Source organism: Flavobacterium jumunjinense, assembly GCF_021650975.2.
Classification (GTDB): domain Bacteria; phylum Bacteroidota; class Bacteroidia; order Flavobacteriales; family Flavobacteriaceae; genus Flavobacterium; species Flavobacterium jumunjinense.
On the sequence record NZ_CP091285.1, the window covers coordinates 3,342,933 to 3,400,603 of the forward strand.

The window sequence follows — 57,671 nt, forward strand, 5'->3', positions numbered from 1 at the left end:
ATGAGTGCTTATGGTGTTTATATTTTAATTAAATCGACTAAATTATCGTATTTAGCAGATGTTATTGGAGCCATTTCTTTGGAAGGTTTTGATGGAAGAATTGAACCTTTTACAGATTTAATTCATTTAATTAGACCACATAAAGGTCAAGTTGAAACAGCACAACGAATGTGCGATATTCTAGACGGAAGTGAGATTATCGAACAAGAGAAAAAGCATGTTCAGGATCCTTACTCTTTTAGATGTATTCCTCAGGTACATGGTGCAAGTAAAGACACGATTGGATATGTTAAGAAGGTTTTTAAAACCGAAATTAACTCGGTAACAGATAATCCAAATATTTTTGTTGGAGAAGATAAAATAATTTCTGGAGGTAATTTCCACGGACAGCCTTTGGCACTTGCGCTAGACTTTTTAGGGATAGCGCTTGCAGAATTAGGAAGTATTTCTGAAAGAAGAACCTATCAATTAATTTCAGGTTTGAGAGATTTACCTGCTTTCTTGGTTAGTGACCCCGGATTGAATTCAGGGTTTATGATTCCACAATATACTGCTGCAAGTATTGTTAGTCAAAACAAACAATTAGCGACTCCTTCTAGTATTGATAGTATTGTGTCAAGTAATGGTCAAGAAGATCATGTGAGTATGGGAGCAAATGGAGCAACAAAAACATTGAGAATTGTTGATAATTTGGAACGAATTTTAGCAATAGAATTGTTAAACGCTTCCCAAGCTTTAGAGTTTAGAAGACCTTTAAAATCAAGTGACTTTATAGAAATGTTTATAAAATCGTATCGCGATGAAGTATCATTTGTTAGTGAAGATAGAATTTTACACTATGATATCGAAAAATCTATTGATTTTCTGAGAAGTTTCCAGATTGATGAGGAAGTTTTTGGTTAATATTATATATAGATAATAAAAAAGACAAAAGCAGCTTTTTAGCAGCTTTTGTCTTTTTTGTTGTTGTAAGAAATTTACGAAATAAAAATAAGAATTATTTTGTAGAGCAATTTTTTAGAAGGAACTTAAAATTAATAATAACCCGATTAATGCAGGTAAACCTTGCACAAGAAATATTTTTTTAGAAGCAGTTAGTGCTCCATATAATCCAGCAATTAAAACACAACTTAGAAAGAAAATTGCAATTTTATGACTCCAAACGGGGTTTCTTATTGTTAAAGACCAGAGTAAACCAGCAGCTAAAAAGCCATTGTATAGACCTTGATTGGCAGCCAAAGTTTTAGTTTTAGGAAATAGCTCTTTTGGAAAGTTTTTAAAAACTTTAGGGGCTTTTGTGGTCCAAGCGAACATTTCTAACCAAAGAAAATAGAGATGTAATATTGCGACAAAGACAATGATAATTTGCGATAATATATTCAGAGTCATAACTTACTTTGTTTTAAAAATTATTAAAATAGTATTCAGTATATTTTTTTTTATTCTATTTATTTCCATTTGAAATTTTTCTCAATTGCTTTAATCATTTCTCCTGCAATATCTTTTTGCGTAGCTCCTTCAATGCCCTCAAGTCCTGGAGATGAGTTAACTTCTAACAATAATGGTCCTTTGCTAGAACGAATAATATCAACACCTGCAACTTTTAAGTCCATTGCTTTTGCGGCTCTAATTGCAATCTTTTTCTCTTCGGGTGTTACTTTTACAATAGAAGCAGTTCCTCCCATGTGAATATTAGCTCTAAATTCTCCTGGAGCTGCTTCTCTTTGCATTGAAGCGACTACTTTTCCGTCAACAACAAAAAGACGTAAATCTTTACCATTCGCTTCTTTGATGAATTCTTGAACTAAGATGTTAGCATTTAGACTTTTAAAAGCATTGATTACAGATTCTGCTGCTTTCTTAGTTTCTGCTAATACAACTCCTTTTCCTTGTGTACCTTCTAGTAATTTAACAATTAGCGGTGATCCACCAACCATTTTGATTAAATCATCTGTGTCTAATGGTGAATTTGCGAATCCAGTTGTTGGAATATCCACACCATTGTTTAAAAGTAACTGTAAAGAAAATAGTTTATCTCTAGATTGAGTAATTGCAGCTGCGTTATTCAATGCAAAAACTTTTAAAGCTTCAAATTGTCTTGTAAGAGCACAACCGTAATACGTCATACTAGGGCGAATTCTAGGAATTACTGCGTCAAAATCATTTAAAACTTTACCACCTCTGTAATGAATTTCAGGAGTGTTAGCATCTAACTTCATGTAGCAATACTTAAGATTTAGGAAATGCATTTCGTGTCCACGAAGTTCTCCTGCTTCAATTATTCTTTTGTTGCTATATAAATCTGGATTACTAGCAAGAAGTCCTATTCGTAATCCTTTCTTTATATTAGAATTATCATAATAAAACTCTTTAAGTTTTTCGTTGCTAGGTTGTCCAAGTACGTATTTTTTTTCAGGATCTACTAAAACCCTTCCAGACATAGCTTCTCTTCCTAGAAGCATCCTAAAGCCCATAGAATCTCTATTGGTCAAAGTAAGTTCTACTTCCCATTTTTTACCCCCCATTTCAACAGGAGTCTTAATAACGAATCTTTTTTCGCGAAAACCACTTGAGCTTTTAACAATTCTTTGATCAACTAATCTTGCTTCACAATGAATAACGGTTTTAGCATTATTCTGAATAGGGTTTATGTCAAATTTTACCCAATCTTCACTGTCTTTTTCAAAAGGTCTTATGCTTGTAGCATGTAGGGCTGATGTTTTTGCTCCTGAGTCAACACGTGCTTTGATTGTAGGAATCCCTAATGTAGGGAAAGAACACCATTCTTCACTACCAACTATTACTTTGTCTTGCATTTTATTTCGTAAAATTAAATCTAATGTAGTACTTTTTTTTGTTTATTTATTAAAGAAAAGAAAACCTACTAATTAGTAGGTTTTTCAGCTTTTTTTATTTCGATTATTAACTCGTTGGAGGTTTCGTCTAGATCCATAAAAATTTGATCTCCTTCTTGTATTTTTGAAGTTATTATTTCTTCAGCAAGAGCATCTTCTACATATTTTTGTATGGCTCTTTTTAGAGGTCTTGCTCCAAATTGTTTATCAAATCCTTTATCAGCAATATAATCTTTTGCTTTTTCAGAAAGTTTTAAGTTATATCCTAAATCTTTAACACGTAGGTATAATTTATCCATTTCTATATCAATAATTAGATTGATATCTTCTTTTTCTAATGTATTAAAGACTATTACATCATCAATTCTATTTAAAAATTCAGGAGCAAATGCTTTTTTTAATGCATTTTCAATAACACCTCTTGAATGTTCGTCTGCTTGATTTGTTCTAGCTGTTGTTCCAAAACCAACACCTTGTCCAAAATCTTTCAATTGTCTTGCACCAACATTAGAAGTCATAATAATGATAGTGTTTCTGAAATCTATTTTTCGTCCTAAACTATCTGTAAGATGACCGTCATCTAAAACCTGAAGCATCATATTAAATACATCTGGATGTGCTTTTTCAATTTCATCTAGTAAGACAACACAATATGGTTTTCTTCTCACTTTTTCGGTCAATTGTCCACCTTCTTCGTATCCTACGTAACCTGGAGGTGCTCCAACTAATCTAGATATTGCAAATTTCTCCATGTATTCACTCATGTCAACACGAACTAGTGCGTCTTCAGAATCGAAAAGTTCTTTAGCTAATACTTTAGCTAATTGTGTCTTTCCAACACCAGTTTGACCTAGGAATATGAATGAACCAATTGGCTTGTTTGGGTCTTTTAAACCTGCTCTATTTCTTTGAATTGCTTTTGCAATTTTTTCAACTGCAACGTTTTGTCCAATTACTTTACCTTTGATTAATTCAGGCAGTTTAGCTAATTTATTACTCTCAGTTTGTGCAATTCTATTCACAGGTATTCCTGTCATCATAGAAACAACATCGGCTACATTATCTTCAGTTACTGTAACACGATTGTTTTTTGCATCTTCTTCCCATTGTTCTTGAGCAATTGCTAAGTCTTTTTCAATGCGTTTTTCATCATCTCTTAATTTAGCAGCTTCTTCATACTTTTGTTTTTTAACAACAGTATTCTTTAATTCACGTACCTCTTCAAGTTGACGTTCTAATTCTAATATTTGCTTAGGAACATCAATATTTGTGATATGAACTCTAGATCCAGCTTCGTCTAAAGCATCAATAGCTTTGTCTGGAAGGAATCTTTCTGTCATATATCTGTTAGTAAGTTTAACGCATGCTTCAATAGCATCATCTGTATAGGTTACATTATGATGGTCTTCATACTTACCTTTGATGTTATTAAGAATGATGATTGTTTCATCTACAGAAGTAGGCTCGATAATTACCTTTTGAAAACGACGCTCTAGTGCACCATCTTTCTCTATGTATTGACGGTATTCATCTAAAGTTGTAGCTCCAACACATTGAATTTCTCCTCTTGCTAAAGCAGGTTTAAACATGTTAGATGCATCTAATGAACCTGTTGCTCCTCCAGCGCCAACTATAGTATGAATTTCATCTATGAAAAGAATAATATCCTCATTCTTTTCTAATTCATTCATAACTGCTTTCATTCTTTCTTCAAACTGTCCACGATATTTAGTTCCAGCTACTAAACTGGCTAAATCTAACGTTACTACACGTTTGTTAAAAAGAATTCTAGATACTTTTTTCTTAACAATTCTTAAAGCTAAACCTTCAGCTATTGCAGACTTTCCAACACCTGGTTCACCAATTAATAAAGGGTTGTTTTTCTTTCTTCTACTTAGAATTTGAGAAACTCGTTCAATTTCTTTTTCACGACCAACTACTGGGTCTAGTTTACCTTCTTCCGCCATTTCAGTCAAATCACGACCAAAATTATCTAAAACAGGAGTTTTTGATTTTTTATTCGCTTTGTTCCCAGCAGGTGGAGTATTAAAACCACTGTCTCTAGGGCTTTCTTCTTGACCAGCATCGTCGTTAAATTCAGCCTTTGGAAGATTTTCTATATAATCGTTTTCGTTTGTTATCATAGCTGTATATTGATCTTTTACAGATTCATAATCTATTTTTAATTTGTTTAACAATTTCGTAGTAGGATCATTCTCATTTCTTAATATACAAAGTAATAAATGAGCAGTACTAATAGAAGTGCTATTGTATAGTTTTGCTTCTAAAAAAGTTGTCTTTAAAGCCCTTTCTGCTTGTCGTGTTAAATGTAAATTCTTTTTATCATTGTTTTGTGTGCCTACTGGACTTGCAGGACTCAAAACCTCTACTTTTCTTCTTAAATGGTCGAAGTCAACAGTCAAATTGTTAAGTATAGCCATTGCTTTACCCTGACCTTCTCTAAGAAGGCCTAGCATTAAGTGTTCTGTGCCAATATAGTCATGTCCTAAACGTAAAGCTTCTTCTTTACTATAAGAAATAACGTCTTTTACTCTAGGTGAAAAATTATCGTCCATTTTATTCTAAGTTGTAGGTGTAAATATACTAAGATATGAGAGAATAAGCAAGAAATATGCCTATTTCAGATTCTATATGCTAATAGACAAAAAAAAAATGAAATAAAAAAATCTAAGAAGAAAGTTTTATAATGATTTTTTAATATTAAATTGTTAATAAATCTTTCAAATTTATCTATGAAATTTTAAAACAAAACTATAAAAAACCGTATCTTGGCACGTTTAATAAAAAGAATATAATTTTAATTTAAATACTTATGTCTGAAGGAGAAAAATTAATTCCTATTAACATTGAAGATGAAATGAAATCAGCCTACATTGATTATTCAATGTCGGTTATTGTATCAAGAGCGCTTCCAGATGTTAGAGACGGGTTAAAACCAGTACATCGAAGAGTATTATTTGGAATGCATGAGTTAGGGATTAGGTCTAACAGTGCTTATAAGAAATCAGCTAGAATTGTAGGAGAAGTTTTAGGTAAGTATCACCCACATGGAGATACATCTGTTTACGACGCAATGGTGCGTATGGCACAAGAATGGAGTTTACGTTATTTGCTGGTTGATGGACAGGGTAACTTTGGTTCAGTAGATGGAGATAGTCCAGCTGCAATGCGTTATACAGAAGCAAGAATGCGTAAGATATCGGAAGATATGTTAGCAGATATAGAAAAAGAAACAGTTGATTTTCAATTGAATTTTGATGACTCGTTAGAAGAACCTAAGGTGTTACCAACTAAAGTACCAACTTTATTAATTAATGGTGCTTCGGGTATTGCTGTAGGTATGGCAACAAATATGCCACCTCATAATATTTCTGAAGTAATTGATGGAACTTTAGCATATATTGATAACAATGATATTGAGATTGATGAGTTAATGCAACATATTAAAGCACCAGATTTTCCTACAGGAGGTATCATTTATGGATATGATGGTGTTAGAGAAGCTTTTAAAACAGGTAGAGGTCGCGTTGTGATGCGTGCAAAAGCAGGTTTTGAAGAGTCTAATGGTAGAGAGGCTATTATTGTTACAGAGATTCCTTACCAAGTGAATAAAGCCGATATGATTAAGAAAACGGCTGACTTGGTTAATGATAAGAGAATAGAGGGTATTGCTACAATTCGTGATGAATCGGATAGAAATGGTATGCGTATTGTTTACGAACTAAAGCGCGATGCTGTTCCTAATGTTGTTTTAAATACATTATATAAGTATACACAATTACAGTCTTCTTTTAGTGTGAATAATATTGCATTAGTAAAAGGAAGACCAGAAATGTTGAATCTAAAAGATTTAATTTTCCATTTCGTTGAACATCGTCATGAAGTAGTTATAAGAAGAGCTCAATATGAATTAAGAAAAGCAGAAGAAAGAGCACATATTTTAGAAGGATTAATTATAGCATCGGATAATATTGATGAAGTTATCGCGTTAATTAGATCATCTAAAGACGGTGAAGAAGCTAGAGGTAAGTTAATTGAAAGATTTAAGTTGTCAGAAATTCAAGCTAGAGCAATTGTCGAAATGCGTTTACGTCAGTTAACAGGTCTTGAGCAAGATAAGTTAAGAGCTGAATATGATGAAATAATGAAAGTTATTCAAGGTTTAAAAGAGTTATTAGCAAGTAAAGAATTGCGAATGGAACTTATTAAAACAGAATTAGCTGAAATTAAAGAAAAATACGGAGACGAAAGACGATCTAGAATTGAATATGCTGGTGGAGATGTAAGTATTGAAGATTTAATTGCTGATGAGCAAGTTGTAATTACAATTTCTCATGCTGGATATATTAAACGTACTTCTTTAACTGAGTATAAAACTCAAAATAGAGGAGGAGTAGGTCAGAAAAGTGCAGCGACAAGAGATCAAGATTTCTTAGAACATTTATTTGTGGCTACAAATCATCAATATTTGATGTATTTTACACAGAAAGGTAAGTGTTATTGGATGCGCGTTTTTGAAATCCCTGAAGGAACAAAAGCAAGTAAAGGTAGAGCTATTCAGAATTTGATTAATATTGAATCAGATGATAAGGTGAAAGCATTTATTTGTACACAAGACTTAAAAGATGAGGAATATATCAATAGTCATTATGTGATTATGGCTACTAAAAAAGGTCAAGTAAAGAAAACGCCTTTAGAGCAATATTCTCGTCCGCGTCAAAATGGAATTAATGCTATAACGATTAAAGATGGAGACGAATTATTAGAGGCTAAATTAACCAATGGTAATAGTCAAGTTTTAATTGCTGTTAAATCAGGTAAACTTGTCCGTTTTGAGGAAAGTAAGACAAGACCAATGGGAAGAACAGCTTCTGGTGTTCGTGGTATTACATTAGCAAATGAGAATGATGAAGTAATCGGAATGGTTTCAGTTGATGAAAATGCAGTTAACGAATCTCAAATTTTAGTTGTAACTGAAAATGGATATGGTAAGCGTACTAAGATTGAAGATGAAGGTGAGCCAGTTTATAGAATTACAAATAGAGGTGGAAAAGGAGTTAAAACATTAAATATTACAGAAAAAACAGGTGCTTTAGTTTCTATTAATTATGTTACAGATGCAGATGATCTTATGATTATTAATAAATCTGGATTAACTATTAGAATGGATGTTTCAGACTTGAGAGTAATGGGAAGAGCTACTCAAGGAGTTCGACTAATCAATATTAAAGGTAAAGATTCTATTGCTGCCGTAACAAAGGTGTTAAGAGAGGAAGAACCTGGTATTATTGATGAAGAAGGCGAAATCAATGGCACGGAATTTGATTCAACAGATACAGTTGAAAACAATGATTAATAAATTAAATATAGCCCAAAATTAGTTTTGGGCTTTATTTTGAAGCAACAAATAAAAATAATTTAACAAAATGAGATCAATTTTTTTAGGAGTAGCACTGCTATTAACTACAGCTACTTTTGCGCAGAAGGACGAATTAAAAACATTAAAGAAAATTTATTCTAAGGATAAAGTTTCTGAGAGAGATTTAGAAAAGTATAATGTTGCTATGATATCTTTGGAATATCTAGCAAAAGAAAAAACAGATAAAGCTTATTCTGTTTTTTATAAAACTGCTTATCCAATTGTAGAATTTACTTCAAAAGGAGAGAGTGCTACAATGGATGATAAAATGCGATTGTTAACTCAGGATTATATTCAAAAATATGGGAATGCTTTGAATGGAGTTATTGCAATTGAACAAAAAGAGCAAGATAAAGACTACTATGAATTATTATTAATTCAAAAAAGAATTGCTGCTAATTTGATTACTGATTTGGCATATAAGTTTAATGAGCAAAAAAAGTTCAAAGAAGCTAGTGAAATGTTTTATAATTTATATCTTTTTGACAAAGAGACTAAAGGTAGATCTTTAGAGAATGCAGCAATTACATCTTTTCAGTCGGAAGATTATAAATTAGCAGAAAAAAGATATAAAGAGTTATTAAATAGTGATTATTTGAATAATGGTGTAGAATATTATGCTAAAAGTATAGCTAATGATAGTGATGCTTATTTTGAAACTAAGGAGGAGAGATTGAAATCAATTGGTACTGGTTTGTATGCTAATCCAAGAGATGTCAAAATGATTACTAAAAAACCAGGTTTCTATAGAACTTACGCTGCTTTAGTTTTGGAAAATGGAGATGCTGAAAAAGCTAAAAAAGTATTTGCTGAAGCAAGAAATATGTTTCCTGATGATGCTGACTTGAAAGCAGATGAAGCAAAATTTTATTATAATTTAGGTTTTAATGAGTTAAAAGAAGATAAAGTAATAGTTGATGAGATTAACGCAAATCTTGATAATAGGGATACGTATGATAAGCTTATGATTAGGAGGAGAGCTATATTTAAAAAAGCATTACCTTTCTTTGAAAAAGCTTATGAAATTATGCCATCAGATGGAGATTCTAAGAAATTAATGAATATGTGTTATGATGTTTTAGATATGAAAGACAAAATAATCAAATAGATATAAAAAAGCTCCGAAAAATTTCGGAGCTTTTTTATTTAAATAATTTTTTTAATTACTCTTAATTTATGAGTGTGTCGATTGGTTTCTGCATTATAAATTCCTAAATGATCTAATCTATCGATTCTTACTTTTCCTGATGCATGGATAATATAATTGTTTTCCATCATAATTCCAACATGAGTAATGTTGCCTTCTTCATTGTCAAAAAAAGCTAAATCTCCAGGTTCACTTTCTTCAATGAAACTTAAGGCTTCGCCTTGGGTACATTGTTGAGAAGCGTCTCTAAGAATTTTATATCCATTCAACTTGTAAACCATTTGAGTGAAACCAGAACAGTCAATTCCAAATGGTGTTTTTCCGCCCCATAAATAAGGAGTGTTTAAATACATTAACGCAGTTGTAATGATATTTGATTTGTTTTTTATACCAGATACCTTTAAACCGTCAAATATACCGAATTCTTTTATTGTTTTGTTTTCAATAAAAGAAATGCAACTACCTAGCGGTATAGGTATTAATTGATTGTTAGCTGTACTTATGTATTCAATTAAATCTCCATTAAGTATAATTTCGTTATCTTCAATAGAGTTGTATTGCTCTTCATTAATGTAAATGAATTGTTTATTATCAATCCAACCTTCGTAATTGTCGAATGCTGTAGTAATTTTGGTCCATTTGTTATCCATTTGTTCCAAAATTTTGAAATGATCACCAAATAGTAACTGCGAAACCTGTTCGCTTCTATCTGAAGGCTCAAGTCGAATCGGTACAATTGCTAAGTTAGAAATTCCAAACATTTAATGAAAGTGTGTGTTAATATTATGTTTTATGCTTTTTCAATTACAATAGCAGAAGCACCACCTCCACCATTACAAATTGCAGCAGCACCTAATTTCGCATTATTTTGGTTAAGTACATTTAATAAAGTTACAATAATTCTTGCACCAGAACACCCTAGTGGATGACCTAATGAAACAGCACCACCGTTAACATTTATTTTGTTGTTGTCTAAGCCTAGTATTTTAGCATTAGCTAAACTAACAACAGAAAAAGCTTCATTAAATTCAAAAAATTCGATATCTGAAAGTGAAAGATTTGCTTTTTCTAAAGCTTTAGGAAGTGCTTTAGATGGAGCGGTAGTGAACCACTTTGGTTCATGTGCAGCATCTGCATATGATTTTATGTATGCTAATGGTTTTAATCCTAAAGCATTTGCTTTTTCTTCACTCATTAGGACTAATGCCGCCGCCCCATCATTAATTGTTGAAGCATTTGCTGCTGTTACTGTTCCTTCTTTTGTGAATACCGCAGATAAAGCTGGAATTTTCTCTAACTTGACATTAGTGTGCTCTTCATCTTTTGAAATAATAATTGCATCACCACGTCTTTGTGGAACTTCTACAGGAACAATTTCAGAATCATATTTTCCAGCATCCCAAGCTGCAGCAGATCTTTTGTATGATTGAATAGCGAAATTATCTTGATCTTCTCTAGTGATTTTGTGTTCTGTAGCACATAAATCAGCAGCAACACCCATAGCATTGTTGTCATATGCATCAATTAAACCGTCTTTTTGCATTCCGTCTACAAGAGAGGTTGGTCCGAATTTTACTCCATTTCTCATGTGAACATAGTGAGGTATTAAGCTCATGTTTTCCATTCCTCCAGCAACTACTACATCAGCATCACCACACATGATTGCTTGTGCTCCTTGCATAACAGCTTTCATACCGCTTGCGCAAACTTTATTAATTGTTGTACATGGTACAGTATCTGGTATACCTGCATAAATAGCTGCTTGTCTAGCCGGAGCTTGCCCATTTCCTGCTTGAACAACATTTCCCATTAAAACTTCATCTACCTCTTTTGGATCAAGGTTAATTTTGTCTAATGCACCTTTTATAGCAGTTGCACCTAATTTAGTTGCTGGTACACTTGATAATGCTCCCATGAAACTTCCAATAGGCGTTCTTACAGCAGAAACTATTACAACTTTTTTATTCATGATATATTTTTTTAAGATTGAATTGCGAATTTACTATTTTTATTGGTAATTATGAACGATTTTTCATTTTTGAATTAAAAAACTAGTTTATTAATAAGGATTTTACTTTGCTAAAAGAAAAAAGTTTTTTTGTATATAATTGATTAATAGATTTGTAAAAAAAAGATAACAGATTTATTGGGAAAATGTTGTGAAAAGTAATTTTATATCCTACATTTGCAATCGCAAAAAAGGATAAGTTCTTTGCTGATTAATTTGGAGAGGTGCCGGAGTGGTAACGGAGCAGATTGCTAATCTGTCGACGGGCAACCGTCGCCAGGGTTCGAGTCCCTGTCTCTCCGCTTAATTTTCGGGGTGTAGCGTAGCCCGGTCATCGCGCCTGCTTTGGGAGCAGGAGGTCGCAGGTTCGAATCCTGCCACCCCGACGGAAATTAATAATGGTTGCGTAGCTCAGCTGGATAGAGCAACTCACTTCTAATGAGTAGGTCCCAGGTTCGAATCCTGGCGCGATCACTAAAGCCTTGAATTCAAGGCTTTTTTTAAATTCTTTTTTGGTTTTATATTGATAAGATATAGTTGTAAAAAGAAATTAAATGTTGTACGTTTGCAAACGCAAAAGAAGACAAGTTTTTTATTGATTAATTTGGAGAGGTGCCGGAGTGGTAACGGAGCAGATTGCTAATCTGTCGACGGGCAACCGTCGCCAGGGTTCGAGTCCCTGTCTCTCCGCTTAATTTTCGGGGTGTAGCGTAGCCCGGTCATCGCGCCTGCTTTGGGAGCAGGAGGTCGCAGGTTCGAATCCTGCCACCCCGACGGAAATTAATAATGGTTGCGTAGCTCAGCTGGATAGAGCAACTCACTTCTAATGAGTAGGTCCCAGGTTCGAATCCTGGCGCGATCACAAAAAAAAAAACCTTGCAAACGCAAGGCTTTTTTTTGTATATTAAGTGTTTTTTATAAAAATTTTGATTTCAATTCAGGTGTTGGTATCATGCAGGAATCTTTCTTTCCATACCATTTATACCTATTTTTCGCAATATAATCGTAAACCATATTTTTTAATCCTTTAGGTAGGAAATTAAAGTAGCTAATTAATTTATAAACTCCTTTTAGATTTCTTGCAATTAATAGTGCTGCTTCAGCTTTATGGTAATAAGCAACTCCTGGTTCATATAATATAATTGAGTCTATTAATTTAGTGTCAATATTAATGTGATGAATTATCTCTTGACCTAATTCAGATTGTATTGCTGTGAATCGAAAAACATCTTTTGAATCGTTTTTTATAATAAATTGTACAGAAGAATCACAAAGATTACAAACACCATCAAATAGTATTATTTTTTTATTTTTTGGTAAATTATCTAAACTCATAATCTTTTTTGTTTTATAAAGGTTGTATGTATTCTAACTGATCTAGGCTAACTTTAGAAGTAAAGATACCGTAATTTACAAAAGCTTTGTTTTTTTCAATCTTTTCAATTGTTCCTATTGCTTTCCCATCATTCATCCTAACTCTGTCTCCAGTTTTCAAGTCTACTTTTGGTTTATTTTCTTCAGTTTTTAAAGCTTTTATTTTCTTTTCTTTTTTCTCAACTCTAATCTCTTCTACTTTTTCTTCAACTTCTGCTATAATTTTCTTTTCAATCTTTTCTTTTTCTTTTTTCTCTTTTACTGTGACTTTTTTTCTCTTTGAATTTTCAATCTCTACTATTTTTAAGAATTCGCCAATTAAAAGTTTTTTGTCTTTATTGTTGAAATACTTTTCCGAAATATCGTCTAAACGTTGGCCTAAGTGAATTAGACGTTGATTACTATCATATAGTTCTTGATAACGCTCTAATTTGTCTTGAATTTTAGCGTTGATACTGCCCATTTTTTTGCTTTCTTCCCGTGCTCTAGATTCTTCTTCTTTTAGATTTTGAGATGTTTTTTCGAGTTTAGAACGTTCTTTTTGAAGTGTAGCTATGGTTTTGTCAAAACGAACTTTACTTCGCTCAATTTTCTTTTTTGCGCGATTAATTAAACCAAACGGAATTCCATTTTTTTGAGCGACTTCAAATGTAAATGAGCTACCAGCCTGACCTAAATGTAACTTATACATTGGTTCAAGTGTTTTTTCATCGAAAAGCATGTTTGCATTGATTGCATATGGCAATTCGTTGGCTAATATTTTTAAGTTCGTATAATGTGTTGTGATGATTCCAAATGCTTCACGTTCATAGAATTCTTCAAGAAATATTTCTGCTAAGGCTCCACCGAGTTCCGGATCAGAACCTGTACCAAATTCATCAATTAAAAATAATGTTTTTGCATTGCACTTTTTTAAGAAATAGTTCATGTTTTTTAAACGATAACTATAGGTACTAAGTTGATTTTCAATTGATTGATTGTCTCCAATATCTGTTAGTATTCTGTCAAATAAAAAGGTCTCACTTCTTTCATGTACTGGAATTAGTATTCCAGATTGAAGCATTAATTGAAGTAATCCAATTGTTTTTAAAGAGATAGTTTTTCCTCCTGCATTTGGTCCAGATATAACAATTATTCTACTTTCATTATCTAATTCAATTGTTTGAGGATGAACAATTTCATTTTTTGCTTTATTGTTTAGATATAGAATAGGATGGTAAGCTTCTCTAAAATAAAGATGTTTTTCATTAGTAATTTTGGGTAAAATCCCATTTATAGCATTGGCATATTTTGCTTTTGCAGCAATAACATCAATGTCACTCAAAAACTCTTGATATTCTCCTAGAAGCGACTTGAAAGGTCTTATTGAGTTAGATAGTTGTTTTAAAATGCGAATAATTTCTTCTCTTTCATCTTGTTCTAGTTCACCTAATTCTCTAGAATAGCGAAGTGTTGCCTCAGGTTCGATGTAAACGATACTACCTGTTTTGGAGCTACCTAGAACAGAGCCTTTTACTTTTTTACGATTCATTGCTAAAACCGCAAGAACTCTTCTGTTTTCTACAACAGTTTCCTTTATATCGTCTAAGTAACCAGATGAATTATATTGTGAAAGCGCAAATCCAAAACTTTGGTTTATTTTTCCACGTACTAATTGCATACTACGTCTTATATTTACTAAATCGGGTGATGCGCTATCTTTAATTTCACCATATTTATCAAAAACGAAATCAATCGCTTTATTAATTTCTTTTGTGCATTCAATTTCTAATCCTTTTCTATTTAAATGAGGATAATAATCGTTGAATTTTCTTAAAAATTGTAATAATGTGTTTGCCGTTTCTGCAACATGTGCAATTTTTTTAAAACCGTTCACATCTAAAAAACTATCCTCAATACCTAAAAATTTAATTTCTTTAGTTATAGGTTCGAAACCATGATTTGGGACTGCATTATTATTTGAAAAAGAGGAAACATATTCGGAAGTCTGACTTAATGCTTCTTTGAGTGTTATTTCATCTTTAAACGGTTCAATTTTATTGGCTTTTTCTTGACCTATTTCGGTATTACATTTACTAGAAATAGTTTCTAAAACTGTATGAAATTCTAAATCTTGTAATGTCTTGTTAGTAACTGAAATCATTCTTTTATTATCGATTTTACATGCAAATTTACGTTGTATTGCGCTATAAATTTATAATTTTGGTAAAATTTTATATTATGTTGATGAAATTGGAAAAATCTTGGAAGAAAATTTTAAAAAAAGAAATTGAGGATGACTATTTTAAAGCTTTATTGGATACACTTGAAGAAGAGTATTTGAATCAAATTTGTTTTCCACCAAAAGATTTGATTTTTAATGCTTTTAATCAATGCTCCTTTGAAAAAACTAAGGTTGTTGTTTTAGGACAAGATCCATATCATGGAGAAGGAGAAGCAAATGGTTTGGCTTTTTCGGTTAATGATGGTATTAAAATTCCTCCTTCATTAAGAAATATTTATAGAGAAATTAATGCAGATTTTGATACGATTTTTGAACCTAATTCAGGTAATTTAGAGCGTTGGTCAAAGCAAGGAGTTTTGCTTTTGAATGCAACTTTGTCCGTAAGAAAAGATTCACCTAATAGTCATAAACATTTAAAATGGCAACAATTTACGGATGCTGTAATTCAATTGTTGTCCAATGAAAAAGAACATTTAGTTTTTCTGCTTTGGGGTGCTTTTGCTCAAAAGAAAGGTAAGTTTATTGATGAAAATAAACATTTAATTTTAACGTCAGGACATCCTTCTCCAATGAGTGCAAATCAAGGAAAATGGTTTGGAAATAAACACTTTAGTCAAGTGAATACTTATTTAGAACAAATTGGAAAAGAACAAATTGAATGGTAGAAAAATTTATAGCTGTGTCCTAATTGTTCTTGTAAATTTCTCTTTTTCTCTAATTGTTTTATTTTCATAACTTTTTTTAAGTTCTTTAAGTTTGTGGAAAAAAAACATTTTTTTTATTAGGTATTCAACATTAAAAAGACTGTTTTTTGTAACTAGTAATATATTGTTGAACTAATTACTCATTAAGACTTAGTTAAAAGTAAGTTCTCCTAATATTTCATCCTTCATAAATGGTCCACCTGGGTATTTGGCAGTATAATCTAAATTCATCCAAATTTGACCTCTCTCATCAATATGATAATGAATTTGTTGGTTTTTACTTTCGTCTTTAAATAAGACTTCTTTAATTAGATAAATAGCAGATTCTAAATCATTTTTGTTACCTATTAACATTTCAGGATATAAATGACCACCAGTATGAATGATTCGTGGAGTTCCACCAATTGCTTTTATACATGCAGACATTAGTATGGCATGATCATCACAATCTCCAGAAAAATGCTGAAGACTTTCCGATGCATAAGCAATATATTCTCTCCCTTTAGGATCGCTAACATAGTTCCAGTTGTTTTTTATCTCTTTAAAAACAGCAAAACATTGAATTAGTGTTCTGTTCTTGTTGTTTTTTTTAATGTCTTTAAAATGCTTTGTTGTTGCGTATAGTGCAAAATTTCTAACTTTAGGGTTTGTGAAATTTACAGCATCTATAGTTTTGGATTTATTTGGGAATGGTAATAATTTTGAAATTATTAAATCTTGAGGTTTTGGATTATCACTCATTGCATAAATCATATAGCGATAATCTTCATATACTCTTTGAAAACCATAACTTCCAAAGAGGGTACCATATATTAAAGAGATTAAATATATGAAAATACAGAGTATAATTATTGTTTTTAATAATTGAAGAATGATTTGTATTATAGTAACTATTATTAGAAACAATAAAATTCTGTCTAAATTATAGACCCAATTTAATTCTATAAAATTTTGATGACCTATTAAAAATACAGGAATTGCAATTAGAATATTCAATAAAAAAATGATAATAATGTCCCATGGCTTTGGTAGAGAAAGCTTTTCTTTTAGATTTGAAAAAGTTAGGAAATTTTTAGCTATCATTTATTCTTTTAAAACGATAAAATTAAGTATTTATTTAACGATCATTTCAAAAGGGACGATTTTTTCAATAATTTTTAACGTATGCAATTGGTTTTGTACTTTTTCTAGCGTTTTTTTGTCAATTTGTTTTTGCGACCAGTTGGTCATTGAAAGCCATTCTTGAATATCTTCTAATTTTTGGTTGTATTTTGATGCAAGTGTTCTGTCAATACTAGGAATTTGTTTGAACTCTTCAGTAGTAGCATTAATAATTTCTAAAATTTGCTCAATAATGTATGGGTCATTATCTAAGACTTCATCTCTAACTGCAATAACAAAACAAGGCCATGGAGTAGGGCATTCTTCTATTTTTCTAAAAATACCCTTGTCTACTAAGGGTTTTGTCATGAAACGTTCCCACATGAAATAATCGGCTTTTTCATTAGATAAAGCATCAACCGCACCATCTATAGTATTTACAATTTCAAATTCTAATTTGGTTGTGTCCCAATTATTATTTTGTGCATTCACATAGCTCATTAAATGTGAACCAGAACCATAACGTGAAATTGCTGCTTTTTTATCTTTTAAATCTGATATCGATTTATAACTTGAATTTGCAGCAACATGTACTCCCCAAATTAATGGAGTTTTAACATATACTTGTACTATTTTACATGAATTACCAGCAGTGATATCTTTAACAATTCCTTCTGTAAGAATAACAGCAATATCAGTTTCTCCATCTCTAAGCATTTGACACATTTTTCCTGTTCCTTCTGGTACATCTGTCCATTGTAAATCAATACCAGCTTCTTCAAATTCTCCATCATCAATGCAAAAATGCCATGGTAGATTAAAGTGTTCTGGTACTCCTGCTATTTTAATTGTTTTCATAATGAATAGTTTTGACTTTATAACTGTATGATATTACTTTTATTGTTTGTAATTCTTATAATCTGAGGAATAAAAAATAGTATGAGATAAAGTTTAATCTTTATCTTCTAATTTTTCCCAAAAATAAAACTTATTTAAGTTATAAAGGCTTTATTTCAGTATAATTTTTTTAGAACAAATGAGTAAAAAGTCATTCGTTTATTAATAGGAAAAGTTCACTTGTCGATATATATAGGTTTTTAACGATTTTATGTTAAAAAAAGCAATTAAAATGATTCGTTAGTCGTGAATCTTCTTATTTTTGGCTTTTTGAAATAAAAATGCTACGATTTTTAGCAATAATTTCGAGATTATACTGTTTAGCCATGATAAGAAAAAAAAATAAAACTGCTCCTTGGGCGTTAGCATTATCCCTTGTTACTTTTTTAACATTAGTATCTTTTTTATTATTAAGTTATACTAATGTAGGAAGTTATTTTAGTTTTTTAAACATGAGAACTGATTTAGAGAAATCCTATGAAAAAATAGATAAATTGATTGTTGAAAAAGATTTTTTAATGAAGCAGTTAAAAGTTGAATTAGAAGAATCTAAAGAATTAAAATATGAGAATAATCTATTATTGATTGAATTAGAGTTCAAAAATAAGAAGATTGATTCGTTAGAGAAAAATGTTCGCAATCTTGAATATTTAAGAGCACAACTTTCATTGGCTATACAAAAACAAAAAGGAATTATTAAATCGAAAGGTTCTTCTCCAGTAATTGAAAAAGAGGTTAAAGAAACAACTAAAAATAATGATATAATTGCTGATAAGTCTAGAAAAAAAGATTCTTTAAATGAAAGAAAGGGAACAAAGAAAATACCATTAGAGGAAAGTTCTCCAATTCAAGATATTGTTAAAGATGAATATGATGAGATTAGATTATTGAATTTAGATATAAAAACAACTTATTCTAAAGGTGCTGACTTTGTAAAAGAAACTACTAATGCAGACAAAGTAAATACTATTGAAATTGAATATACGTTATATAAAGATAGAGATAGTAATAAGTCTACAAATCAATTTTTTATTCAAATATTTGACACCAATAATCAAAGTTTAGCAAACACCTATACTACTATGCTTAATGGTAAAGAGTTGATTTATAGTTTTGTATCTGATGTTGCTTGTGAAAAACTAGTTAATAAAGTTAAAGGTAAATATTCTGTAGGTGGGTTAAATCTACACGAAGGTATTTATTTCTTTAATATTTTTAGCAAAGATGGAAGGCTGCTTTCTTCTAGAAGTTTCAAATTAAATTAAGAAATCAAACTATAAAATGTCAATTATTTTATAGTTTGATTTCGTTCGTCGATATATTACTGTGTTTTAACGATATATATAGATTTTCTATCGAATTTATCTTTTACCTTAAATAATACATGCTACTTTTACAGTGTTGATTTGAAGTTCTATTGCTTTCTAGTTTGTAACTTTACATTTTTAAAATTTGTAAAATATGAAAGATTTAGGAAGTTATAGAAAATCATATGAAAAGAGTGAGCTTTTAGAAACGAATATACCAGAAGATCCTATAAACCTTTTTAATAGATGGTTTCATGAAGTAGAAGATTTTGGTGGAGTTGATGAAGTAAACGCAATGACAGTGTCGACTATTGGTTTGGATGGTTTTCCAAAAAGTAGAGTAGTATTACTTAAGAAGTTTAATGAAGAAGGATTTATATTCTACACTAATTATAATTCTGAAAAAGGTAAAGCCATTTTAAATAACCCTAATATTTGCCTTTCTTTCTTTTGGCATTCCATGGAAAGACAGATAATTATTAAAGGAATAGCAGAAAAAACACCAGAAAACATTTCAGATAACTATTTTGCATCAAGACCAGTTGGAAGTCAATTGGGAGCAATAGTTTCAAATCAGAGTGAAGTTATTCCAGATAGACGTTATTTGGAAGATAAATTGAAAAAACTGGAAAATGATTTTGAAGGGGAAAATGAAATTCCGAGACCTAATTTTTGGGGCGGATTTTTGATAAAACCAATTGAAGTTGAATTTTGGCAAGGTCGTCCAAATCGATTGCATGATCGAATAAGATACAAATTGTCAGAAAATACTTGTTGGAATGTCGATAGATTATCCCCGTAAAGTCTTAAAACGCTAAAATATGTTAAAGTTTTATGTATTTTGTCGATTTTCCTTGCTAGTAAACGATTTTTGTGTACATTTGTAGTGTTAAAACATTGATTTAATTTCATTTGATTTTTGCTATTTAGATGTACATCTAAAAAGAATAATTAAAAGATATAGATTTTCATGTTTGTTTATTTGTTTGTAAATAGGCATTACTTATCCCAAAGTAATGCCTTTTTTATTGTAGTAAATTGAAAAGTTGATTTGGAGTTAAATGGAATAACGAAGTAGTGTTATTCTATTTTTGTAATTATGAATTCACTTCTTCTATTTTTTTGATGCTCTTCCTCAGAACAATATATACTATCTGCACATTCATTCACTAATTGATTCTCACCAAAACCTTGTGCGGTTAGTCTTTCTTTATCAATTCCATTTAAAACCATGAATTGAAGCGTTGATTTTGCACGTCGATCAGAAAGTAATTCATTGTAAGCATGCGTTTGTCTACTATCGGTATGTGAACGAATACTAATGTGCATATTTGGATATTCATTCATTACTTCAATAACTTTTTGAATGTCTCTTGCAGCGTCTGGTCGAATATTCCATTTGTCTAAATCAAAGAAAATAATACTAATATCAAATACTTTTGCCAAATCTGTACCTTCTGTTATAGGAAAAACAGTTCTATTCAATTTTAGATCTATTGTTGTTTTATCGTTGTTTAATGGTGTTGCAACTTTTTCAGTTGTTTCAAAATCTTCTTTTTTAACCCTAATAAAATATTTTTGTTTGCAATTAAGTTCTAATTTATAATTCCCATTTTCATCCGATTTAGTTTCAGAAATTACGTTTTCATTATCATCAAGTAAAAGAATTGTAGCGTTTGGAATAATTTCGTTGGTAATTAAATCAGTTATCTGACCGTTTAATTTTGAAAAACAAGTAGTTAATTGGTAAATATCATCAAAACCTTTTCCTTCTTTTCTGTTCGATGTAAAGAAACCACGGTTCATCTCATTAATAATAAAACCAAAGTCATCAAAAGAACTATTAATGGGTTTACCTATGTTTGTTGGCGCTTGAAATTCATTATCTATAATTTTTGATTCAAAAATATCTAATCCTCCCAAACCTAAATGTCCGTCGGAAGCAAAATAAAGAGAATTATTAGGTCCAATAAACGGAAATGATTCTCTTCCTTTTGTATTTATGTTTAAACCAAGATTTTCAGGCTTACTGTATTTGTTATTATGTATTGTTACCTTAAAAATATCTGCACCACCAATTGTTCCAGGTCTATCGGAAGAAAAGTAAAGTGTTTTTTCATCCAAACTTAAAGCAGGATGTGCGGTGCTATAGCAATCACTGTTAAAAGGTAATTCTTTAATATTTGTCCATTCTCCATTAATTAATTCTGCACGGTATATTTTTATAAGTGTAGTTCGTTGCTTGTCCATTCCTTTGTCTTTTCCTTTCTTTCCAACTAAATAGTTATTCCGAGTAAAATACATCGTTTTACCATCTTTCGTAAAAACGGGAGATGCTTCATTGAATTTAGAATTTATTGCTGTAGAAAAGTTTTCAGGCTCAGATAAAATACTGTCATTTCTTATTTTAGATATGTATAAATCGGTAAAATTCTGATTGGTCCATTTGTGTGTTTTTTTCACTAAAACAATATCTGGTCTTGAAGAAGTGAAAACAATTGCATCATTATAGAATGCAGGTCCGAAATCATAATATTGTGTATTTATTGTGGTAGTGTCTATAAGAAAACGATTAGAATTTTGATCTATAACAGCTAAGTAGTTCTGCACTTTATCTAATCTATCCGAATTTGTTTTTTGATAGTACTTTTCTAAAAAAATAGTTGCTTCTTCATAGTTTTGAATTGTCTTTAATGCTTGCGAATGCCTAAAATAATATTCGGGTTCTACATCTTCATTTAAGGCAAATAATTTTTGATACCATTCAACAGATTTTTCAAGTTCTCCATTATAATAGTAGCTATTTCCTAGTTTTTTAAAGAGTTCTGAAGATTGATAACCTTTATTTGCTACTTTTTCATAAATTTTTATAGCATCAACATAGAAAAATTTTTCATATTTTTTATTAGCTACTGCTAGTTTAGCTTCTTGTGCATATCCTGAGAAATAAAGTATTATGAGTGAAATCTGTATAATTTTTTTCATAGTAATTTTGCATTAGAAGAATCTAGGTGAAGTAATTCTGTTTTTTGTAGCTATTTCAAAACGTAAGAATAATTCATGAGAACCTGAGTTATAGTTAGATAATTGAGTTGTTTCTGCATCATATCCATAACCAATAAACCACGATTTAGAAATTTGAAAACCAATTAAACCACTAATTGTAGAATTCCATCGATAAGCAGTTCCTAAGGTAAGTTTGTCATACAATAAAAAATTAGCTGTAATATCCGTTTGTAATGGAGCACCTTCAACAATTTTCGTTAACAAAGCAGGTTTGAATTTTATGTTCTGGTTAATATTAAAAACATGACCGGCAATAAAATAATAATGTACTTTTTCTTTCTGTACTTTAATATCGTTGTCGTTATAATTATTAGTTTCGAAAAAGTTAGGTGCTGATATACCAAAATAAGTAGCGTCTGAGTAAAAATAGAAGCCTGCACCAAAATTAGGAGAGAAATTTCCTTTTATATTCTGAAATTGTGGGTCATCTTGGTTGTATATGTTAAGCTTATTGATGTCTAGGTTGAAAAAATGTCCAGATGTTTTTAAACCAAAAGATAAAGTATAATTTTCATTAATAGGAAAAGAATAGGAAGCGTCAATTGAAACTATATTTTCTACAGTTGGACCAATTTTATCATTTACAAATGACAAACCAACACCAAAATTTGATTCATTTATTGGTGAATTAATTGAGAAATTATTAGTTACAGGAGCTCCATCTAAACCTACCCATTGATTACGGTGTAATAAAAACACACTAAGAATATCTCTACTGCCAGCATATGCAGGATTTATATTGATAGTGTTGTACATGTATTGAGTGTATTGAGAATCTTGCTGAGCAAAAGAAGCAATTGTCATTAAAAAAAGTAAAGTAATTTTTATTTTCATACACTCAATATTAAATAGCAACGAGATTTTAAATTTACACTATTTATATCAAATTTAGAAATATTCTATTGAATGATAAAAATTTGTATACTTTTTTGTAGTATTTCTGAAAAAAATATAGTTACTTTATGTACCTAAATTTACTATTATGAAGAATTTAATTCTTATCAGACATTCAAAATCTAGTTGGGAAACTCTTTTTAAAGATATTGATAGACCACTTTCTAAAAGAGGAATTAATGATGCACATTTAATTTCATCTAAAATTGCTGATATTTTACCAAAAACATATATAGTTTGGTCTAGTACAGCAAAAAGAACTAGAGAATCGGCAATGATATATTCTGAACATTTAATGTTTTCCTATGAGAATGTGATATTGAAAGAGGAACTATATACTTTTGATGAGCAAAAATTAGAAGAAATCATAAAAAAATGTGAAAATAGATACGTTAACCTAATTCTTTTTGGACATAATGAAGCTATTACAAATTTTGTTAATAAATTTGGGAACCTTTTTATAGAAAATGTACCAACATCTGGAGTTGTTTCAATACAATTCGATATTGATGATTGGCAAGATTTAAAGAAAGGACAAACAATTAACACACTTTTTCCAAGTCATTATAAAAATGAACAACATAATAAACAAGAAGTACATAGATAGAGAAAAGAGTTGGTTAACATTTAATGCTAGAGTATTACAAGAAGCCGCAGATGAATCGGTTCCATTATTAGATAGATTACGCTTTTTAGGAATTTTTTCAAACAACCTTGATGAGTTCTTTAGAGTGCGTTATGCTGCAATTCGAAGAATGAGATTTGAGAATATCGATGATGAGAAAGTTTTAGGCGGAATTTCTGCTGACAAGCTTTTAAAAGAAATTACAGAAATTGTAATTGAACATCAATCTGAAAGCTTACGTATTCTTAGTGAAATTGAACAAAAACTCGAAAAAGAGAGTATATATATTGTTAACGAAAAACAAATTTCGGGAGAACAAGAAAAATTCATTAAAGATTATTTTATTAGAACCGTTAGTCCAGCCGTTGTAACAATTATGTTAAATGATTTGGATGACTTTCCTTTGCTAAAAGATACATCGGGATATTTGGCTATAAAACTAGTAATGAATAAATCGGATGATTCTGATGCAATTTATAAATTTAGTAAAACTCAATATGCTATTGTAGAAATTCCTAATACAATAAATAGGTTTGTTGTGTTACCGTCAAATTCAGAAAAACAATATATCATAATGTTAGACGATGTTATTCGTTTAAACTTGAATTATATCTTTAATATTTTTGATTATAAGACTATTTCTGCTCATATGATAAAAATTACTAGAGATGCTCAATTGGAGTTTGATAGTGATTTAAGTAAGAGCTTTATTGAAAAAATATCCGATAGTGTAAAAGAAAGAAGAGTAGGTGAACCAGTTCGTTTTGTATACGATCAAGCGATAGAAAAAGATACATTGGCCTTTTTTCTAGAGCGAATGGATATCGATAGTTCCGATAGTATAATTCCAGGAGGAAGGTATCACAATCGAAGAGATTATATGAGCTTTCCAAATCTTGGACGATATGACTTACTTTATAAGCAAAATCCACCTTTATCTATTCCTGGACTAGATATTGAAGGAAGTATTTTAGAAAAAATTAGACATAAAGATTATCTATTAAATGCACCATATCAGTCATTTTCGTATATAATTAAGTTCTTAAGGGAAGCAGCTTTAGACCCAAAGGTAGTTTCTATTAAAATCACTTTATATCGATTAGCAAAGAATTCGCAAATTGTAAGTTCATTAATAAATGCTGCTAAAAACGGAAAGAAAGTTGTTGTACAAATAGAATTACAAGCTCGCTTTGATGAAGCAAGTAATATTTCCTATGCTGAACAAATGCAAACTGAAGGGATCGAACTTATCTTTGGGATGAAAGGATTGAAAGTGCATAGTAAAGTATGTATTATTGAAAGATTAGAAGAAAAAAAGGTGAAGCGTTACGGAGTTATTTCTACAGGAAACTTCAATGAAAATTCGGCAAAAGTTTATACAGACATAACACTTTTTACAGCAAATACTCCAATTTTGAAAGACGTTTCTAAAGTATTCGATTTCTTTGAAATTAACTATAAAATACATCGTTACAAACATTTATTTGTTTCACCACATTATACGCGTTCTAAGTTTACTAAATTAATAGATAAAGAAATTTTAAATGCACAATTAGGTAAAAAAGCATACATAAAGCTAAAAATGAATAGTTTGTCAGATTTTAAAATGATTGATAAACTATATGAAGCAAGCAGTGCAGGTGTGAAAATTCAATTAATTATTAGAGGAATCTGTTGTTTAATTCCTGGGATTAAAGGAATGAGTGAAAATATAGAAGCTATTAGTATAATTGATAATTATTTAGAACATTCACGTCTATATATTTTTGGAAATCAAGACAGTCCTGAGGTATATATATCTTCTGCGGATTTTATGACTCGTAATATAGATGCTAGAGTAGAAATTACTTGTCCAATTTATGATGAAGAAATAAAAAATGAACTCATTGAAACATTTGATATTGGTTGGAATGCAAATGTGAAAGCTAGATTTCATTCAGAAAATTTAAAAAACGAATATCGTAGAAAAGGAGATGAAAAACCATATAGAGCACAATTAGAAATGTATAATTATTATAAAAATAAGTTAGATAATTCACAATAAGGTAGTTATTAATTGTAAAAATAAATTCATGATTACAATAAAAAAATATGCAGCAATAGATATAGGTTCCAATGCAATGCGATTATTAATAACTAATATAGTGGAGCAAAATGGAAAACCAACTCAATTTAATAAAAGTTCACTTGTTCGCGTTCCAATACGTTTAGGACAAGATGCGTTTACTGTTGGTGAAATTTCAGAAGAAAATATTTTGCGTATGGTGGATGCAATGAAAGCATTCAGCCTTTTAATGAAAGTACATAAAGTTGAAAAATATAAAGCCTGTGCAACTTCTGCAATGAGAGAAGCCTATAATGGTAATGAAATTTCAGATTTAATTAAGAAAAAGACCGATATAAAGATTGAACTAATTGATGGAAAAAAAGAAGCTTCAATTATTGCTGGATCAGATTTAAAGCAATTTATAAATACGGAAAAAACTTTTTTATATGTAGATGTTGGAGGAGGAAGTACAGAGTTTTCGATCTTTTCGGAAGGAAAAATGATAACTTCAAAGTCGTTTAAAAATGGAACAGTTCGTTTATTAAACAATATGGTTAATGAGATTGTTTGGGTAGAAATTGAAAAATGGATTAAAAAGAATACAGAACCTTATCATGAAATAACATTAATAGGTTCTGGAGGAAATATTAATAAATTATTTAAAATGTCTGAGAAGCATCAAGATAAGCCACTTTCTTACGTGTATTTAAATTCTCAATATCAGAAATTAAATGCAATGACCTATGAAGATCGTATTGCAGAATTAGGGTTAAATCCAGACAGAGCAGACGTAATTATACCTGCAACAAAAATTTATTTGAGTGCAATGAAGTGGAGTGGGGCAAGGCAAATCTTTGTTCCTAAAATTGGATTGTCTGATGGTATTGTTAAAGCGATGTATTATGGTAAGATTTAAAATAATGAATTCAATGAAAATTGTGCTGCTACTAAACTTTGTATTGCTTATTTCTTCTTGTAAGGAAAATACAGCTAAAAAAGAGGATGATTTTTTAGAATTTGACAAATTAGAATATTACTATAACGATATTTCTGAGGAAAATGTTTTTAATTTATACGATAGTAAAAATAAAGAAGATTCTATTCATTTTCAATTGATAACATCTATTTACCCTGACGAATTAGATAGTAATTTTAAGCAAAAGTTAAAACAATTTGGGTATAAGCAAAAGAGCTTAACTCAAGTTAAGAAGGATAGTATAAAAAATATTTTTAACGCTTTAAAATGTACAGATAAAAAAGCCTATGGATGTTTGCCAATTTACAGAGATGTTTTATTTCTTTATAAGGAGAACAAATTAAAAGGAATTATAAAAATAGCTCTTGATTGTCACCAAACATATAGTATCGGAATAAATGAAAAGTTAGAGGATCTTGGGCTTTGTAGTAAGGAATACAAATCATTAAATAAGATTTTAAGATAAAGAATATAAAAACATACTATCATTTTTAGAATAAAATGCATAAGTATTAACTTACACGAGTTCTAGAGTATTAAATTTAGATTAGTATTCTGAAATTTAGGCTATTTTTAAGTTAATTTTTTGTTTTTATTTCTAATTACGTAATAATATTATTATTATTGTATTTATTAAATTTACATCTATGGCAATTAATTTACAAAAAGGACAAAAAATTGATATTGGATTATCAAAAATTACAGTTGGATTAGGCTGGGATCCAAATGAAGGAACTGGAAATGATTTCGATTTAGATGCTTCTGCAATAATGATTGACGAAAATCGAAAGCTATTAGGAGAAGAGTATTTTATATTCTACAATAATTTAAAATCACCAGATGGTTCTTTAGAGCACACAGGTGACGATCCAACTGGAGGTAATAGTGATGGAGATGATGATGAAGCAATTAAAATAGATTTAACATTGGTTAATGAAAAAGTTAATGAAATTCTATTTGTTGTTACTATTGAAGACTTTGAAAGAAGGAAACAAAATTTTGGTCAAGTAAGAAATTCATATATTCGTATTGTCGACAATTCTACTAATGAAGAAATTGCAAAATATGAGTTAGACGAAGACTTCTCAATTGAAACAGGAGTTGAATTTGGAAGACTATATAAAAGAAATGGAGAGTGGAAATTTGAAGCTTCTGGAATTGGTTATAAAGCAGATTTAGGTTTTTTCTTAGAGAAATATTTTTCCGGCCAAATAATTAAATAATTTCATGGCTATTAACTTGCAAAAAGGTCAAACAATTGACTTAAGAAAAAATGATAAAGGAGAATCTTTTGATCTCTCTCTCGTAACTATAGGTTTAGGTTGGGATGTTAGAAAAAAAGATACTGGTTTTTTTAGTAAACTATTTGGAGGCAATGATGAACCTGAATATGATTTAGATGCTTTGGCATTTCTACTAGATTCTAACGGAAAAGTAGCCGATTTAGGAAGAACAGTAAGAAATACCAATGGTGGAGAAGTAAGCCTTTTCGAAAGTGATATTATTTTTTTTAATTCTATGAAACATCCTTCGGGAAATATTTGGCTAACTGGAGATAATAGAACAGGAGCAGGTGATGGAGATGATGAACAAATTATTGTTAAATTAGATGCTTTAGATAAAAAGTATGAAAAAATAGTTTTTATAGTAACTATTTATCAAGGAAAAAGAAGAGAACAACATTTCGGATTACTTGAAAATGCATATATTAGGGCAGTTGATGCTAAAGGAAAAGAAATTGCAAAATTTAATCTTTCAGGAAATAGTAGTCTAAACGGAACAAGAGCCATGATATTTTCTGAGGCTTATAGAGAAGGTAGCGAATGGAAATTTAAAGCAATTGGAGAACCAAGAAGTACAGATAATTTTGTTGACATTTTAAAAGAATTTACTTGAATTTAAAATATAAAAAATACGACCATATTTCTTTCGATTTATGGTTAACAATAATCAAATCAAATCCAGAATTTAAAAGTAAAAGGAATCAATTATTCAAAGATTTCTTTAATATTGAAAGTTCAATAGTCGAAGTATCTCAAAAAATAAGATACTTCGACTTGCTATGTAATAAAATTAATGAAAAGACAGGTTTAAATATTGATACGTTTGAAATTTATTATTTAATATTAAGTTCTTTAGACGTAAATATAGAAGTTATTGATACTAATGTTTTAACAGATTTTTATCTAAAAACTGAAGAATTATTTCTAGAGTATAAACCACAATTGTTATTTGAAAATATAAAAGAGCTTTTTGAGGAAATTAAAAATAATGGAACAACAATGAATATTTTAAGTAATACAGCCTTTATTAAAGGAACTACTTTACGAAAAATATTAAATCATTATGAAATAGATAAATACTTTTTATTTCAAATTTATTCAGATGAATGTGAATTTTCTAAACCAAATAATAGTATTTTCGATTTGGTTTATCAACAAGTAAATAAAAATAAAAAGACAGATAAATCTAAAATATTACATGTTGGTGATAATAGTGTTGCCGATTTTAATGGAGCTAAGAGTTTTGGATTTGATGCACATTTAATACAATAAAAAAATTGAATAAAAGTTACAGTTTACATAAAATTCTTGACGAAGAAGATTGTCCATTTAAACCAGAAGAGTATAGTTGGTTTAAATTTGGAGACAAGTATTTTGCGAAAAAATTTGCAGAAGAATTGTTCTCTAATTTCATAGTAGAGTATGGTGAAACATTATTAAATCAAGAAGAAATAATAATTCTTCCTAGTCCCTATTTATCAATTCCAACGGCATCAAACTTTTTATGCTATTATTTTAAAGAAAAAATTAACGTATTTCTTTTTAATAATAACAAAAAGTCATGTTTAGAATCTAAAATTTATCGAAATCAAACCTATGTCACAGATTACGGAAATTTAGATTTTGAAGAACGAGTTAAATTAATTTCTAATGATACTTATTATATTGATAAAGATTTTATTAAAGATAAATTTTGCATTTTTGTAGACGATATTAAAATTACAGGAAGTCACGAACACACTGTTAACAAGATATTGAATCAATATGGTGTTTCAGGAGAGTTTATTTTTGTTTATTTTGCTGAACTAATAAACAAGAATATTCATCCAAGAATAGAAAATTATTACAATTATTTTGCCGTAAAAGGGATAAAGGAAATAATTGAAGTTATAAATAGAGAAACTTTTCAATTTAACACAAGAATCGTTAAGTTTATTTTAAACCTAAATTTTACAGAATTTAATCATCTTATAGAAAACATTTCTCAACAAAGGAGTAAAGAGCTTTTTTATTTAGCAATCAGTAATAACTATCATCAAATATTAGAATATAAAGAAAATTTAAAAAGTATTAATATAAACTAACTATGGCAATTAATTTACAAAAAGGACAACGCGAGAATATAAACGCTCCAAAGTTCACAATAGGTTTGGGGTGGGATACTAATGAATCATCAACAGGTTCAGGATTCGATTTAGACGCTTCTATATTTGTTCTAGGAGAGAACAAAAAAATAATATCAGATGCTCACTTTATTTTTTATAATAATCTAAAAACACCAGACGGATCTGTAGAGCATACAGGTGACAATTTAACAGGAGATGGAGATGGTGATGATGAACAAGTTTTAGTTGACTTATCTAAAATCGCAGATAATGTTGCAGAAATTTGTGTTGTTGTTACTATCCACGATGCTGAAGAAAGAAAACAAAATTTTGGACAAGTTAGAAATTCTTTTATTAGAATTTTTAATTCAAATTCAAATGAAGAAATTCTTAAATATGAATTAGATGAAGATTTTTCAATTGAAACAGCAGTAGAGTTTGGTCGTATTTACAAACGTAATAACGAATGGAAATTTGAGGCGATTGGAGTAGGAATGAAAGGTGGATTGGAAGATTATTTAAATAAGTATAACTAAAAAAGACTATAAAAAATGGCAATTAATTTAACAAAAGGACAAAAGATAGATTTAAGAAAATCTTCTGGAGAAACATTAACAAATTTTTGTGTAGGGGTAAACTGGGGAGCAATTGAAAAGAAAACAATGTTTGGACTTTCAAAATCGGTTATAGATATAGATTTAGATTTAAGTTGCATACTTGTAGATGATCAAGGTAATGTTAGTGATCATTTATACTCACCATTATATAGAGTAGAAGTACTTCAACAATTTGGTTTACCTAAAGGTAAATTATTGACTTCTGATGGTGCAATGAAGCACACTGGTGATGATTTAGAAGGAGATAAAGGCGGTGATGATGGTTTAGATAATGAAATCATCACAGTAGATTTATCTAAAATAAATGCTAATGTTAATCAAATTTTCTTTTTCTTGAATAATGCAGGAAATGAAGATTTTGCACAAATCCCTTATGCGAAAATTAGAATGTATGAAGGAACTCCAACAAGAGTTCAATCGGTTTTTGCAGATTATAATGTTTCAGCAGAAGCACAATATGCAGGCAAAAAATCAATCATCATGGGTAAATTATACAAAAGAAATGGTGAATGGAAATTTAGCGCAATTGGTGACCCAACAGAAGATTCATTCTTAGGACAAACTATTCATAGAATTATAAAATCTTACCTATAATTAATTATGCAAATTAAGAATATAGAAGGATTAAAAGTTTCTCAAATTAAACAACTAGTAGGACAAGGTGGAAGATTTGTTATTTTTCCTTATACCGTTTCTATTTTAGTCATGACATTTAGAAGAAACTCTAGTATTTATTTCGTTTTACCAGGTGAAAAGTCAATAAAATATTCCTACGGACACGTTGGAGTAAATTTATTATTCGGTTGGTGGGGCATTCCATGGGGACCAATTTATACTTTTGGTGCTCTTTTCAAACACATTGGTGGAGGAAAGGATGTTACACAATTAGTTTTGAGCGATTTAATTCAAAATGATCCAGAAGCGGATACTTCTTCTTATGGTATAAATAATATGAATACTCAAAATAACCAAAACAATTCAGGTAATCAAACCTACAATATTCCAAGATAAAATTATGAGAAGACTTCCAGTATATTTGCTTTTAGATACATCTGGTTCAATGAGTGGAGAGCCTATTGAAGCAGTAAAAAATGGTGTTCAAGTTATGATTAGTTCGTTAAGACAAAATCCTCAAGCTATTGAAACTGCTTTTATAAGTGTAATCACATTCGATACAACAGCTCAACAAGTAATACCTTTAACAGATTTAGCATCTTTTCAAATGGTAGATCTTAAAGCAACAGGTGTAACAGCGTTAGGAGATGCTTTAAAATTAGTTTCAAATAAAATAGATAATGAAGTAGCAAAAACCACAACTGAACAAAAAGGAGACTGGAAACCATTAGTTTTTATAATGACAGATGGTATTCCTACAGATAACTGGCAAGCTGGACTTAATGAGTTTAAACAAAGAAAAACAGCTTTTACTGTTGCTTGTGCAGCAGGTAGCGGAGCAGATACTAATATCTTAAAGCAGATTACAGAAAATGTAGTGAGTCTAGATACTGCGGATAGCGCAAGTATTAGTAAGTTTTTCTTATGGGTAACTGCATCAATTGGAGTTTCTTCAACTAGAGTGGAAGATAGTGGTAAAGAAGTTACTGGTTTAAATGAATTACCACCGCCGCCAGATGAATTAAATATTGTAGTTTAAATACTTCTTCTCTTCATCTTATATAAAACAATTTAAGATGAAGAGAATTTTTAACCTTTGCTATATAAAATTTATTGAGAATCAGTATTTGAATTTAGCTTTAGAAATTAAATAGTCATGAGAAGATTACCCGTTTATTTTTTATTAGACACATCAGGTTCAATGTATGGAGAACCTATTCAAGCTTTAAATAATGCTCTTAGTGGTATGATTAATACGCTTCGTCAAGATGCTCAAGCGTTAGATTCTTTATGGATAAGTATAATAACTTTTGATAGAGAAGTAAGAGAAATTTGTCCGTTAACTGAACTTGCAATGTTTCAATTGCCAGAAATTACTTGTCCACAAAGTGGTCCAACACATACAGGTAAGGCATTAGAAATGTTATATAATAAAGTGCAATCAGACATCATTAAAAGTACAGAAACTCAAAAAGGAGATTGGAAACCATTATTGTTTTTATTTACAGATGGTAAACCTTCAGATATTCAGTTGTATAATGAAATTGCACCAAAAGTTAAAAGTTTGAATTTTGGTACGATTGTAGCTTGCGCAGCTGGAAATTTAGCAGATGACTCTAAACTGAAAGTTCTTACAGATGATGTGGTGCATTTAGATAATGCTGACAGTTCAACGTTGAAACAATTCTTTAAATGGGTTTCTGAAACAATTGAACAAGGAAACAAAAGTCAGGGAACTGGTGAAAATATTGCATTACCACCACCACCAAGCGAAATAACATTAGTAATCTAATTTAAAAAAATGTTCTACCTATTAAAAATATTTTTATACCTACTTATAGTTGGATTATTTTTATACTCTAAACTATTACCATACAAAGACAAATTAGATATACGATACAGTAAAATTTTTAATTTTTTCAATTCTATATTTTCTCCGATACTTAGTTTTTTCAAAACATTTATGCAGCCCTTTAAGGTTGGACAAGGATTATTTGTAGACATGACGCAAATTCTTTTATTGTTACTTATACTATTAATTATAAATTCGTTTTAATATCATGAGAAGGCTTCCTATATATTTTTTAATAGATGTATCAGAATCAATGGTTGGTGATCAAATTCAACTTGTTGAAGAAGGAATGGCAACTATAATAAAAGCAATCAAACAAGATCCTTATGCAATTGAAACGGTATGGGTATCTATCATTGTGTTTGCAGGTCAAGCAAAAACATTAGTGCCACTACAAGAAATAGTGAGTTTCTATCCTCCTAAGTTTCCTATTGGTGGAGGAACGTCATTAAGTAATGGTTTAGGTCATTTAATGTATGAATTAAGGAAAAACACAATTAAAACAACTTTTGATCAAAAAGGAGATTGGAAGCCTATTGTGTTTTTATTTACAGATGGTGTCCCAACAGACGATTCTAAAAGCGCAATTTCCGAATGGAAACAAAATTGGTCTAGAACAGCGAATATGGTAGCTATTTCATTTGGAGATGAAACAGATACAACTATTTTAAGTGAATTGACAGAAAATGTAATTCATTTTAAAAACTCTACAGAAGAAGATTATAAGAAATTCTTTAAATGGATTACAGATTCAATAAAGACAAGTAGTATAAGTGTTGAAAATAATACATCTGGTTTTGAATTAGCTTCGATTGATGGTGAAACAATTACAAAAATTGATCTCACAAAACAAGCACCGTCTAATCTATATATAGATCCGAATTATGTTGTTTTAGCTGCTAAATGTCAAAACACAAAGCGACCTTATTTAATGAAATATAGAAAATTCATTCAACCTTCTGGTTTTGCAGGTCTACAAACAAAAGCATATCGATTAATTGGAGGTTTTCAGGTTGATAACACCTATTATGAACTTTCAGATGAAAATCAAGTTAATAATAAGATTAATAGTGACGAATTAATTGGTGCACCAGCATGCCCATCATGTGGAAATCAATTTGGTTTAGCGATGTGTGCGTGTGGAAAAATTCATTGCATAGGTGATGAAGAGATTAGTACTTGTCCGCATTGTGGTAATCAAGGTCGTTACGGTTCAGGAGATGGAGGATTTGATATAAATAGAACATTAGGATAATATGCCAAATGTAAAAGCTTATTTTGAAAAGTTATTTTCCGCACATGGAATTGAAATTCCTTCTAAAAGAGAAAAAATGTTTCAAAATTTCATTGAAAATGAAGAGAATAGAACAAAAATAAAAACCATACTTGAACTTCAAAATACTATTATGAAGAATTGGAAATTGGATACAAGAATAAGAGATATTATTGAACAACAAATACAAATTCCTAATGGTACAGTTGGAAAAAAATATGAAACAAAATTAGATTTTATAAAATTAGGACTAGATGATATTATCTATTCTGATTTTATAGGTCTTGAAGAATATGGTTTAAAATACGATAATGAAAGTGAGATCATTAATGGAACACCAATAAAAAATGGTGATTTTAAAGTAAAATTAAACTTTAGAATATCAGGAGAAGAAGAAGATTCAATTTTAAATGAAAAGACATTTAATTTAATCATTAACGCTGATCCGAAATCCCTCTGGAAAGATATTGAAAGTAACCAAGAAGACCCTTTTTGGAAAGCCGATAATGTTTCTGAATTTCAATCTATTGGAGATAAAAATATAGTGGTAGCTTCACGAAGAGGTCGATCACACGCTAATGTAGGTTCTTTTCGAGATGATGATTATTCCTTTAAACACCTTGAAGAAACAGGTTGGAGTATTGTTAGTGTTTCAGATGGAGCAGGAAGTGCTAAGTTTTCTAGAAAAGGCTCTGAAATTGCTTGTAAAGAAGTGATTCATTATTTTGAAAATAAACTAACTAATGAGTTATCATTACAATTTGATACTTTAGTTTCAGACTTAAATAAAGAAAATAATAAAGTTGTATTAGAAAGTGAAGCTAAAGAAAACGAGGACAATGAGGTTGAAAATTTAGCAGATATAAAAACTGAAACTACAAAAAGTAAAATAGGTAAATTCATCTACAATAACCTTGGAGGTTGTGCAAAATGGGTGCATAATAAATTAGAAGAATTTGCGAATCTAAATGAAACTTATATAAAAGATTTTCATAGTACTTTAATATTTACACTTTTTAAGAAATATGATTTTGGCTATGTTGTGCTAACTTTTGGAGTTGGAGATTGCCCTATTGGTATTCTAAATAAGGATTTGACAGAATTCAAATTGATGAATTGGTTAGATGTTGGAGAATTTGGAGGGGGAACACGATTTATTACAATGCCTGAAATTTTTACTAGCGATAAATTTGTAACACGATTTGGTTTTAAGATTATTGATGATTTTTCTTATTTGATGTTAATGACTGACGGAATCTATGATGCTAAGTTTGTAGTTGAAGCTAATTTAGAAAAATTAGAAAAATGGAAAGAGTTTATTGCTGATCTGAAAGGAGAGAATGAAGATAATGCAGCTGTAGAGTTTAATGTTTCAAATGAGGAAATTACGAATCAATTAGCTAATTGGATGGATTTTTGGAGCCCAGGGAATCATGATGATAGAACATTAGCTATTGTATTTTAATATAAGTTAACTATGCCAATAATAACAGTAAGATCAATCATAAATGGAACTTCATATCAATATGTAGACGATGGAGAACCAAAAAGTGGTACAGCAAAAAATGTATATTTTAGTCCAGATAAAAAATATGTTGTCGCTATTTTTAAAGAAAAGCAAGACTTTAATCAGAAAGAGCGTTTAAAGAAAATCACATCCGATTATTTACAACGTATAAAAAATAATGAAGGTGGAGATTACTATTTAGATGAAATTTATAGATGGCCAACAGATATTATAGAGTCTAGTGGAAAAACAGGAATTATTGTACCAATATATAATTCTAAATTCTTTTTTTCTAAAGGATATGCTACACAAGATTTAATAAAAGGAGAAGAGAAAAATGGGAAATGGTTTGCAGGTGCAAAGTTTAGAAATAAACAATTTCCATTAAGTTTAGATCCTTCAGAATTAGGGAAATGGTTAAACTATTTTCAAGTTGGTGTAAACTTATCAAGAGGTGTAAAAAAGATGCATCAAATGGGTCTGTCTCATTCCGATTTGTCCTATAATAATGTTTTAATTGATCCACAAACTGGTTCGGCTTGTATGATTGATTTAGATGGTTTGGTTGTTCCAGGATTATATCCAGCGGAAGTAATTGGTACTGCCGATTTTATTGCTCCTGAAGTTTTAGCTACTAAACACTTAAGTAAGACCGATCCTAATAGAAAGTTTCCAAATAGACTAACTGATCTTCATGCTTTGGCTTGTTTAATTTATATGTATTTATTACACAGACATCCTTTAAAAGGAGGTAAAGTACATGATTTAGATACCGAAAAAGACGATCTATTGTCAATGGGAGAAAAAGCACTATTTATTGAACATCCAATTGATAAAACAAACCGTCCAAAATTGAATCAAGTATCTAAATGGGACCAATATTGGGCAAATATTGACACAATACCTTACACAATAACAGGCCCTTATTTGAAACCTTTGTTCGATAGAGCTTTTATTGATGGTTTACATAATCCAATGCAAAGGCCAACAGCAGAAGAGTGGGAAATTGCATTATTAAAAACAACAGATTTGATTCAAACGTGTTCCAATGTAAGTTGTGATCAAAAATGGTATGTTTTTGATAATACGAATACACCAAAATGTCCATTTTGTGGTACTTCTCACAAAGGAACTTTACCTGTCTTAGATTTATATTATCAGTTTAAAGAGTCGGTTTGGAAACCAGAAAACCACAGATTGATGGTGTATAATAATCAATATTTATTTCAATGGCATGTGAATAGAAATATTGTTAGAAATGAACGATTAACAGCAGAACAGAAAGTACCTGTTGGCTATTTTACGTATCATAATGATAAATGGGTTTTTGTAAATCAAAAACTAACCACTTTAGTAGATAAAACAGAAGATAAAGAAATCCCTATTGGTCAAATGGTAGAACTAACTGATGGCAAAAAGCTACTACTTTCTAAAGAAGATGGAGGTAGAGTAGTCGTTATAACCATGGCAAATAAATAAAAAATAATTTAATATTTAATTAATGAACAATCATCCTATTTTTTCTGAACATCCTTGGCTAATTTTCACATTTGCAATAGCCATTATTATTATGTTGATGCTAGATCTTGGTATCTTTAATAAAAAAAGTCATGAAGTTTCTAACAAAGAAGCAATAACATGGTCTCTCGTTTGGATTTCCTTATCCATGGTTTTTAGTGGATTGGTCTATTATTATGCAGGAGCTACAAAATTCTATGAATTCCAATCGGCATATTGGATTGAAAAAGCGTTATCTGTAGATAATTTATTTGTATTTATTTTAGTTTTTAAGTTTTTTGATGTTGCTAATCAGAATAAGCATAAAGTGTTATTTTGGGGGATTATTGGAGCATTAGTACTTAGAGCTATTTTTATATTTTCAGGTGCATTTTTAATTGAATTGACCTATTTGAATAAAATTTTGACCTATTTTGGAGCACAAGGTTTTAAATATGATATAAATATAATAATGACACTTTTTGGTTTGTTTCTTGTTTATGCAGGGATTAAATCTTGGTCAGCGGGAGATGAAGATGATGATGAAGATTATAACGATACAAGAGGAGCAAAATTAATTAGAAAATTCTTTAAAGTAAGTGATAAGTATGACGGAGATAAATTTTTCACTTTTGAAAACGGAAAAAAATTAGCAACACCTTTATTAGTCGTTGTTGCTGTAATTGAGTTTACAGATTTATTATTTGCAGTAGATTCTATTCCTGCAATTTTTGCAATTTCTAATGATCCATTTATTTTATATACATCAAATATCTTTGCAATACTAGGTTTAAGAGCCTTATTCTTTTTATTAGATAACTTTATTCATTTGTTTAATAAACTACCTTATGGTTTAGCAATAATTTTATCGTTCATAGGTGTAAAGATGATTATAGCCCCATTTTATCATATAGAGTCTGTAATTTCGTTAATAATAATTGGAGGAGTATTATTAATCTCTGTTATTTTATCGGTATTATTTCCTACCAAGGAAGAAGATTAAAAAATAATACAACAGAATTAAATATAATTGCAAAAAAAATCCCATTCTCGAATGGGATTTTTTTTGCAATTATATTTAATTAAAAAGCATTCACAATAGCTAAAAAATCATCTGCATGTAATGATGCACCACCAATTAATCCACCGTCTACATCTGGTTTTGAGAAAATTTCTTGTGCATTATTTGGTTTAACACTACCACCATATAGAATACTCACATTATCAGCAATTTCGGAACCATATACCTTAGCAATTAGGTTTCTAATAAATTGATGCATTTCTTGCGCTTGTTCTGGTGAAGCAGTTTCTCCAGTTCCAATTGCCCAAACTGGTTCATAAGCTAAAACAATATTAGCCCAATCTTTTTTCTCTAAATGAAACAAAGCATCTCTCAGTTGATATTCAACAATATTGAAATGATTTTCTTTTTGACGATCTTTAAGCTCTTCCCCAAAACAAAAAATAACTCTCATTTCGTGTTTTAAAGCAGTATTCACTTTGTCAGCCAATTGACCATCAGTTTCATGAAAATACGCTCTTCTTTCGCTATGTCCTAGAATTACTGTTTTTACATTAATATCAGTTAGCATATTGGCAGCAATTTCACCGGTAAATGCTCCGCCTTCAGCTTGATGCATGTTTTGTGCCGCAACAGTGATTCCTTTCCCGTTAACACAATCATTCGCAGCTTTCAAGTTTACAAAAGTTGGTGCAACAATAATTTCAGTTTTTGATTCTTTTTTCTTAGCTAAAATTTCATTAAGTAATGTTAAAGTTTCACTATTCGTTTTATGCATTTTCCAGTTTCCTGCAACAATATGTTTTCTCATTATTTTAAAGATTTTAATGTTTCAATTAGTTTGTTATCGTCTGCTTCAATCACTTTGAATAAAGCTATTTTACCTGTTCTGTCTACTACCATATATCTAGGTATCCAATCTAAGTCTATCGAACTCCCGAAAACACCTTTCATTCCATCCGATGTTAGGTAATGTTCTCCTTTAACATCATATTTAGCAATTCCTCTTGTCCATGCTTCATTATTTTTATCCATAGAAATAAATAAATAGGTAACACCTGGAAACTGTTCTTGTAAGGCTTTTACTTTAGGCATTCCTTTAATACAATCTGAACACCAAGAAGCCCAAACATCGATAACAATATTTTGTCCTTCATATTTCTTTAGAATCTCTTGAAATGTGATGGACTCATTTTCTGTGGTTATCATTACATTACTTAATGCTTCTTGTTTGAATGCTGTTTGTTGTGCATTGGTGCAAGATATCATTGTCAAAAACACACTTAGTAAACCTATTATCTTTTTCATTTTTCTTGTTTTATATAAGCAAAATTACATCTTCTAATTTTTAAATATCTTAATTAAATGTAAAAATGAGAGTTGTGTTATTTTTCTAACAATTCTCCTAATATATTTTTATAGTATACGATCCGCTAACAGTGTTTCCACATAAATTATCATCATTTTCATTATCAGAATCTCCAATATATTCTACAATTACTTTAACATCAAAATTATAGGTGCCAATTGTTGTTGGAATTCCATTAAAATAAATTCTCATGTCATTATAATAGGCTTCAATTCCAATAGGGAGATCTCCAGTAATTTCTAAAGTATTTATAGCGTAATTACTGTTTCCAGCATTTAGCATGTCAACATCAATATATTCTTCATAGTTTTGGGATACAATTCCATCATTGAAACCGTCTTCCTCTAAATTTGGCTCAATTTTAATTAAGCAATTCACAATATTGCTACAGCCCAAGGTAATGAAAAATAGTGCAAATACACTATATTTTATCCAATTCATTATTTTAAATTAACTTTATCAATATCGTTAAAATGTACTTTTTGAGTAATTACACCTTTTTCTAAAACAACTATGCTAGGATTAGCTCTTTCTATTGTTTTTAAAGTAGTTGGGTCGCAAAGATAATAATCAAATGTAAGTTCGTATTCACTTTTGAATTGTTCTATAGTTTCTGTATCAGAACCAGTCATTCCAATAACTAAATATCCTTTTTCAAGCGCTTTTTTATGCAACTCTTCTAATTTCTTCATTCCTTTTTTCTTCGATTTTTTCAAATCGTACGTTATGAATAGTATAGCTTTAGGTTCATCCAAAACGCTATCTGTATAATCGGAGCCATCTTTCTCTATAGCGAAATCATGAATTGGTGTTACATATCCTTGTGTGATTAATTTGTCTTTTCTATCAATAAATTCTGCACCCTCTGGAACCTTATTTGCCATTACATCATCGTAAGGAATTTCGGTTTCAACACCATTAACTTTATAGATAAATACCATTTCATAAACACTTTTTTGCGCTCCTTCTGGTATTTCCATTCCTTTTCTAATATCAGTTCCTACCTTATATGCTCTAAAATCGACTAAAGGCAAATGTTGTAATACATAAAAAGCCATAAACAAACAAAGAGAATATACTGCAAAAACAATTAAGTTCATTGGTGTTTTTCCAAGTAAAGGATTGATTAGTTTTTGGTTAAAAAATAGAATTAAAATGAATATTAATAATATTAAATCCTTATTGAACGATTCAAAAGGTGTAAGTTTTAATGCATCTCCAAAACAACCACAATCAGTTACTTTCATATTGTTTGGATTGAAACTTTGCCAGCTTGAAAAATGAAAAAAACTTTCTCCTTTAGGTATATAACCTGTTAAATATGTGTAACCTGTTAAAAAAGTAAAGAAAACAATCATAGCAAATAAACTCCAAACGGTAAACTTAGGTTTAAAACCAATAAGTAACATTATACCCAATACAACCTCAAAAATGACTACAAAACAGGCAATAATTAGCGCATATGGAATTAAAAATTCCATATTTAAAACATTTGCATTGAAGTACTCTTCTAATTTATAAGAAAATCCCATTGGATCATTCAGCTTAATTAATCCTGAAATGATAAATAATAGACCAACGAATGCTCGTGAAAATTGTGTAATTATATTTTTCATATATTTTATTCTAATTTCTCAAAAATACTTTTTTATAAAGTTTTAAGTTGTAAATGATTTGTTAAGCTCTTGTTAAAGCTTATTTATTCAGATTTTCCTAAATGGATTAGCGCAAAAACAGAATAATTAATCATATCTTGATAATTGGCATCTATTCCTTCAGAAACTAATGTTTTACCTTTGTTATCTTCAATTTGTTTAACTCGTAATAACTTTTGTAATATTAAATCGGTTAAACTACTCACTCTCATATCTCTCCAAGCTTCACCATAATCATGATTTTTGTCTTCCATTAACTTTTTAGTTAATTGAACTTTCTCATCATATAATTTTACGGCTTCATCAAAATCTAAATCGGGTTGTGTTGCAATCCCTTTTTCAATTTGTACAAGTGCCATAACACAATAATTAATGATACCAATAAACTCTGAAGTTTCGTCTTCATCAATTTTTCGCACTTCATTTTCTTGTAGACTTCGAATACGTTGTGCTTTAATAAAAACTTGATCGGTTAATGAAGGCAAGCGTAAAATTCTCCATGCTGTGCCATAGTCTTTTGTTTTTTTAGTAAACAAATCGCGACATATTCTTATTATCGAATCATATTGTTGTGACGTATTCTTCATTATTTAGGTATCTTTGTAGTAAATTTTTTCAAAAATAAAGAATATAGTAGTAAGTTTAAAGTATTGCCACTAAAGATTTATATAAAATCGATAAAATCGGTATTAATGAGCTATATTTTTTAAATAAAATACAATAGTAAATGCTAATTAACTGTAAAGGAAATTTAATTGATTTGAAAAATCCTAAAGTAATGGGGATTTTGAATACTACTCCAGATTCTTTTTTTGATGGAGGAAAATTTAATGATGAGAAGAAGATTCTTAATCAAGTTGAAAAAATGCTTCAAGATGGAGCAACTTTTATAGATGTTGGTGCTTATTCTTCTAAGCCAGGAGCCGAATTTGTTACAGAAGAACAAGAGTTGTCACGCTTATTGCCTGTTTTAGAATTGATTTTAAAACACTTTCCTAATATTTATCTGTCTATCGATACTTTTCGTAGTAATGTTGCTAAAAGAGCTGTAGAAAATGGTGCAGCAATGATTAATGATATTTCCGCAGGTTTATTAGATGATAAAATGATTGAAACTGTGGCACAATTGCAAGTTCCGTATGTTATGATGCACATGAAAGGAAATCCACAAAACATGCAATCTTTAGCTAATTATGATGATATTGTAAAAGAGATGGTATTTTATTTTTCTGAACGAATTAATACTGCAAGACGTTTTGGATTAAATGATATTATTATTGATCCAGGATTCGGATTTGCAAAGACTTTGGAACACAATTATGAAGTAATGCGAAAAATGGATTATTTCTCTATTTTAGAGTTACCTCTTTTGATAGGTGTTTCTAGAAAGTCAATGATATATAAGCTATTAGAAAGTACACCTCAAGAATCTTTAAACGGAACAACAGTTTTAAATACAATAGCTTTGCAAAGAGGAGCTTCTATTTTAAGAGTACATGATGTTAAAGAAGCAATGGAATGTGTAAAAATAAATGATCAACTTAATACTTTTAACTAATATATTTTGCTTAAATTTAAGTAAGATTGAACCTAACCACTATTTACTATGAAAAAACTATTACTATTATTTAGTATTGTTCTTTTTGCTTCTTGCAAGAAAGAAGATGTGCAATTGCCACAAACAAATGCTTCTGTAACAACAGAACTAACAGATCATTCTGCAGTTTATATGTTTTTTAGAGCCGAAGAAAATGATACTTTGGTAGAGGTGAATACTAAAAATTCGATAAGTACAACAAATTGGGTTTTTAATATTGATAAGCGACTTTCTTTGGATTTAATTATTCCAGAAATTAAGCAATTGCAAGCTAAGAAAAAACAATCTTCACATACAAAAGAAGGTGCAATTAATGTGTATTCTTATGCAGATAGTATTAAGAAAACCTTAGCTTTTTTACCTTTTACAGATGTGCAATATAAATATGATGATCAATTTTCTAAATTTTTTATCAAGGAACATTCAGATTTATATGCTACATATAATAACTTAACAATCAATTTTAATAAAGATAATGCTATTACTGTTGATGGAAATGATGTTCCAAGAGAAGAATTAGTCGATTTCATTAAAGATTTTGCAAACTTTATGAGCGATGGAAAAATGACTATTATTCATTTAAATTTTGATAAAAGATTAACGTATGGTGAGTATATCCAAAACAAAATATTGGCATGGCAATTAACTACAGATATTATTCAGTTATCATCTTATGAATTTGTCTATGATACGGAACGAATTCCTGATTGTAATTGCAAACTATAGTTAAATAAAAAAGCTTGATTTCATTGAAATCAAGCTTTTTTATTTAATAGATTTTAAGGACTAATAACAATTATTACTTTTGGAAAAGTTTTGTTATTTGATCTAATGTAAACGATTTAGAAACTCCAGTTACTTCGTTTGTTTTGTTTTTACACATAAACTGAACATAAACACGGTCTAAGTTTTTAGAAAAATGTAACCAAACAAACTCATTTGGTAATTCTAATTTAATATCTTGTAAAGGTTGCGATAAGAAACCTTCAAATATAATATCATATAAATTGTTGAAATCGTTATTTAAGTCTTTGAAACTGAATGAACGAGTTGTTATCTCTTCATCTTTTTCAATGTTTTTATAAGTAAAAGTATATTTGTCGCCTTCATGTTGCACAAACATATCATTTTGATTAATTGCACCTAATCTAACAACTGGTGTAGTTTCGATCACTTTTATTTGTGAAAAAGATACGCATGAAGCGAACAATGACAATGCGAAGATAAATTTTTTCATAAAATTTTAAATTTAGTAAGTAGTTTTAGAGTGTTAATTTTTGTTAAAAATATACCAAAAAAAATGAATAACAAAAAAAAAATGAATTTAATGATTAATTAATTTGTTTTACTGATGGTGATATGGCTCGTTTCTTAGTATTGTAAAGCCTCTGTATATCTGCTCAATGATAAACAATCGAACCATTTGATGTGAAAAGGTCATTTCGGAAAGTGAAACTTTTCCTACTGCTTGCTTGTATACAGAATCACTAAAACCATAAGGACCACCAATTACAAAAACTAAGGTTTTTATACCTGCATTCATTTTTTTTTGTAAAAAATCAGAAAAGCCAACACTGTTAAAAGTTTTTCCATTTTCATCTAATAGTATTAAATGATCATTTGGAGTTATTTTAGAGAGAATCAATTCTCCTTCTTTTTCCTTTTGTTGTGCTTCACTTAAATTCTTAACATTTTTAATGTCTGGAATAATTTCCATATCAAACTTCACATAAAAGCTTAAACGTTTAGTATACTCATCAATTAATGATTGAAGGTCTCTATTATCCGTTTTTCCTATAGTTAATAATTTGATATTCATTTCTGTATTTTAAATCTTTTTGGCATGCAAAAATAGCTTTTTGATTTAATAATTAGGGTATAAAAAAATAACAACTTTAAAAAAAATTAAAGTTGTTATCTTAAAAGTGATCAAGTTTGTTTATTTGTTGTTTTTTATATTATTGTCTACTAGTTGAGTAGCTTTGTTTTTTATCTCCTTATCATTTGTTTGTTTAACTAGTAAACTATTATCTATTAATGGATTCATACATTCAGGGAATAGATTTCCTAGTTGATCAATTATAGGAATTGCATGTGCGAATTTTTTAGTTACTGTTTTAGTGCAATTTAAATATTCGGCAGTAACAGTAGTTCTAATAATTCTGTTGTTTGCACTTGCGTTTAGAATAATTGCCTTATCTGATATAGACGCATAGTCTAAGTAAGTACCATCTTGTCTATAAACTGTCCAAGTATATTGTGTTCCAGCAGGATAATTACTATCAATTGATAGCAGGACACTGTCTGCGTTTTTTACATCAATTATATCTTTATATTTATCTGAAATTGCAAAATTATAATCGCACGATTCATTAGAATGAATAACGTTACCTATAAAGCTTTGTGTGTGTAAACCTGTTTCATCAATATAACTTAAATCAAGTTTAAATTGTCCAACAGTGACAGCTTCAATTTCAATAGTTTTTCCCATATCAGAACCATTAATTTTAATTGTTCCAAAAGAATCAGAAGTAGCTGCGAAATCGTTATTAATATCCCAATCATAACAATTCCCGCATTGAGCATTTGCTCCTGCTGTATAAATTGCTTTTTGACCTAGTGATAGATTGAAATAACCAGTTATTGTTCCAGAATTGTTTTGTGAATAACCAATTAGGCTACACCCTAACATTGTTACCAAAGATAGAATTTTATTCATTTTGTTTCGTTTTATTGCTCCATTTGGGGTCTTGAGCGTTTTTATGACCTTAAAACAGTTCGTGGCTTCTAGACTTTAAACTGTTATTATCAATGATGTAAATTTATAAATATCAAATAATAAAATTTTACTACTTTTTTACCTATTTTGTTAAAGTTTATGTACTTAGTATTTCTTTAACATGTATAATAATTTTCTTCTATTTATTCGAATCGTTTAAAATACACAATTGCTTATTAACTATATTCGTATTAGGTTTCTTATCTTTGTTTTCAAGAATTTATGTATGAAAAAAATATATTTAGATAACGCAGCAACTACAGCTTTAAGAGAAGAAGTTATTACTGAAATGATGCATTTTTTGCGTGATAATTTTGGAAATCCATCTTCATCTCATAGTTTTGGTAGAACTGCAAAAACTGTATTAGAGTCTGCAAGAAAAAATATTGCAAAACAAGTAAACGCACTTGCTTCGGAGATAATTTTCACATCAAGTGCAACTGAAGCTACTAATTGGGTTTTGAGAAGTGCTGTTAAGGATTTAGGTGTTAAACGAATAATTACTTCGAAGATAGAACATCATGCCACTTTGCATACAGCGTTAGTTCTTGAAAGAGAATATAATATTAGTGTTGAGTATGTTCCTGTTTTATCAGATGGTAGAATGGATATTGATAAATTAGAACAATTTTTAGAACAAGATATTCCTACTATAGTTTCTTTAATGCATGTTAATAATGAAACTGGTGAGATTTTAGACTTGAATAGGGTAGTGAAGTTGTGTAAAGAAAATAATGCACTTATTCATTGTGATATGGTTCAATCTACTGGGAAAATGATTTTCGATTTGCAAGAATTGAAGGTAGATTTCATGGTAGCTAGTGCACATAAATTTCACGGACCAAAAGGAGTAGGTTTTGTTTTTATTAGAAAAAATACAATTCTGCAACCTATTATATATGGTGGAGAACAAGAAAAAGGTTTTAGAGCAGGAACAGAAGCTGTCCATCAAATAGTAGGAATGTCTAAGGCATTAGAGCTTTCTTATCTTCATTTGGAGAAAGAAGAAAAGTATATTAGTGATTTAAAAGTATATTGTATTTCACAATTAAAAATAGCTTTTCCTGAAGTGAAAATAATAGGAAACACTACTCTTTATAATATTATGAATGTTATTTTGCCTTTAGAGAGTAGTAAAATTGGAATGCTATTATTTTCTTTAGATATTAAAGGAATAGCTGTTTCTCGTGGAAGTGCTTGCCAAAGTGGAAGTAGTAAACCATCTCATGTTTTAGGTGAGTTTTTAACTGTAGAAGACCAACAAAAACCAAATGTTAGAATTTCGTTTAGTCATTTTAATACAAAAGAAGATGTTGATGGTTTAGTTCAGGCTTTGAAAGAACTTTAAAAAAAATAACCACATAGTAATTTTGATGGATTACTATGTGGTTTATTATTTAATTTCGTTTGTAATAGGTAACTATAGATGCCTTTTCGATAGTATTTTGCCATAAATAGAAACCAACTATTGCAGGATTGGTGTTTGCATCTAATTGTAATTTATCTGTTTTTAGCGCATAAATTGTAATTATATATTGATGAATTCCATGTTCCTTAGGAGGACATGGACCGCCAAAACCTTTAATTCCGTAATCGGTAGTACTTTGAATGGCTCCTTTAGGCATTAAGTTCGAATTAATGTTACCTGCATTTGTAACAATCTCATTAATGTTGTTTGGGATATTAAAAACGATCCAATGCCAAAACCCGCTTCCTGTTGGAGCATCAGGATCATACATAGTTATAGCAAAACTTTTAGTTCCTGTTGGAGCATTTTCCCAATTTAATTGTGGAGAAGTGTTTTCTCCTTCGCATCCAAAGCCATTAAACTCTTGTTTTTTTGTAGATTGTCCTCCCAAATCGTTACTTTTTAAAGTAAATGTCTGACTGTAGAATAATTGAAAAGTTAATAATAGTACAGTTGATAAAAAATGATTTTTTTTCATATAATTTCGTTTTTAAATTCAAATCAAAATTATTGAAAACCACTCCAAAAGGATATTAAATAAAGTTCAGAAAGTGTTGTTAAAAGTTCAAACTATCTTGTTTTGTATTTTTTAGGAGTAACACCATATTTTTTTTTGAATGATTGTGTAAAACTCGATAAGCTTTTATAACCGTATTCATAATAAATCTCAGTCGGATTTTTGTTTTCATATCTTAATGAATAGGCAGATTTTTCAAGTTTTTGTTCTTGAATCCATCTACTAGGAGTAGTGTTGTATATTTTAAAAAATGTTCTTTTAAATGTAGACAGACTCATGTGACACAGAAAGGCAATTTCTTCCAGTTTTAATTCGGAAAAGATATTGTTTTCTATACTATTTTTGAATTGACGATTTTTCTGAACTTGAAATAATTGATAGAGATTTATCTTTTTATTATTTGCTAAGTAGAGTAGTAGCTCTTCCGTTTTAAATTCGATAATCTCCTTTGATGTTTCCTTTTTTGAAATAATTTCTTGAAATGATTCGAGATAATACTTTATAAAATCATCAAATGTTAAAGTAATAAAAGCATTTGAATAATTGTATTCCTTTGAAAAATCAATCTTAGTATTGTACTTATTTGATAATCTATCTAGGAAAGAATCACTGATGAAAATTAGAAAACTACTGTATTTTTCATTTGTTGAGCAACGTTCTGTCATTAAACAGTTACCAGATTTTGCTAAAATATAGTGTTTTTCGGGAACTGATTGTGAAGTGTTGTTATGAATTAATTCTTTTTTTCCTTCAATAATAAAACTAATTAAATGATGTGTTAAAGAAATTTTCTCTCTTGTAGAGTTTGTTTTGCTTTCATATTTTTTAATATAAACATCTGGTAAATGTTCTGTATGATTTATAAAATAACGAGGTAATTCCAAAACTTTAATTTTTTATGACGTAAAATTAACGATAAAAAATGTTTTTAAAAGTTCAAAATAAAATACTACATAACGTGTTTGTGTAGTATGGTTAGTTGTTTGGAAGTACACGATTTATATTCCGTATAACAATATTAAAATGTACACAAAAATCGTCGTCTTAGCCAGCTGCAACAATTAATTATACACGTTAGCATCTGTTTTTTATTTTCGGTTCATAATTATTCGGGACAAAAACTTTATTTTCCGATTTCTCAATTAGAATTCCCAATAATGATTGAATTTGGTCAGCTTTATATTCCGTTGTTTTAATTAAAATTCCAGATTTTGATTTAAAATCAAGTTTTAAATTTTTAGTAAATCGATCAAATTGGATTTGAGTGAGTTCAGTCAGGTCCCTTTTTTGAGTCCAACCTTTGTTTAAAATAAATTCATTCCCTATGATGAAAAGTGTAAATGGTTTTTTCCTTTTGTAAATAAACCACATAATCAATTCAGTCAATGGAAAAGTCCAAAAAATTAAAATTAAAAATATTGCTTCTTTATAACTGTCATTACTAAAAGACAGTAATAGTGTCCAAGCAATTGCATTTATTAATTCAAATATTCCGATTACTTTTCTTTGGCTTCGCATTTTGAAGTCAGATTCATAATTTTTATTCAGAACAGAATACTCCCAAAGAACTGTTGTCAACAAAATTGAAACTACCAATACAATATTTAGAACAAGAGGAAATTTAGTTTCCATTATTTGTTCGTAAGTCAAGGTGATAATAAGTAATAGTAATGTTATAAAATACTTCATTCGTTGTTGGTCAGTTGAAATTGTTGCTAACTCCAGTTTGTCTAAAAACCGTTGTTTATATTAAAATTGATTATATATAAGTGTAAAAATAGCTGATTTAAGCTACACAAAAAAGCTTTTTTGAATGTAAAGTTTCATCATTGCAAAAAATAAAATTTGTTAAGAAAACTTTAAAAAAGCAACCTACAGCCCAAAAATATAAGTTCAGTATTTTTAGATACTTTTTTATCAATCAAGTTAAATATTCTTTGTAGAATATAGATTGTAAAAATAAAACCTACATCAGCCGAAGCATGTTTATTGGTTTTCTTGGTCACGGCAACGACTAAGATAAAAACTAAAACGCTTAAAACAAAGGGGTTATCAATCCTTAACTGATGTTTATATCCAACTTAACCCATCTTTTTGCGAACCGCCGAGTACGTGAACCGTACGCTCGGTGGTGTGAGAGGCGCACTCTGTCAGTTACTGACAGAGCCGTCTACTCAATTGTGCGTTCGTACTTTTTTGCGCCTATTTGTTCAGCTTTTTCATTCTGCGTGATACATATTAGAAAACATTTCAGCCAATTTTGAAGGTTCTTCTTTCCAAGCGTTGAACATTCCAAGCCCCATTTCATCGGGTACAATATCCAATTCTCCTGCTTCTACTTTATCTAAAATTATTTTTGCAATTCCGTCTGGTGCTGGCATATCCCAATCGCTTCCTTTGTTCATATCAGTGTCGATTGCTCCTGGATTTACAGCGTGTACTGTTATTCCCTTTTTTTTGACTTCAATTCTTACCGAAAGTGTAGCTCAATATAAAGCTGATTTTGATGCTGCGTAACCTGCAATTGAAGGAAGTGGTGAATAAGCAGCAATGGATACAATATTTACGATTTTTGCAGGTGCATTTTTCACTAAAATTGGTGCAAATGCTCGCATCATATTTATAGTACCATAATAGTTAACATTCATATCGTTTTCTACAGCACTAATTTCTCCTTCTAAAATATTTCCTTGACTCAAAATTCCTGCATTATTTATTAGAACTTCTACGTCTTTTATTTGCTCCGCTATTTTTAAAATTTGAGTGTTATTTGTAATATCCAATTCCAATATTATAACTCTTTCGTCTCCAAAATCTGGCATTTTGCTTAAATCTCTGGAAGTAGCATAAACTTTTTTTGCTCCTTTTTCCAATGATGATTTTACGAGTGATTTCCCAATTCCTCTGTTTGCTCCTGTAATTAGTATTACTTTGTCTTTCAATGTTTTCATATTTCGTTATTTTGATTAATAATTATGATGCAAAAATACATTGACGATAAAGCCTATAAAACCCGATACTTGCGGTTTTAAATATCGATTGTTCTAAAAGTTAAATTTATTCTAGGACTTTTTACTTTTTTTGTTGGTGGCAAACGATGGAGCCAATTTGTTTGCGTTTTCCCTTTCATAACCAATAAACTACCTTTTTGTAAATGGATGGAAACCGTTTGTTTTGTTTCTTTATGTTTAAATAGGAATTTGCGTTCTGCTCCAAAACTTAATGAACCAATTGCACCATTTTTTTTCAAATCTTTTTCGCCATCACTATGCCAAGCCATTCCTTCGTCTCCGTTATGGTAGAGATTAAGTAAACAAGAGTTAAATTTTTCTCCTGTTTTCGTTTCTATAATCTCTTTGAGTTCTAAAAGTTCTTTAGTCCAAGGTAGAGCGGATTTAGTGGTTTTTGAATAGGTATAATCAAATGGTTTATCTCCATACCAAGCTACTTTGCGTTTAGTGATAATCAATTTACCGAAAATGATTGCTTTGTCGTTTTCCCATTGAATATTCTGTAATAATTGGTCGAAATAATATTGTGCTTTTTTTGTATTCATTACTGAACCGTAATAATTTACTTCTCCATCAAAAGGTAATATGTTAGCGTTTTTTGAGGTATTAAATAAGTCCATTTTTCCAAATTTTATAGTCTGCCCGCAAACAATGTCCACAAGGTCTGAATCCAATTTTTTTGGCTTGTTCGGTTGTTTTGAAAAAAAACACGGTTTTTAGTTTTCATTCTTTTGCCCGATTTGCATTGTAAAGTTCCATAAATTTTTAGATTGAGATTTCCGCCAAAAACGATTTCCTTTCGCTTTATTTTTTGATGAAGTTCAGCATTATCAATGTCTATATGTTTTATCATTTTATTAGCTGTTTGCTTCGTGAAATATAACACCTAAAGTATGTCGTTCTCCACTCATTACTTCACTAACTCCGTGTTTCATATTTACCCGATAATAACCTTTTGTTCCTTTTATTGGTCGGAAATTCGTAGTAAAAATGAGCATTTCTCCTTTTTTTAGTTTTAAAACTATGGCTTTAGATTGTGCTCTTGGTGTTTGTTGTGTCAAAACAAATTCTCCTCCTGTGAAATCTTCATCTGGCTCGTTTAAAAAGAGAACGGTTTGCATTGGGAAATAAACATCTCCATATAAATCTTGATGCAAAGTATTAAAACCGCCTTTTCCATATTTTAAAATCAGCGGTGTTGGTTTTAACTGATTATTTTGGTGGCAAAGCGATTGCAATTCTTCAAATGTTTCGGGAAATATTTTATCAATATTTAGCACTTTCATCCAAAGGTTTGCAATGGGTGAAAGTTTAGGATATATCGTTTCTCTTAATGTTTGAATGATTTTGGGAAGTGGATAATCGAAGTATTTATATTCGCCCAAACCAAAACGGTAGCGTTCCATTACAACCGTTTTCCGATACAGGTTTATGTTATTGTATTCTTTTATTAGTTCATTGCATTGTTCGTCTGAAAGTATTTTGGGAATAATGGCGTAACCTTTCTCGTTCATTGATTCAGATACGGATTGCCAATCAATTGTCGCAAGTTTTGTTTTTAAATTCTCCATTGTTATACCGTAATATTTGAAGTATTTATTTTTGATGCTTCCCAACCAATAATAGCAGTTTTTCGAGTTGTACCCCACATATAACCGCCAAAAATTCCTGTGGATTGAATAACTCTATGACACGGAATTAAAAAAGCAATAGGATTATTTCCGATTGCAGTTCCGACTGCTCTTGATGCTTTCGGTTTTTGAATAAGGTTTGCAATATTTCCGTAAGTTGCTAAATTTCCTGTTGGAATTTTCAAAAGCGCTTCCCAAACTTTCAACTGAAAATCCGTTCCTTTTAGGTGTAGTTTTATCTTATTAATTTCACTCCAATCTTGTGTATAAATCTTTAGAGCATTTTGTTGAATTTCGTCTGTTTGTTGAATAAAACTCGCTTTTGGAAAGCGTTTTTCCAGTTCTGAAAACGCAATTTGTTTGTCGTCCGAAAAACCCATATAACAAATACCTTTGTAAGTAGAAGCAACTAAAATTCGCCCAAACAAACTTTCTGCGAAACTATAGTTTATAGTCAAGTTTTCACCTTTGTTTTTGTATTCTCCAGGTGTCATTCCCTCAATTTTCACGAACAAATCGTGTAATCTTCCCGTACCCGAAAGTCCTGTTTTATATGCAGTTTCAAATAAAGTAGTTTTTGAATTATTAAGAATTTGTTTTGCGTGTTGAACGCTAATAAATTGCAAGAATTTTTTTGGGCTAACACCAGCCCAATCTGTAAACATTTTTTGAAAATGAAAAGGACTTAAATAAACTTTTTTTGCAATCTCCTCAAGAGTAGGTTGTTCTGTGTGGTTCTGTAGTATGTATTCAATAGCTTCCGCTATTCGAGTATAATTTATATATTCTTGCTCGTTCATTAAGTTCAAATTTTATACCAGCAAAAATAGAATTGATTTCACTCCTATAAAACCCGAAACTTGCTCAATTTGTTTTTTTATTCCGTACGATTTTATTCTCAATTTATACATTCTGAATATCGTTTTTTTCAATTCTTGTATTAATTGTAACCATATTTATTTTCTATCAAACCGTTTCTTTAAAATTATTTTTTTCTTCTTTGTTTTATCTTTTCTAGGCGCAATAAAAATGATAATTAATATTGATGTAATAATTAATATCCAAAGCATATGTAAAATAATTTTTTAGAGTTTCTATGGCATTAAAGCTAACGTGTTGCCGCTTGTGGCAGTTGCGTAAATTTATAACAAAAGATTACAATTACAAAACTCCTCATTGAATTTTCGGAGACCCGAACGAAGTGAATAGGCGAAGCAAAATTCCGAACACAAGCCGAGCCTAGCAATTGCTACAAACGGCTTTTGTGCAACGTTTTATTCACTTATCAATTTTTCACTTTTTCTAATAATTCCTTCATATTTTTTTAATTCGAAAGAAATATTGCTTTCACCTGTTGGTTTACCTGTTATTATTAATTTCCTTTGTTTTTTATTCCAATTTATTATATATGAAGTAGCTGTATATTCTTCTCTAAGGTCTATGCTGTAACCTTTTATTTTTGCTAAAGAATCAGTAAGATAAAAATAAATATTTTCGGATTCAATTGTTTTTATAGGTTTCGTTCCCTTCAAATAAATAGTTGATTTAATTTCGCCATAATTCACGTTTCTATTTTCGACTATTTTTAAAATTTGATTTTTATCATTTAACCAAACTTTTAAAGTATGATTCTCTAAATTAAATTCTTTTATTGTTAGAATAGAATCTTTATCAATGGAGTTAACTTCATTATCAATTTCGGTGAGTTTTTTTTCTTGACCAAAAGTTAAAAATCTAATTAAGATTAATATGATTGTTAATGTGTTTTTCATAAATGTTGCACAACGTCAGTTTGTCTAAAAACCGTTGTTTATATTAAAATTGATTATATATAAGAGTAAAAATAGCGGATTTAAGCTACACAAAAAAACTTTTTTGGATGTAATGTTTCATCATTGCAAAAATTAAAAAAAGTTAAGTAAGCCTTAAAAAAGCAACTTACATCCCAAAAATATAAGTTCAGTATTTTTAGATACTTTTTTATCAATCAAGTTGAATATTCTTCGCAGATTTTAGGCTGTAAAAATAAGACGTACATCTACCGAAGCATGTTTGATGGTTTTCTTGGTCATGGCAACGAATAAGAGAATAACTAAAACGCTTAAAACGACGTGTTCATCAATCTTTAACTGATGATGTTTCTTATCATAATTTTTCACAATTATTTTTCACCCAGTTACTATCGCTATAATTGGATATTATTTCGCCTTTTTGATTAATTCGAATATAAAAATTCTTTTTAATATTTGCTTTAGTTTCTAATTCAGTTCTATATACATCAACAGGCTCGAAATCTATTATATAGCTATATTGATAAATTGTCTTTTTATATAAGTTTTGTATGGAGTTAATTTCTTTTTTCCATTTGGTTATTTTTTGCTGAAGTTTGATTTCAAATGATTGGTCTAGCAAAATTGGTTTTATCTTAACCAATTTATCTAATCTTCCTTCACAACTGTCAGGTTTAAAGTTTCCACTTTCAATATATTCAGTTACATCAACCATTTCTGGAATCATATTATTCATTTCATACTTTTTTCTATCATTACATGAAATGAAAAGCATTAAAGAAAATATGATAAGTATTAGATGTTTCATTTTTAAAGTATGGTTTTGGAAATGTCAGCTAACGTTAGTTTGTCTAAAAACCCTCGTTTATTTTAATTTGTATTAGAAATTGAAGTAAAAATAGCGGATTTAAGCTACACAAAAAACTTTTTTGGATGTAATGTTTTGTCATTACAAAATTTAAAAATAACTAAGAAAGCCTTAAAAAAGCAACTTACAGCCCAAAAATATAAGTTCAGTATTTTTAGATACTTTTTTAACACATTTGGTGGTGTATGAAATGAAGTGTTTATTTTTTTAGGTATTTCATGATACCGCTTCGCTAAATGGAGAGGCGTACTCTGTTAGTTACTGATAGAGTCGTCTATTCGATTAGCAGTAGGTTTTTATAATTCATTCAATTCGTTCAATATCTCAAAAGCCATTATTTCAAAGCTTTCATACAATTCTTCAAAGGTAACAGTTTCGTCGTATAGTGTTTCATGATCAAACATAACAATTGGACAATCATTGTTAGTCTTTCGGTTTGTGTCAAAACATACAATTCCCCAATCACTATAATGAGCAAAAGGGATAAATCCTTTTTTTATTAGTTCTTCAGGTTCCCAATAATCAAAATAGTATTCTGTCAGGTTACTTTTCCAATCTCTAATGCAATGTTTAAAGAAAGTTACTTCTCCAACACTTTCTAATTCGTAAAAATGTTTGTATTTCAAAAAATCTTTATAAAGATTGGGATATTTAAGTTCAATTTGATTTTCTAGTTCGAGAATGTCATCGTCAGTTACTTTGCTAGTAACAGCTTTCCAAGGAATCCAGTCGCTTTTTTCTTCGACTACATTATCAATCATTTCGTTCGGCATATTCGAATGTGGGAAAAGCATTAAATTGGTCTTTTTTAGACTTGTCAATGATTTATCTACATATTCAAAAATTTCTTTTCCGTTCATATTTGTTTAACTTACTGATTATTAGTTTATATGCGAAAATTTCTGACTACTTTCATACCGTATTGGCAAGATTGGCGAAAGTTTGTTTTGTTTTTTTGTTTCTTTAAATATAGTATTTTTTCTCATAAAGGATTAAAATTCCCCTATGGGTGTTAAATTTTTACAGGTAGTGGTGCTACTTTAAAAATTGAACCTTTTAAAAGCAAGTGCAATATCGTGTTTACAGCTGCAGGGTATAGTAAAACACTGTGCATCATAGTAGGTTGCTACAGTAATGGGTACTGTTACACTATGCATTGTAGTAGGTTGCTATAGTAATGTGTACTGTTACACTGTGCATTATAGTAGGTTGCTATAGTAATGTTTACTGTTACACTGTGCATCATAGTAGGTTACTATAGTAATGGATACTGTTACACTGTGCAACATAGTAGGTTACTGTAGTTTTTAGTACATAGGAAATGTTTTAAAAGTTCAAAAAATAAAAAAGAGACTCATAAATAAGTCTCTTTTGGTTTAATTTGCATTGATATATTAAAAAAATTAATATAAACTTGGAAATTTTAGCGGATTAGCTTCATGCATTATTGCATAGACTTTCTCATAAATATCTTCTGCACTTGGTTTAGAGAAATAATCTCCATCCGTTCCGTATGCTGGTCTATGGGCTTGCGATGCTAATGTTTGTGGTTCGCTATCTAAATGGTTATATGCTTTTTGGTTTTCTATTATCTCTTGAAGAATGTAGGCACTTGCTCCACCTGGAACATCTTCATCAATTACTAATAAACGATTGGTTTTTGCAACGCTTTTAACAATGTCATGATTTATATCGAATGGTAGAAGAGATTGTACATCAATTATTTCTGCGTCAATTCCAATTTCTAAAAGTTCTTTAGCCGCTTGTTCTACAAGACGTAGCGTTGAACCGTAAGAAACCAGTGTAATATCGGCACCTTCTTTTATTGTTTCAACAATACCAATTGGTGTTTTGAATTCACCAATATTCGTTGGCATTTTTTCTTTCAAACGGTATCCGTTCAAGCATTCAATAACTAATGCAGGCTCATCAGTTTCTAATAAAGTATTATAAAAACCAGCTGCTTTAGTCATGTTTCTTGGTACTAAAACGTGAATTCCTCTAATAGCATTAATTATCATTCCCATTGGAGAACCTGAATGCCAAACTCCTTCCAAACGGTGACCTCTAGTTCTAATAATTAAAGGGGCTTTTTGTCTTCCGTGAGTTCTATATTGAAGTGTTGCTAAATCATCACTCATGATCTGGATGGCATACAACAAATAATCAAGGTATTGAATTTCTGCAATTGGTCGTAAACCTCTCATTGCCATTCCAATTCCTTGTCCAAGAATTGTTGCTTCACGAATTCCAGCATCTGCAACACGAAATTCTCCGTATTTTTCTTGCATTCCTTCTAACCCTTGGTTCACATCTCCAATATTTCCAGAATCTTCTCCAAAAATTAATGTTTCTGGGTGTTTCGCAAAAATGGCATCAAAATTATCTCTCAAAACCAAACGTGCATCTACATCTTCAGCAGTTTCGTCATAAGTTGGTTTTACTTCTTTTACAGAGTAAATATTAGTATCTGATTGTGAATGTAAGTGAGAACTAAATTTTGGTTGAATTTTTTCAGTATAGTTTGTTATCCAATTTCCAAGTTGCGATT

58 protein-coding genes and 6 tRNA genes (2 of these 64 cut by a window edge) are annotated in these 57,671 nt (G+C 29.9%); 32 read left to right on the forward strand and 32 right to left on the reverse strand.

Annotated elements, in window-relative coordinates; genetic code table 11:
- A protein-coding gene (hutH, locus tag L2Z92_RS15085) for a histidine ammonia-lyase (RefSeq protein ID WP_236455137.1) crosses the window boundary here: on the forward strand, window positions 1-903 show its 3' portion. 606 nt of this gene lie to the left of the window's left edge; 903 of the gene's 1,509 nt are visible here — the last part of the coding sequence; its start codon lies off the left edge, out of view; its stop codon occupies window positions 901-903.
- Window positions 904-1,017: 114 nt separating this feature from the next.
- On the opposite strand, the gene L2Z92_RS15090 is transcribed toward hutH, so the two are convergent.
- The 3 genes from L2Z92_RS15090 to L2Z92_RS15100 all read right to left on the reverse strand — a co-directional run bounded on the left by L2Z92_RS15090 (window position 1,018) and on the right by L2Z92_RS15100 (window position 5,431).
- Window positions 1,018-1,383, reverse strand: coding sequence for a DUF1304 domain-containing protein (locus L2Z92_RS15090; protein ID WP_236458868.1), 366 nt, complete (start codon window positions 1,381-1,383; stop codon window positions 1,018-1,020).
- A 65-nt stretch (window positions 1,384-1,448) separates the two neighbouring features.
- Window positions 1,449-2,816: a 30S ribosomal protein S6--L-glutamate ligase gene (gene rimK, locus L2Z92_RS15095; protein ID WP_236455138.1), complete on the reverse strand. Its 1,368-nt coding sequence runs from the start codon at window positions 2,814-2,816 to the stop codon at window positions 1,449-1,451.
- A 68-nt stretch (window positions 2,817-2,884) separates the two neighbouring features.
- The gene (locus L2Z92_RS15100) at window positions 2,885-5,431 is read right to left on the reverse strand and encodes an ATP-dependent Clp protease ATP-binding subunit (protein WP_236455140.1); all 2,547 of its coding nucleotides are present in this window, start codon (window positions 5,429-5,431) and stop codon (window positions 2,885-2,887) included.
- A gap of 257 nt (window positions 5,432-5,688) precedes the next feature.
- Here L2Z92_RS15100 and gyrA point away from each other — a divergent pair, with 257 nt between their 5' ends.
- Both gyrA and L2Z92_RS15110 read left to right on the forward strand, forming a co-directional pair.
- Complete coding sequence (gyrA, locus tag L2Z92_RS15105) at window positions 5,689-8,232, forward strand: DNA gyrase subunit A (protein WP_236455142.1); 2,544 nt, start codon at window positions 5,689-5,691, stop codon at window positions 8,230-8,232.
- 70 nt (window positions 8,233-8,302) lie between these two features.
- Window positions 8,303-9,403, forward strand: coding sequence for a tetratricopeptide repeat protein (locus L2Z92_RS15110; RefSeq protein ID WP_236455144.1), 1,101 nt, complete (start codon window positions 8,303-8,305; stop codon window positions 9,401-9,403).
- Window positions 9,404-9,441: 38 nt separating this feature from the next.
- On the opposite strand, the gene L2Z92_RS15115 is transcribed toward L2Z92_RS15110, so the two are convergent.
- Window positions 9,442-10,203, reverse strand: coding sequence for a C40 family peptidase (locus L2Z92_RS15115; RefSeq protein WP_236455146.1), 762 nt, complete (start codon window positions 10,201-10,203; stop codon window positions 9,442-9,444).
- A gap of 29 nt (window positions 10,204-10,232) precedes the next feature.
- Window positions 10,233-11,411, reverse strand: a complete 1,179-nt coding sequence (locus L2Z92_RS15120) for an acetyl-CoA C-acyltransferase (protein WP_236455148.1) — start codon at window positions 11,409-11,411, stop codon at window positions 10,233-10,235.
- A 257-nt stretch (window positions 11,412-11,668) separates the two neighbouring features.
- Here L2Z92_RS15120 and L2Z92_RS15125 point away from each other — a divergent pair.
- From L2Z92_RS15125 to L2Z92_RS15150, 6 genes are all read left to right on the forward strand, one after another.
- A tRNA-Ser gene (locus L2Z92_RS15125) sits at window positions 11,669-11,752 on the forward strand.
- 9 nt (window positions 11,753-11,761) lie between these two features.
- A tRNA-Pro gene (locus L2Z92_RS15130) sits at window positions 11,762-11,836 on the forward strand.
- A 14-nt stretch (window positions 11,837-11,850) separates the two neighbouring features.
- Window positions 11,851-11,924, forward strand: a tRNA-Arg gene (locus L2Z92_RS15135).
- Window positions 11,925-12,056: 132 nt separating this feature from the next.
- Window positions 12,057-12,140, forward strand: a tRNA-Ser gene (locus L2Z92_RS15140).
- A 9-nt stretch (window positions 12,141-12,149) separates the two neighbouring features.
- Window positions 12,150-12,224, forward strand: a tRNA-Pro gene (locus tag L2Z92_RS15145).
- A gap of 14 nt (window positions 12,225-12,238) precedes the next feature.
- Window positions 12,239-12,312, forward strand: a tRNA-Arg gene (locus tag L2Z92_RS15150).
- A gap of 53 nt (window positions 12,313-12,365) precedes the next feature.
- On the opposite strand, the gene L2Z92_RS15155 is transcribed toward L2Z92_RS15150, so the two are convergent.
- Together L2Z92_RS15155 and L2Z92_RS15160 are read right to left on the reverse strand one after the other, a co-directional pair.
- Window positions 12,366-12,785 carry a thiol-disulfide oxidoreductase DCC family protein gene (locus tag L2Z92_RS15155; RefSeq protein ID WP_236455150.1) on the reverse strand — a complete coding sequence of 140 codons (420 nt, stop codon included), beginning with the start codon at window positions 12,783-12,785 and terminating at the stop codon, window positions 12,366-12,368.
- Window positions 12,786-12,798: 13 nt separating this feature from the next.
- Window positions 12,799-14,967, reverse strand: a complete 2,169-nt coding sequence (locus L2Z92_RS15160; RefSeq protein ID WP_236455152.1) for an endonuclease MutS2 — start codon at window positions 14,965-14,967, stop codon at window positions 12,799-12,801.
- A gap of 77 nt (window positions 14,968-15,044) precedes the next feature.
- Here L2Z92_RS15160 and ung point away from each other — a divergent pair, with 77 nt between their 5' ends.
- Entirely contained in the window at window positions 15,045-15,713 is a 669-nt protein-coding gene (gene ung / locus L2Z92_RS15165) for a uracil-DNA glycosylase (protein WP_236455154.1), read from the forward strand.
- A 189-nt stretch (window positions 15,714-15,902) separates the two neighbouring features.
- On the opposite strand, the gene L2Z92_RS15170 is transcribed toward ung, so the two are convergent.
- Window positions 15,903-16,835: a transglutaminase gene (locus L2Z92_RS15170; RefSeq protein ID WP_236455155.1), complete on the reverse strand. Its 933-nt coding sequence runs from the start codon at window positions 16,833-16,835 to the stop codon at window positions 15,903-15,905.
- Window positions 16,836-16,865: 30 nt separating this feature from the next.
- A complete protein-coding gene (locus L2Z92_RS15175) occupies window positions 16,866-17,711 on the reverse strand; it encodes a substrate-binding domain-containing protein (RefSeq protein ID WP_236455157.1) in 846 nt (281 codons plus the stop codon).
- A gap of 365 nt (window positions 17,712-18,076) precedes the next feature.
- Here L2Z92_RS15175 and L2Z92_RS15180 point away from each other — a divergent pair, with 365 nt between their 5' ends.
- Together L2Z92_RS15180 and pdxH are read left to right on the forward strand one after the other, a co-directional pair.
- Window positions 18,077-19,015 (forward strand): hypothetical protein, encoded by a 939-nt coding sequence (locus L2Z92_RS15180; protein ID WP_236455160.1) that lies wholly within the window; start codon window positions 18,077-18,079, stop codon window positions 19,013-19,015.
- 196 nt (window positions 19,016-19,211) lie between these two features.
- Complete coding sequence (gene pdxH / locus L2Z92_RS15185; RefSeq protein ID WP_236455162.1) at window positions 19,212-19,859, forward strand: pyridoxamine 5'-phosphate oxidase; 648 nt, start codon at window positions 19,212-19,214, stop codon at window positions 19,857-19,859.
- Window positions 19,860-20,137: 278 nt separating this feature from the next.
- On the opposite strand, the gene L2Z92_RS15190 is transcribed toward pdxH, so the two are convergent.
- On the reverse strand, window positions 20,138-22,042 hold the full coding sequence (locus L2Z92_RS15190) for an OmpA family protein (protein ID WP_236455164.1): 1,905 nt from the start codon (window positions 22,040-22,042) through the stop codon (window positions 20,138-20,140).
- 12 nt (window positions 22,043-22,054) lie between these two features.
- Window positions 22,055-22,957 (reverse strand): PorP/SprF family type IX secretion system membrane protein, encoded by a 903-nt coding sequence (locus tag L2Z92_RS15195; RefSeq protein ID WP_236455166.1) that lies wholly within the window; start codon window positions 22,955-22,957, stop codon window positions 22,055-22,057.
- Window positions 22,958-23,105: 148 nt separating this feature from the next.
- On the opposite strand from L2Z92_RS15195, the gene L2Z92_RS15200 reads away from it, so the two are divergent.
- From L2Z92_RS15200 to L2Z92_RS15285, 17 genes are all read left to right on the forward strand, one after another.
- Window positions 23,106-23,624 (forward strand): SixA phosphatase family protein, encoded by a 519-nt coding sequence (locus tag L2Z92_RS15200; protein WP_236455168.1) that lies wholly within the window; start codon window positions 23,106-23,108, stop codon window positions 23,622-23,624.
- Window positions 23,590-25,686: a polyphosphate kinase 1 gene (ppk1, locus tag L2Z92_RS15205; RefSeq protein ID WP_236455170.1), complete on the forward strand. Its 2,097-nt coding sequence runs from the start codon at window positions 23,590-23,592 to the stop codon at window positions 25,684-25,686. The genes L2Z92_RS15200 and ppk1 overlap by 35 nt, the downstream gene beginning before the upstream one ends.
- A 28-nt stretch (window positions 25,687-25,714) precedes the next feature.
- Window positions 25,715-26,605 (forward strand): Ppx/GppA phosphatase family protein, encoded by an 891-nt coding sequence (locus tag L2Z92_RS15210; RefSeq protein ID WP_236455177.1) that lies wholly within the window; start codon window positions 25,715-25,717, stop codon window positions 26,603-26,605.
- A 4-nt stretch (window positions 26,606-26,609) separates the two neighbouring features.
- Window positions 26,610-27,131 (forward strand): hypothetical protein, encoded by a 522-nt coding sequence (locus L2Z92_RS15215; RefSeq protein WP_236455178.1) that lies wholly within the window; start codon window positions 26,610-26,612, stop codon window positions 27,129-27,131.
- A gap of 181 nt (window positions 27,132-27,312) precedes the next feature.
- Window positions 27,313-27,888 (forward strand): TerD family protein, encoded by a 576-nt coding sequence (locus tag L2Z92_RS15220; protein WP_236455179.1) that lies wholly within the window; start codon window positions 27,313-27,315, stop codon window positions 27,886-27,888.
- A 4-nt stretch (window positions 27,889-27,892) separates the two neighbouring features.
- Entirely contained in the window at window positions 27,893-28,561 is a 669-nt protein-coding gene (locus L2Z92_RS15225) for a TerD family protein (protein WP_236455180.1), read from the forward strand.
- Window positions 28,558-29,220, forward strand: coding sequence for an HAD family hydrolase (locus L2Z92_RS15230; protein WP_236455181.1), 663 nt, complete (start codon window positions 28,558-28,560; stop codon window positions 29,218-29,220). The genes L2Z92_RS15225 and L2Z92_RS15230 overlap by 4 nt, the downstream gene beginning before the upstream one ends.
- 5 nt (window positions 29,221-29,225) lie before the next feature.
- A complete protein-coding gene (locus L2Z92_RS15235) occupies window positions 29,226-30,032 on the forward strand; it encodes a phosphoribosyltransferase family protein (RefSeq protein ID WP_236455182.1) in 807 nt (268 codons plus the stop codon).
- A gap of 2 nt (window positions 30,033-30,034) precedes the next feature.
- Window positions 30,035-30,589, forward strand: a complete 555-nt coding sequence (locus L2Z92_RS15240; RefSeq protein ID WP_236455185.1) for a TerD family protein — start codon at window positions 30,035-30,037, stop codon at window positions 30,587-30,589.
- A gap of 15 nt (window positions 30,590-30,604) precedes the next feature.
- On the forward strand, window positions 30,605-31,264 hold the full coding sequence (locus L2Z92_RS15245; RefSeq protein ID WP_236455186.1) for a TerD family protein: 660 nt from the start codon (window positions 30,605-30,607) through the stop codon (window positions 31,262-31,264).
- Between the two features lie 6 nt (window positions 31,265-31,270).
- Window positions 31,271-31,681, forward strand: a complete 411-nt coding sequence (locus L2Z92_RS15250) for a hypothetical protein (protein WP_236455188.1) — start codon at window positions 31,271-31,273, stop codon at window positions 31,679-31,681.
- Between the two features lie 4 nt (window positions 31,682-31,685).
- The gene (locus L2Z92_RS15255; RefSeq protein ID WP_236455189.1) at window positions 31,686-32,324 is read left to right on the forward strand and encodes a vWA domain-containing protein; all 639 of its coding nucleotides are present in this window, start codon (window positions 31,686-31,688) and stop codon (window positions 32,322-32,324) included.
- A 117-nt stretch (window positions 32,325-32,441) separates the two neighbouring features.
- On the forward strand, window positions 32,442-33,077 hold the full coding sequence (locus L2Z92_RS15260) for a vWA domain-containing protein (RefSeq protein WP_236455190.1): 636 nt from the start codon (window positions 32,442-32,444) through the stop codon (window positions 33,075-33,077).
- A gap of 268 nt (window positions 33,078-33,345) precedes the next feature.
- Window positions 33,346-34,392: a TerY-C metal binding domain-containing protein gene (locus L2Z92_RS15270; RefSeq protein ID WP_236455196.1), complete on the forward strand. Its 1,047-nt coding sequence runs from the start codon at window positions 33,346-33,348 to the stop codon at window positions 34,390-34,392.
- 1 nt (window position 34,393) lies between these two features.
- A complete protein-coding gene (locus L2Z92_RS15275; RefSeq protein WP_236455198.1) occupies window positions 34,394-35,875 on the forward strand; it encodes a PP2C family serine/threonine-protein phosphatase in 1,482 nt (493 codons plus the stop codon).
- Window positions 35,876-35,887: 12 nt separating this feature from the next.
- Entirely contained in the window at window positions 35,888-37,396 is a 1,509-nt protein-coding gene (locus tag L2Z92_RS15280) for a helix-hairpin-helix domain-containing protein (protein WP_236455200.1), read from the forward strand.
- Window positions 37,397-37,418: 22 nt separating this feature from the next.
- Entirely contained in the window at window positions 37,419-38,417 is a 999-nt protein-coding gene (locus tag L2Z92_RS15285; protein ID WP_236455210.1) for a TerC/Alx family metal homeostasis membrane protein, read from the forward strand.
- A gap of 79 nt (window positions 38,418-38,496) precedes the next feature.
- Here the strand turns inward: L2Z92_RS15285 and tpiA are convergent, their stop codons facing one another.
- The 5 genes from tpiA to L2Z92_RS15310 all read right to left on the reverse strand — a co-directional run bounded on the left by tpiA (window position 38,497) and on the right by L2Z92_RS15310 (window position 42,046).
- Window positions 38,497-39,246 carry a triose-phosphate isomerase gene (tpiA, locus tag L2Z92_RS15290; RefSeq protein ID WP_236455212.1) on the reverse strand — a complete coding sequence of 250 codons (750 nt, stop codon included), beginning with the start codon at window positions 39,244-39,246 and terminating at the stop codon, window positions 38,497-38,499.
- A complete protein-coding gene (locus L2Z92_RS15295; RefSeq protein WP_236455214.1) occupies window positions 39,246-39,743 on the reverse strand; it encodes a TlpA family protein disulfide reductase in 498 nt (165 codons plus the stop codon). The genes tpiA and L2Z92_RS15295 overlap by 1 nt, the downstream gene beginning before the upstream one ends.
- Before the next feature lie 97 nt (window positions 39,744-39,840).
- Window positions 39,841-40,245 carry a hypothetical protein gene (locus L2Z92_RS15300; RefSeq protein WP_236455216.1) on the reverse strand — a complete coding sequence of 135 codons (405 nt, stop codon included), beginning with the start codon at window positions 40,243-40,245 and terminating at the stop codon, window positions 39,841-39,843.
- The gene (locus tag L2Z92_RS15305; protein ID WP_236455218.1) at window positions 40,245-41,420 is read right to left on the reverse strand and encodes a BT_3928 family protein; all 1,176 of its coding nucleotides are present in this window, start codon (window positions 41,418-41,420) and stop codon (window positions 40,245-40,247) included. Before L2Z92_RS15305 ends, L2Z92_RS15300 begins: the two co-directional genes overlap by 1 nt.
- A gap of 83 nt (window positions 41,421-41,503) precedes the next feature.
- A complete protein-coding gene (locus L2Z92_RS15310) occupies window positions 41,504-42,046 on the reverse strand; it encodes a DUF1599 domain-containing protein (RefSeq protein WP_236455220.1) in 543 nt (180 codons plus the stop codon).
- 140 nt (window positions 42,047-42,186) lie between these two features.
- Here L2Z92_RS15310 and folP point away from each other — a divergent pair, with 140 nt between their 5' ends.
- Together folP and L2Z92_RS15320 are read left to right on the forward strand one after the other, a co-directional pair.
- On the forward strand, window positions 42,187-43,017 hold the full coding sequence (folP, locus tag L2Z92_RS15315) for a dihydropteroate synthase (protein ID WP_236455222.1): 831 nt from the start codon (window positions 42,187-42,189) through the stop codon (window positions 43,015-43,017).
- Between the two features lie 48 nt (window positions 43,018-43,065).
- Window positions 43,066-43,782, forward strand: a complete 717-nt coding sequence (locus L2Z92_RS15320; protein WP_236455224.1) for an ExbD/TolR family protein — start codon at window positions 43,066-43,068, stop codon at window positions 43,780-43,782.
- A 73-nt stretch (window positions 43,783-43,855) separates the two neighbouring features.
- Here L2Z92_RS15320 and L2Z92_RS15325 read toward each other — a convergent pair whose 3' ends face one another.
- The 3 genes from L2Z92_RS15325 to L2Z92_RS15335 all read right to left on the reverse strand — a co-directional run bounded on the left by L2Z92_RS15325 (window position 43,856) and on the right by L2Z92_RS15335 (window position 45,775).
- Window positions 43,856-44,293, reverse strand: a complete 438-nt coding sequence (locus L2Z92_RS15325) for a hypothetical protein (protein WP_236455226.1) — start codon at window positions 44,291-44,293, stop codon at window positions 43,856-43,858.
- 108 nt (window positions 44,294-44,401) lie between these two features.
- On the reverse strand, window positions 44,402-44,875 hold the full coding sequence (gene rlmH / locus L2Z92_RS15330; protein ID WP_236455227.1) for a 23S rRNA (pseudouridine(1915)-N(3))-methyltransferase RlmH: 474 nt from the start codon (window positions 44,873-44,875) through the stop codon (window positions 44,402-44,404).
- Window positions 44,876-44,995: 120 nt separating this feature from the next.
- A complete protein-coding gene (locus tag L2Z92_RS15335) occupies window positions 44,996-45,775 on the reverse strand; it encodes a hypothetical protein (protein WP_236455229.1) in 780 nt (259 codons plus the stop codon).
- Between the two features lie 286 nt (window positions 45,776-46,061).
- Here L2Z92_RS15335 and L2Z92_RS15340 point away from each other — a divergent pair, with 286 nt between their 5' ends.
- Window positions 46,062-47,183: a cysteine desulfurase family protein gene (locus L2Z92_RS15340; RefSeq protein WP_236455231.1), complete on the forward strand. Its 1,122-nt coding sequence runs from the start codon at window positions 46,062-46,064 to the stop codon at window positions 47,181-47,183.
- Between the two features lie 49 nt (window positions 47,184-47,232).
- Here the strand turns inward: L2Z92_RS15340 and L2Z92_RS15345 are convergent, their stop codons facing one another.
- From L2Z92_RS15345 to L2Z92_RS15405, 13 genes are all read right to left on the reverse strand, one after another.
- Window positions 47,233-47,781, reverse strand: a complete 549-nt coding sequence (locus tag L2Z92_RS15345) for a YbhB/YbcL family Raf kinase inhibitor-like protein (RefSeq protein WP_236455233.1) — start codon at window positions 47,779-47,781, stop codon at window positions 47,233-47,235.
- Window positions 47,782-47,873: 92 nt separating this feature from the next.
- Window positions 47,874-48,704 carry a helix-turn-helix domain-containing protein gene (locus L2Z92_RS15350; protein ID WP_236455235.1) on the reverse strand — a complete coding sequence of 277 codons (831 nt, stop codon included), beginning with the start codon at window positions 48,702-48,704 and terminating at the stop codon, window positions 47,874-47,876.
- Window positions 48,705-48,894: 190 nt separating this feature from the next.
- Window positions 48,895-49,452: a hypothetical protein gene (locus L2Z92_RS15355; protein WP_236455237.1), complete on the reverse strand. Its 558-nt coding sequence runs from the start codon at window positions 49,450-49,452 to the stop codon at window positions 48,895-48,897.
- 587 nt (window positions 49,453-50,039) lie between these two features.
- The gene (locus L2Z92_RS15360) at window positions 50,040-50,225 is read right to left on the reverse strand and encodes a Rossmann-fold NAD(P)-binding domain-containing protein (protein WP_236455239.1); all 186 of its coding nucleotides are present in this window, start codon (window positions 50,223-50,225) and stop codon (window positions 50,040-50,042) included.
- A gap of 81 nt (window positions 50,226-50,306) precedes the next feature.
- Window positions 50,307-50,771, reverse strand: a complete 465-nt coding sequence (locus tag L2Z92_RS15365; protein WP_236455241.1) for an SDR family NAD(P)-dependent oxidoreductase — start codon at window positions 50,769-50,771, stop codon at window positions 50,307-50,309.
- A gap of 77 nt (window positions 50,772-50,848) precedes the next feature.
- Window positions 50,849-51,451: an alpha-ketoglutarate-dependent dioxygenase AlkB family protein gene (locus L2Z92_RS15370; RefSeq protein WP_236455243.1), complete on the reverse strand. Its 603-nt coding sequence runs from the start codon at window positions 51,449-51,451 to the stop codon at window positions 50,849-50,851.
- A complete protein-coding gene (locus L2Z92_RS21535) occupies window positions 51,438-51,542 on the reverse strand; it encodes an RNA-binding protein (RefSeq protein ID WP_379678114.1) in 105 nt (34 codons plus the stop codon). Before L2Z92_RS21535 ends, L2Z92_RS15370 begins: the two co-directional genes overlap by 14 nt.
- A 146-nt stretch (window positions 51,543-51,688) precedes the next feature.
- Window positions 51,689-52,402 carry a 2OG-Fe(II) oxygenase gene (locus L2Z92_RS15380; protein WP_236455246.1) on the reverse strand — a complete coding sequence of 238 codons (714 nt, stop codon included), beginning with the start codon at window positions 52,400-52,402 and terminating at the stop codon, window positions 51,689-51,691.
- Window positions 52,403-52,404: 2 nt separating this feature from the next.
- Window positions 52,405-53,262 (reverse strand): bifunctional helix-turn-helix domain-containing protein/methylated-DNA--[protein]-cysteine S-methyltransferase, encoded by an 858-nt coding sequence (locus L2Z92_RS15385; RefSeq protein ID WP_236455247.1) that lies wholly within the window; start codon window positions 53,260-53,262, stop codon window positions 52,405-52,407.
- A gap of 474 nt (window positions 53,263-53,736) precedes the next feature.
- Window positions 53,737-54,234, reverse strand: a complete 498-nt coding sequence (locus L2Z92_RS15390) for a hypothetical protein (protein ID WP_236455248.1) — start codon at window positions 54,232-54,234, stop codon at window positions 53,737-53,739.
- 373 nt (window positions 54,235-54,607) lie between these two features.
- Window positions 54,608-55,060 carry a hypothetical protein gene (locus tag L2Z92_RS15395; protein ID WP_236455249.1) on the reverse strand — a complete coding sequence of 151 codons (453 nt, stop codon included), beginning with the start codon at window positions 55,058-55,060 and terminating at the stop codon, window positions 54,608-54,610.
- A 356-nt stretch (window positions 55,061-55,416) separates the two neighbouring features.
- Entirely contained in the window at window positions 55,417-55,980 is a 564-nt protein-coding gene (locus tag L2Z92_RS15400) for an SMI1/KNR4 family protein (RefSeq protein ID WP_236455250.1), read from the reverse strand.
- Between the two features lie 543 nt (window positions 55,981-56,523).
- On the reverse strand, window positions 56,524-57,671 hold the 3' portion of the coding sequence (locus tag L2Z92_RS15405) for an alpha-ketoacid dehydrogenase subunit alpha/beta (protein WP_236455251.1). The gene runs 1,258 nt beyond the window's last position; 1,148 of the gene's 2,406 nt are visible here — the last part of the coding sequence; its start codon lies off the right edge, out of view — the gene reads right to left on this strand; it ends in the stop codon at window positions 56,524-56,526.

Excerpts from the sequence above, each read along its gene's own strand:
- L2Z92_RS15195 (WP_236455166.1), bottom strand. The coding sequence starts at position 22,957 with ATGAAAATAAAAATTACTTTACTTTTTTTAATGACAATTGCTTCTTTT.
- L2Z92_RS15320 (WP_236455224.1), top strand. The coding sequence starts at position 43,066 with ATGAAAAAACTATTACTATTATTTAGTATTGTTCTTTTTGCTTCTTGC.
- L2Z92_RS15115 (WP_236455146.1), bottom strand. The coding sequence starts at position 10,203 with ATGTTTGGAATTTCTAACTTAGCAATTGTACCGATTCGACTTGAGCCT.
- L2Z92_RS15280 (WP_236455200.1), top strand. The coding sequence starts at position 35,888 with ATGCCAATAATAACAGTAAGATCAATCATAAATGGAACTTCATATCAA.
- L2Z92_RS15120 (WP_236455148.1), bottom strand. The coding sequence starts at position 11,411 with ATGAATAAAAAAGTTGTAATAGTTTCTGCTGTAAGAACGCCTATTGGA.
- L2Z92_RS15270 (WP_236455196.1), top strand. The coding sequence starts at position 33,346 with ATGAGAAGGCTTCCTATATATTTTTTAATAGATGTATCAGAATCAATG.
- L2Z92_RS15180 (WP_236455160.1), top strand. The coding sequence starts at position 18,077 with ATGATAAGAAAAAAAAATAAAACTGCTCCTTGGGCGTTAGCATTATCC.
- L2Z92_RS15170 (WP_236455155.1), bottom strand. The coding sequence starts at position 16,835 with ATGATAGCTAAAAATTTCCTAACTTTTTCAAATCTAAAAGAAAAGCTT.
- folP (WP_236455222.1), top strand. The coding sequence starts at position 42,187 with ATGCTAATTAACTGTAAAGGAAATTTAATTGATTTGAAAAATCCTAAA.
- L2Z92_RS15370 (WP_236455243.1), bottom strand. The coding sequence starts at position 51,451 with ATGGACTTATTTAATACCTCAAAAAACGCTAACATATTACCTTTTGAT.
- L2Z92_RS15380 (WP_236455246.1), bottom strand. The coding sequence starts at position 52,402 with ATGGAGAATTTAAAAACAAAACTTGCGACAATTGATTGGCAATCCGTA.
- L2Z92_RS15385 (WP_236455247.1), bottom strand. The coding sequence starts at position 53,262 with ATGAACGAGCAAGAATATATAAATTATACTCGAATAGCGGAAGCTATT.
- L2Z92_RS15305 (WP_236455218.1), bottom strand. The coding sequence starts at position 41,420 with ATGAAAAATATAATTACACAATTTTCACGAGCATTCGTTGGTCTATTA.
- L2Z92_RS15210 (WP_236455177.1), top strand. The coding sequence starts at position 25,715 with ATGATTACAATAAAAAAATATGCAGCAATAGATATAGGTTCCAATGCA.
- tpiA (WP_236455212.1), bottom strand. The coding sequence starts at position 39,246 with ATGAGAAAACATATTGTTGCAGGAAACTGGAAAATGCATAAAACGAAT.
- L2Z92_RS15340 (WP_236455231.1), top strand. The coding sequence starts at position 46,062 with ATGAAAAAAATATATTTAGATAACGCAGCAACTACAGCTTTAAGAGAA.
- L2Z92_RS15260 (WP_236455190.1), top strand. The coding sequence starts at position 32,442 with ATGAGAAGATTACCCGTTTATTTTTTATTAGACACATCAGGTTCAATG.
- ung (WP_236455154.1), top strand. The coding sequence starts at position 15,045 with ATGTTGATGAAATTGGAAAAATCTTGGAAGAAAATTTTAAAAAAAGAA.
- L2Z92_RS15220 (WP_236455179.1), top strand. The coding sequence starts at position 27,313 with ATGGCAATTAATTTACAAAAAGGACAAAAAATTGATATTGGATTATCA.
- gyrA (WP_236455142.1), top strand. The coding sequence starts at position 5,689 with ATGTCTGAAGGAGAAAAATTAATTCCTATTAACATTGAAGATGAAATG.
- L2Z92_RS15400 (WP_236455250.1), bottom strand. The coding sequence starts at position 55,980 with ATGAACGGAAAAGAAATTTTTGAATATGTAGATAAATCATTGACAAGT.
- L2Z92_RS15360 (WP_236455239.1), bottom strand. The coding sequence starts at position 50,225 with ATGAACAAAGGAAGCGATTGGGATATGCCAGCACCAGACGGAATTGCA.
- L2Z92_RS15325 (WP_236455226.1), bottom strand. The coding sequence starts at position 44,293 with ATGAAAAAATTTATCTTCGCATTGTCATTGTTCGCTTCATGCGTATCT.
- L2Z92_RS15160 (WP_236455152.1), bottom strand. The coding sequence starts at position 14,967 with ATGATTTCAGTTACTAACAAGACATTACAAGATTTAGAATTTCATACA.
- L2Z92_RS15390 (WP_236455248.1), bottom strand. The coding sequence starts at position 54,234 with ATGAAAAACACATTAACAATCATATTAATCTTAATTAGATTTTTAACT.
- L2Z92_RS15215 (WP_236455178.1), top strand. The coding sequence starts at position 26,610 with ATGAATTCAATGAAAATTGTGCTGCTACTAAACTTTGTATTGCTTATT.
- L2Z92_RS15345 (WP_236455233.1), bottom strand. The coding sequence starts at position 47,781 with ATGAAAAAAAATCATTTTTTATCAACTGTACTATTATTAACTTTTCAA.
- L2Z92_RS15365 (WP_236455241.1), bottom strand. The coding sequence starts at position 50,771 with ATGAAAACATTGAAAGACAAAGTAATACTAATTACAGGAGCAAACAGA.
- L2Z92_RS15295 (WP_236455214.1), bottom strand. The coding sequence starts at position 39,743 with ATGAAAAAGATAATAGGTTTACTAAGTGTGTTTTTGACAATGATATCT.
- L2Z92_RS15240 (WP_236455185.1), top strand. The coding sequence starts at position 30,035 with ATGGCAATTAATTTACAAAAAGGACAACGCGAGAATATAAACGCTCCA.
- pdxH (WP_236455162.1), top strand. The coding sequence starts at position 19,212 with ATGAAAGATTTAGGAAGTTATAGAAAATCATATGAAAAGAGTGAGCTT.
- L2Z92_RS15310 (WP_236455220.1), bottom strand. The coding sequence starts at position 42,046 with ATGAAGAATACGTCACAACAATATGATTCGATAATAAGAATATGTCGC.
- L2Z92_RS15300 (WP_236455216.1), bottom strand. The coding sequence starts at position 40,245 with ATGAATTGGATAAAATATAGTGTATTTGCACTATTTTTCATTACCTTG.
- L2Z92_RS15275 (WP_236455198.1), top strand. The coding sequence starts at position 34,394 with ATGCCAAATGTAAAAGCTTATTTTGAAAAGTTATTTTCCGCACATGGA.
- L2Z92_RS15285 (WP_236455210.1), top strand. The coding sequence starts at position 37,419 with ATGAACAATCATCCTATTTTTTCTGAACATCCTTGGCTAATTTTCACA.
- L2Z92_RS15250 (WP_236455188.1), top strand. The coding sequence starts at position 31,271 with ATGCAAATTAAGAATATAGAAGGATTAAAAGTTTCTCAAATTAAACAA.
- L2Z92_RS15395 (WP_236455249.1), bottom strand. The coding sequence starts at position 55,060 with ATGAAACATCTAATACTTATCATATTTTCTTTAATGCTTTTCATTTCA.
- L2Z92_RS15245 (WP_236455186.1), top strand. The coding sequence starts at position 30,605 with ATGGCAATTAATTTAACAAAAGGACAAAAGATAGATTTAAGAAAATCT.
- L2Z92_RS15100 (WP_236455140.1), bottom strand. The coding sequence starts at position 5,431 with ATGGACGATAATTTTTCACCTAGAGTAAAAGACGTTATTTCTTATAGT.
- L2Z92_RS15335 (WP_236455229.1), bottom strand. The coding sequence starts at position 45,775 with ATGAATAAAATTCTATCTTTGGTAACAATGTTAGGGTGTAGCCTAATT.
- ppk1 (WP_236455170.1), top strand. The coding sequence starts at position 23,590 with ATGAACAACATAATAAACAAGAAGTACATAGATAGAGAAAAGAGTTGG.
- L2Z92_RS15110 (WP_236455144.1), top strand. The coding sequence starts at position 8,303 with ATGAGATCAATTTTTTTAGGAGTAGCACTGCTATTAACTACAGCTACT.
- L2Z92_RS15225 (WP_236455180.1), top strand. The coding sequence starts at position 27,893 with ATGGCTATTAACTTGCAAAAAGGTCAAACAATTGACTTAAGAAAAAAT.
- rimK (WP_236455138.1), bottom strand. The coding sequence starts at position 2,816 with ATGCAAGACAAAGTAATAGTTGGTAGTGAAGAATGGTGTTCTTTCCCT.
- L2Z92_RS15155 (WP_236455150.1), bottom strand. The coding sequence starts at position 12,785 with ATGAGTTTAGATAATTTACCAAAAAATAAAAAAATAATACTATTTGAT.
- L2Z92_RS15175 (WP_236455157.1), bottom strand. The coding sequence starts at position 17,711 with ATGAAAACAATTAAAATAGCAGGAGTACCAGAACACTTTAATCTACCA.
- L2Z92_RS15190 (WP_236455164.1), bottom strand. The coding sequence starts at position 22,042 with ATGAAAAAAATTATACAGATTTCACTCATAATACTTTATTTCTCAGGA.
- rlmH (WP_236455227.1), bottom strand. The coding sequence starts at position 44,875 with ATGAATATCAAATTATTAACTATAGGAAAAACGGATAATAGAGACCTT.
- L2Z92_RS15255 (WP_236455189.1), top strand. The coding sequence starts at position 31,686 with ATGAGAAGACTTCCAGTATATTTGCTTTTAGATACATCTGGTTCAATG.
- L2Z92_RS15355 (WP_236455237.1), bottom strand. The coding sequence starts at position 49,452 with ATGGAAACTAAATTTCCTCTTGTTCTAAATATTGTATTGGTAGTTTCA.
- L2Z92_RS15200 (WP_236455168.1), top strand. The coding sequence starts at position 23,106 with ATGAAGAATTTAATTCTTATCAGACATTCAAAATCTAGTTGGGAAACT.